The 57,671-nt window shown below is 64.5% G+C and carries 47 protein-coding genes (1 of these 47 only partly in view); 18 read left to right on the forward strand and 29 right to left on the reverse strand.

Annotated features, from left to right (window positions below; all coding sequences use genetic code 11):
• Positions 1–258: 258 nt before the first annotated feature.
• From mutM to RT131_RS10765, 3 genes are all read right to left on the reverse strand, one after another.
• Positions 259–1,071, reverse strand: coding sequence for a bifunctional DNA-formamidopyrimidine glycosylase/DNA-(apurinic or apyrimidinic site) lyase (gene mutM, locus RT131_RS10755; RefSeq protein ID WP_313172808.1), 813 nt, complete (start codon positions 1,069–1,071; stop codon positions 259–261).
• A gap of 177 nt (positions 1,072–1,248) precedes the next feature.
• Entirely contained in the window at positions 1,249–1,578 is a 330-nt protein-coding gene (locus tag RT131_RS10760; RefSeq protein WP_313172809.1) for a hypothetical protein, read from the reverse strand.
• The gene (locus tag RT131_RS10765; protein WP_313172810.1) at positions 1,575–2,777 is read right to left on the reverse strand and encodes a fatty acid desaturase; all 1,203 of its coding nucleotides are present in this window, start codon (positions 2,775–2,777) and stop codon (positions 1,575–1,577) included. Before RT131_RS10765 ends, RT131_RS10760 begins: the two co-directional genes overlap by 4 nt.
• A 123-nt stretch (positions 2,778–2,900) precedes the next feature.
• On the opposite strand from RT131_RS10765, the gene RT131_RS10770 reads away from it, so the two are divergent.
• The 3 genes from RT131_RS10770 to RT131_RS10780 all read left to right on the forward strand — a co-directional run bounded on the left by RT131_RS10770 (position 2,901) and on the right by RT131_RS10780 (position 6,513).
• Complete coding sequence (locus RT131_RS10770; RefSeq protein ID WP_313172811.1) at positions 2,901–3,725, forward strand: ATP-binding cassette domain-containing protein; 825 nt, start codon at positions 2,901–2,903, stop codon at positions 3,723–3,725.
• Between the two features lie 540 nt (positions 3,726–4,265).
• Positions 4,266–5,105 carry a phosphatase PAP2 family protein gene (locus RT131_RS10775; RefSeq protein WP_313172812.1) on the forward strand — a complete coding sequence of 280 codons (840 nt, stop codon included), beginning with the start codon at positions 4,266–4,268 and terminating at the stop codon, positions 5,103–5,105.
• 301 nt (positions 5,106–5,406) lie between these two features.
• Positions 5,407–6,513 carry a glycoside hydrolase family 18 protein gene (locus tag RT131_RS10780; protein ID WP_313172813.1) on the forward strand — a complete coding sequence of 369 codons (1,107 nt, stop codon included), beginning with the start codon at positions 5,407–5,409 and terminating at the stop codon, positions 6,511–6,513.
• Positions 6,514–6,933: 420 nt separating this feature from the next.
• On the opposite strand, the gene RT131_RS10785 is transcribed toward RT131_RS10780, so the two are convergent.
• Positions 6,934–9,261, reverse strand: coding sequence for a TonB-dependent receptor (locus tag RT131_RS10785; protein ID WP_313172814.1), 2,328 nt, complete (start codon positions 9,259–9,261; stop codon positions 6,934–6,936).
• A 173-nt stretch (positions 9,262–9,434) separates the two neighbouring features.
• Between RT131_RS10785 and RT131_RS10790 the strand changes: the two genes are divergently transcribed.
• Positions 9,435–10,448 carry a TIGR00266 family protein gene (locus tag RT131_RS10790; RefSeq protein ID WP_313172815.1) on the forward strand — a complete coding sequence of 338 codons (1,014 nt, stop codon included), beginning with the start codon at positions 9,435–9,437 and terminating at the stop codon, positions 10,446–10,448.
• Positions 10,449–10,723: 275 nt separating this feature from the next.
• The gene (locus RT131_RS10795; RefSeq protein WP_313172816.1) at positions 10,724–11,758 is read left to right on the forward strand and encodes a patatin-like phospholipase family protein; all 1,035 of its coding nucleotides are present in this window, start codon (positions 10,724–10,726) and stop codon (positions 11,756–11,758) included.
• A 157-nt stretch (positions 11,759–11,915) separates the two neighbouring features.
• Here RT131_RS10795 and RT131_RS10800 read toward each other — a convergent pair whose 3' ends face one another.
• On the reverse strand, positions 11,916–12,398 hold the full coding sequence (locus RT131_RS10800) for an Lrp/AsnC family transcriptional regulator (protein ID WP_282271903.1): 483 nt from the start codon (positions 12,396–12,398) through the stop codon (positions 11,916–11,918).
• Between the two features lie 132 nt (positions 12,399–12,530).
• On the opposite strand from RT131_RS10800, the gene phhA reads away from it, so the two are divergent.
• Positions 12,531–13,421, forward strand: coding sequence for a phenylalanine 4-monooxygenase (gene phhA, locus RT131_RS10805; protein ID WP_313172817.1), 891 nt, complete (start codon positions 12,531–12,533; stop codon positions 13,419–13,421).
• A gap of 114 nt (positions 13,422–13,535) precedes the next feature.
• Here the strand turns inward: phhA and RT131_RS10810 are convergent, their stop codons facing one another.
• Positions 13,536–14,255 carry a hypothetical protein gene (locus RT131_RS10810; protein ID WP_313172818.1) on the reverse strand — a complete coding sequence of 240 codons (720 nt, stop codon included), beginning with the start codon at positions 14,253–14,255 and terminating at the stop codon, positions 13,536–13,538.
• Between the two features lie 167 nt (positions 14,256–14,422).
• On the opposite strand from RT131_RS10810, the gene RT131_RS10815 reads away from it, so the two are divergent.
• The gene (locus RT131_RS10815; protein ID WP_313172819.1) at positions 14,423–15,529 is read left to right on the forward strand and encodes a histidine kinase; all 1,107 of its coding nucleotides are present in this window, start codon (positions 14,423–14,425) and stop codon (positions 15,527–15,529) included.
• Positions 15,526–16,161 (forward strand): response regulator transcription factor, encoded by a 636-nt coding sequence (locus RT131_RS10820; protein ID WP_313172820.1) that lies wholly within the window; start codon positions 15,526–15,528, stop codon positions 16,159–16,161. The genes RT131_RS10815 and RT131_RS10820 overlap by 4 nt, the downstream gene beginning before the upstream one ends.
• Positions 16,162–16,323: 162 nt before the next feature.
• Here the strand turns inward: RT131_RS10820 and dmeF are convergent, their stop codons facing one another.
• Entirely contained in the window at positions 16,324–17,304 is a 981-nt protein-coding gene (gene dmeF, locus RT131_RS10825) for a CDF family Co(II)/Ni(II) efflux transporter DmeF (RefSeq protein WP_313172821.1), read from the reverse strand.
• 62 nt (positions 17,305–17,366) lie between these two features.
• On the opposite strand from dmeF, the gene RT131_RS10830 reads away from it, so the two are divergent.
• Entirely contained in the window at positions 17,367–17,639 is a 273-nt protein-coding gene (locus tag RT131_RS10830; RefSeq protein WP_313172822.1) for a metal/formaldehyde-sensitive transcriptional repressor, read from the forward strand.
• A 150-nt stretch (positions 17,640–17,789) separates the two neighbouring features.
• Here RT131_RS10830 and RT131_RS10835 read toward each other — a convergent pair whose 3' ends face one another.
• From RT131_RS10835 to RT131_RS10850, 4 genes are all read right to left on the reverse strand, one after another.
• A complete protein-coding gene (locus RT131_RS10835) occupies positions 17,790–19,400 on the reverse strand; it encodes a PepSY-associated TM helix domain-containing protein (protein ID WP_313172823.1) in 1,611 nt (536 codons plus the stop codon).
• A 10-nt stretch (positions 19,401–19,410) separates the two neighbouring features.
• Positions 19,411–19,713, reverse strand: a complete 303-nt coding sequence (locus RT131_RS10840; protein ID WP_313172824.1) for a hypothetical protein — start codon at positions 19,711–19,713, stop codon at positions 19,411–19,413.
• Positions 19,710–19,997: a hypothetical protein gene (locus tag RT131_RS10845; RefSeq protein ID WP_313172825.1), complete on the reverse strand. Its 288-nt coding sequence runs from the start codon at positions 19,995–19,997 to the stop codon at positions 19,710–19,712. Before RT131_RS10845 ends, RT131_RS10840 begins: the two co-directional genes overlap by 4 nt.
• A 132-nt stretch (positions 19,998–20,129) precedes the next feature.
• A complete protein-coding gene (locus RT131_RS10850; RefSeq protein ID WP_313172826.1) occupies positions 20,130–22,307 on the reverse strand; it encodes a TonB-dependent siderophore receptor in 2,178 nt (725 codons plus the stop codon).
• Between the two features lie 248 nt (positions 22,308–22,555).
• Here RT131_RS10850 and RT131_RS10855 point away from each other — a divergent pair, with 248 nt between their 5' ends.
• From RT131_RS10855 to RT131_RS10870, 4 genes are read left to right on the forward strand one after another with little or no spacing between them, the layout of a single operon-like run.
• On the forward strand, positions 22,556–23,272 hold the full coding sequence (locus RT131_RS10855; RefSeq protein WP_313172827.1) for a DUF3348 domain-containing protein: 717 nt from the start codon (positions 22,556–22,558) through the stop codon (positions 23,270–23,272).
• A 10-nt stretch (positions 23,273–23,282) separates the two neighbouring features.
• On the forward strand, positions 23,283–25,370 hold the full coding sequence (locus tag RT131_RS10860; RefSeq protein ID WP_313172828.1) for a DUF802 domain-containing protein: 2,088 nt from the start codon (positions 23,283–23,285) through the stop codon (positions 25,368–25,370).
• A gap of 5 nt (positions 25,371–25,375) precedes the next feature.
• Positions 25,376–26,026, forward strand: a complete 651-nt coding sequence (locus tag RT131_RS10865) for an OmpA family protein (protein WP_313172829.1) — start codon at positions 25,376–25,378, stop codon at positions 26,024–26,026.
• Positions 26,023–26,682 (forward strand): DUF2894 domain-containing protein, encoded by a 660-nt coding sequence (locus tag RT131_RS10870; RefSeq protein ID WP_313172830.1) that lies wholly within the window; start codon positions 26,023–26,025, stop codon positions 26,680–26,682. Before RT131_RS10865 ends, RT131_RS10870 begins: the two co-directional genes overlap by 4 nt.
• Positions 26,683–26,700: 18 nt before the next feature.
• Here the strand turns inward: RT131_RS10870 and RT131_RS10875 are convergent, their stop codons facing one another.
• The 5 genes from RT131_RS10875 to RT131_RS10895 all read right to left on the reverse strand — a co-directional run bounded on the left by RT131_RS10875 (position 26,701) and on the right by RT131_RS10895 (position 31,172).
• The gene (locus tag RT131_RS10875; protein ID WP_313172831.1) at positions 26,701–28,068 is read right to left on the reverse strand and encodes a heavy metal sensor histidine kinase; all 1,368 of its coding nucleotides are present in this window, start codon (positions 28,066–28,068) and stop codon (positions 26,701–26,703) included.
• Positions 28,065–28,757, reverse strand: a complete 693-nt coding sequence (locus RT131_RS10880; protein WP_313172832.1) for a heavy metal response regulator transcription factor — start codon at positions 28,755–28,757, stop codon at positions 28,065–28,067. Before RT131_RS10880 ends, RT131_RS10875 begins: the two co-directional genes overlap by 4 nt.
• A gap of 25 nt (positions 28,758–28,782) precedes the next feature.
• Positions 28,783–29,679 (reverse strand): copper homeostasis membrane protein CopD, encoded by an 897-nt coding sequence (copD, locus tag RT131_RS10885; protein ID WP_313172833.1) that lies wholly within the window; start codon positions 29,677–29,679, stop codon positions 28,783–28,785.
• Between the two features lie 12 nt (positions 29,680–29,691).
• Positions 29,692–30,072, reverse strand: coding sequence for a copper resistance protein CopC (locus tag RT131_RS10890; protein ID WP_313172834.1), 381 nt, complete (start codon positions 30,070–30,072; stop codon positions 29,692–29,694).
• Positions 30,073–30,461: 389 nt separating this feature from the next.
• Entirely contained in the window at positions 30,462–31,172 is a 711-nt protein-coding gene (locus RT131_RS10895) for a pirin family protein (protein WP_313172835.1), read from the reverse strand.
• Positions 31,173–31,309: 137 nt separating this feature from the next.
• Here RT131_RS10895 and RT131_RS10900 point away from each other — a divergent pair, with 137 nt between their 5' ends.
• Together RT131_RS10900 and RT131_RS10905 are read left to right on the forward strand one after the other, a co-directional pair.
• Positions 31,310–32,239: a LysR family transcriptional regulator gene (locus RT131_RS10900; protein ID WP_313172836.1), complete on the forward strand. Its 930-nt coding sequence runs from the start codon at positions 31,310–31,312 to the stop codon at positions 32,237–32,239.
• Positions 32,240–32,320: 81 nt separating this feature from the next.
• Positions 32,321–32,848 carry a hypothetical protein gene (locus RT131_RS10905; protein ID WP_313172837.1) on the forward strand — a complete coding sequence of 176 codons (528 nt, stop codon included), beginning with the start codon at positions 32,321–32,323 and terminating at the stop codon, positions 32,846–32,848.
• A gap of 30 nt (positions 32,849–32,878) precedes the next feature.
• On the opposite strand, the gene RT131_RS10910 is transcribed toward RT131_RS10905, so the two are convergent.
• The 9 genes from RT131_RS10910 to RT131_RS10950 form a co-directional block, all read right to left on the reverse strand.
• The gene (locus RT131_RS10910) at positions 32,879–34,066 is read right to left on the reverse strand and encodes a GDSL-type esterase/lipase family protein (RefSeq protein ID WP_313172838.1); all 1,188 of its coding nucleotides are present in this window, start codon (positions 34,064–34,066) and stop codon (positions 32,879–32,881) included.
• A gap of 277 nt (positions 34,067–34,343) precedes the next feature.
• Entirely contained in the window at positions 34,344–34,982 is a 639-nt protein-coding gene (locus RT131_RS10915) for an RpiB/LacA/LacB family sugar-phosphate isomerase (RefSeq protein ID WP_312368917.1), read from the reverse strand.
• A 424-nt stretch (positions 34,983–35,406) separates the two neighbouring features.
• Positions 35,407–36,162, reverse strand: coding sequence for a 2-dehydro-3-deoxy-D-gluconate 5-dehydrogenase KduD (kduD, locus tag RT131_RS10920; protein ID WP_313172839.1), 756 nt, complete (start codon positions 36,160–36,162; stop codon positions 35,407–35,409).
• A 219-nt stretch (positions 36,163–36,381) separates the two neighbouring features.
• Entirely contained in the window at positions 36,382–37,440 is a 1,059-nt protein-coding gene (locus RT131_RS10925; RefSeq protein ID WP_313172863.1) for a LacI family DNA-binding transcriptional regulator, read from the reverse strand.
• 42 nt (positions 37,441–37,482) lie between these two features.
• On the reverse strand, positions 37,483–39,066 hold the full coding sequence (locus RT131_RS10930) for a family 43 glycosylhydrolase (RefSeq protein WP_313172840.1): 1,584 nt from the start codon (positions 39,064–39,066) through the stop codon (positions 37,483–37,485).
• 82 nt (positions 39,067–39,148) lie between these two features.
• Positions 39,149–40,432 (reverse strand): TRAP transporter large permease, encoded by a 1,284-nt coding sequence (locus tag RT131_RS10935; RefSeq protein ID WP_313172841.1) that lies wholly within the window; start codon positions 40,430–40,432, stop codon positions 39,149–39,151.
• A 3-nt stretch (positions 40,433–40,435) separates the two neighbouring features.
• Positions 40,436–40,972, reverse strand: a complete 537-nt coding sequence (locus RT131_RS10940; protein WP_313172842.1) for a TRAP transporter small permease — start codon at positions 40,970–40,972, stop codon at positions 40,436–40,438.
• Positions 40,973–40,985: 13 nt separating this feature from the next.
• Positions 40,986–41,990, reverse strand: a complete 1,005-nt coding sequence (locus RT131_RS10945) for a TRAP transporter substrate-binding protein (protein WP_313172843.1) — start codon at positions 41,988–41,990, stop codon at positions 40,986–40,988.
• Between the two features lie 37 nt (positions 41,991–42,027).
• Positions 42,028–42,855, reverse strand: a complete 828-nt coding sequence (locus tag RT131_RS10950; protein WP_313172844.1) for a 2-keto-4-pentenoate hydratase — start codon at positions 42,853–42,855, stop codon at positions 42,028–42,030.
• A gap of 140 nt (positions 42,856–42,995) precedes the next feature.
• Here RT131_RS10950 and RT131_RS10955 point away from each other — a divergent pair, with 140 nt between their 5' ends.
• The 3 genes from RT131_RS10955 to RT131_RS10965 all read left to right on the forward strand — a co-directional run bounded on the left by RT131_RS10955 (position 42,996) and on the right by RT131_RS10965 (position 46,304).
• Positions 42,996–43,979, forward strand: coding sequence for an alpha/beta hydrolase (locus RT131_RS10955; RefSeq protein ID WP_313172845.1), 984 nt, complete (start codon positions 42,996–42,998; stop codon positions 43,977–43,979).
• Between the two features lie 73 nt (positions 43,980–44,052).
• The gene (locus RT131_RS10960; protein WP_313172846.1) at positions 44,053–45,657 is read left to right on the forward strand and encodes a carboxylesterase/lipase family protein; all 1,605 of its coding nucleotides are present in this window, start codon (positions 44,053–44,055) and stop codon (positions 45,655–45,657) included.
• A gap of 56 nt (positions 45,658–45,713) precedes the next feature.
• The gene (locus tag RT131_RS10965) at positions 45,714–46,304 is read left to right on the forward strand and encodes a cysteine dioxygenase family protein (protein ID WP_313172847.1); all 591 of its coding nucleotides are present in this window, start codon (positions 45,714–45,716) and stop codon (positions 46,302–46,304) included.
• Between the two features lie 170 nt (positions 46,305–46,474).
• Here RT131_RS10965 and RT131_RS10970 read toward each other — a convergent pair whose 3' ends face one another.
• From RT131_RS10970 to RT131_RS10985, 4 genes are all read right to left on the reverse strand, one after another.
• The gene (locus RT131_RS10970; protein WP_313172848.1) at positions 46,475–50,263 is read right to left on the reverse strand and encodes a LamG-like jellyroll fold domain-containing protein; all 3,789 of its coding nucleotides are present in this window, start codon (positions 50,261–50,263) and stop codon (positions 46,475–46,477) included.
• 272 nt (positions 50,264–50,535) lie between these two features.
• Positions 50,536–51,597 carry a pectate lyase gene (gene pelA, locus RT131_RS10975; protein ID WP_313172849.1) on the reverse strand — a complete coding sequence of 354 codons (1,062 nt, stop codon included), beginning with the start codon at positions 51,595–51,597 and terminating at the stop codon, positions 50,536–50,538.
• Positions 51,598–51,675: 78 nt separating this feature from the next.
• Positions 51,676–54,846, reverse strand: a complete 3,171-nt coding sequence (locus RT131_RS10980; RefSeq protein WP_313172850.1) for a TonB-dependent receptor — start codon at positions 54,844–54,846, stop codon at positions 51,676–51,678.
• Between the two features lie 209 nt (positions 54,847–55,055).
• Positions 55,056–57,671, reverse strand: partial view of a TonB-dependent receptor gene (locus RT131_RS10985; protein WP_313172851.1) — the 3' portion only. Its footprint extends 147 nt past the window's final position; only the last 2,616 of its 2,763 coding nucleotides appear in the window; its start codon lies beyond the right edge, outside the window; its stop codon occupies positions 55,056–55,058.

Raw genomic sequence — 57,671 nt, forward strand, 5'->3', positions numbered from 1 at the left:
TGCCTGCGGCAAAGGGAGGGAGCAGATGCAGGTAGTGCCGAGCCATGCTCGGCAGGGGCCTTCCCGGTCAACCACCAGCAGCAGTGCAGGCCCCAGAAACCAACGCTGCATCACCGCGCGAACAGCACCCCTCCCCAACCCTCCCCTTGCCTGCGGCAAAGGGAGGGAGCAGATGCAGGTAGTGCCGAGCCATGCTCGGCAGAGACTTTACCGGGAAGGCTCCTGCCGAGCATGGCTCGGCACTACAGTTGCTCCGCCTCAGCGTTGGCAATTCCCGCACCACACCGTTGCCCGCTGACCAATGCTGGCATAGCGCAGTGCGCGCCCGCATTGTTTGCAGTTCTCGCCTTCCCGCCCGTACACAAGCAGCTCCTGCTCGAAGTAACCCGGCGCACCATCGGGACTGATGAAATCGCGCAAGGTGGTCCCGCCACGGGTGATCGCATGACCCAGGATTTCCTTCACCGCATCGGCAAGCCGCTGGTAGCGCGCCCGCGATATCTTGCCGGCTTCACGCAGGGGATTGATGCCGGCCATGAACAGGCTTTCCGCCGCGTAGATATTGCCGACGCCGACGACAATGCCCTGGTCCATCAGGAAGGTCTTGATCGGCGCCTTGCGGCCACGGCTGCGCTGGAACAGGTAGTCGCCATCGAAGTCCGCATCCAGCGGTTCGGGGCCAAGATCGCGCAGCAACTCATGCGTCTCGCCAGCGGGCTGCCACAACAGGCAACCGAACCGGCGCGGATCATTGAAGCGCAGCAGGCGGCCGTCTTCCAGACTGATATCCACGTGATCGTGCGCGCGCACCGGTGTATCGCCGGGCAACACACGCAGGCTGCCGGACATGCCCAGGTGCAACACCGCACTGCCCGCTTCGGTATCCAGCAACAGGTACTTGGCGCGGCGACGGATCGCTTCGATGCGCTGACCCGGCAGCTGCTGTTCGATCTCAGCGGGAATCGGCCAGCGCAGATCCGGTCGGCGCAGGATCACGCCGTGGATGCGGCGATCCACCAGATGGGGTTCCAGGCCGCGCCGGGTAGTTTCTACTTCGGGTAGTTCTGGCATGCGAATCTCAAGAAGATTGTGTTTTATGGGTTTTGTGGGAACGGCGTGAGCCGTGAAGCGGGTGGTAGCGAACAGCGGACCTGTATCGATTGCAATGCGCTATCGGCTTCGGTTGGATTGGTGGCTTCGCGGCTTACGCCGCTCCCACATCCACAGCCACATTTCATGGGCTGCAGGTCAGCGCGGTGGCGCCATCAGTTCGCGGGCGCTGAGGTAACCGTCGCCGTTGGCATCCTGGCGGGCGAAACGGGCCAGGATCACCTGCCGCTGTTCCTCGCGGCTGATCGGCTTGCCACGCCCGCCCGGCTGCTCATCAGCCTGCAGCACGCCATCGCCATTGCGGTCCATCTTGTCGAAGGCGTACAGCATCCACTGCAGGTATTCATCCGGGCTGACCCGGCCATCGCCATCGCTGTCCATGCGCTGCAGGTAGGCGTTGGTGTCCTCTACCTGGGCGGTGGCTGGCAACGAAGCGGCAAGCAGGAAAAGGAGGGCAATCGTCTTCATGCGGCGTTGAGCGAATAGCCTTTCAGGCGTGCTGCATAGGCTTGCAATGCAGCGCTGCCGCTGGCCTCGGCCTCCTGGCACCACTGTTGCAGCTGGCGCAGGCGTTCGGCGGCGTCATGGCTGCGTGCTTCCAGCAAGGCTGACAGGCGCGCACGATGTTCGACCAACAACTGGATGCGCGGGCGCTGCTGCACCCAGCTCTGCAACTGCGCACGACAGTCGGGTTTGAGCCAGCGACCGTCATTGACCAAGCCCTTGCGCATGCGCCGCGGCAATAGCTTGCGCAGCTTGGCACCTGCTGCTGCAGCCTCTTCCTTCAAGGCTGGCGCGAACACATTGCGCTGGTAATCGGTCATGGCCTGGAAGCGGTGCGACAACAGCGCCTTCAAGGTATCGGCATCGGGCACCGCGATATTCGGACGGATATCCATGCTCGGCGCTACCCGCAGCACCTTGGCCAGGCGCAGCAACTGCAGCAGGCGGATCACCTGCCAGCCGATGTCGAACTCCCAGCGCCGCATCGAGAACCGCGCCGAGCTCGGGAAGGCGTGATGGTTGTTATGCAATTCTTCGCCGCCGATCCAGAACGCCCACGGCGTGAGATTGGTCGAGGTGTCGGCCGATTCAAAATTGCGATACCCCCACCAATGGCCGAGGCCGTTGACCACGCCTGCCGCCCAGAACGGAATCCATGCCATCTGGATCGCCCACAAGGCGATGCCGGGCAGGCCGAACAACACGGTGTTGATCGCGAACAGCAGGATCGGGCCTAGATTGGCATGCGGGGTATAGAGCCTGCGCTCGATCCAGTCCTCCGGCGCACCGCGCCCGTACTGCTCGATGTCGCCACGCAGCGCGCGCGCCTCGCGGTACAGCTCCACGCCACGCCAGAACACCATGTTGATGCCCTTGGTGACCGGGCTGTGCGGGTCCTCCTCGGTCTCCACCTTGGCGTGGTGCTTGCGATGGATGGCCACCCATTCGCGGGTGATCATCGAGGTGGTCAGCCACACCCAGAAGCGGAAGAAGTGCGATACCAGCGGGTGGAAATCCACGCCGCGATGGGCCTGGCTGCGGTGCAGGTACAAGGTGACCGCGAAGATGGTGAGCTGGGTGAACACCAGCAGCACGGCCAGCATGCCCCACCAACCCAGACCGGCAATGCCACCGGTAAGGAAATCGAGCAGTGCGTCGGACATGGCGGGCTCCAGGCCATCGGTGGCAGATGAAACAACTGCTACACATGATGGGGGCTGTCGGCGCAAACTGCATCCACCGGCGGCAGGTCCGTTGGTCGAATCCTCAGCTGCCGCCTTCACTGAATGTCCATTGCCCCTGTCGCCGACGCGGCCCCCCTGATCGAACTGGACCATGCCTGCGTCATCCGCGGCCAGGTCCGCGTGCTGCATGAGCTGAACCTGCGTATCGAGCAGGGCCAGCACACCGCCATCCTTGGGCCAAACGGCTGCGGCAAATCCTCATTCATCAAGCTGATCACGCGCGAGCTATATCCCTTGGCGCGCGCCGACGGCCATGTGCCGGTCAAGGTGATGGGCCAGACCCGCTGGCAGGTGGATCGTCTGCGCGCGCAACTGGGCATCGTCACCGGCGACCTGTCCAGCAACCTCTCCAGCATGCCCGGGCTGACCGTGGAGGAAGCGGTGATCGCCGGCTTCTTCGCCAGCTTTGTGGTGCCTGCGCACCGCGATGTCACCGACGCCATGCGTCAGCGCGCGCGACATGCACTGGAACTGGCCCGCGCCCTGCCCTTGCTGGGCCGCAGCTATGCCGAGCTGTCGGCCGGCGAAACCCGCCGGGTGCTGATCGCCAGGGCGCTGGTCAACCAGCCCAAGGCCTTGCTGCTGGACGAGCCCTCCACCGGCCTGGACCTGATCTCGCGCCAGCACCTGATCGACAGCATGCGCCACCTCGCCCAGCAGGGCATCACCCTGGTGCTGGTCACCCACCACATCGAAGAAGTGATTCCCGAGATCAATCGCGTCGTGCTGATGAAGGGTGGGCGCATTTTTGCTGACGGCAGTCGTACCGAGCTGCTGTGCTCGGCGCCGCTGTCGGAGGTGTTCGGCGGGCCGATCGAGGTGCGCGAGGACGAGGGGCGGATGTCGGCCTGGGTGGGCGCTGCGTAGTTTTTGAGGCAAAAGCACCCCTCCCCACCCCTCCCCTGCGTGTTGCGCAAGGGAGGCAGCTTGGCCCCTCCCCTTTGGCGCAGCCAAGGGGGAGGCTGGGAGGGGGTGGCTTTGGCTGTTGCTTGTGCTGGTTACTGAAGCTCATGCGAAAAGCACCCCTCCCCAACCCGCCCGGCCCGAAGGCATAGCCTTCGGTCGTTCATCAGGCCGCGCGCCAATGGCGCGCAAGCAGGCCTTCTTCACCCCCTGCGCTTCGCGCAAGGGAGGGAGCTTGGCCCCTCCCCTTTGGCGCAGCCAAGGGGGAGGCTGGGAGGGGGTAGCTTTGGCCGTTGCTTGTGCTGGTTATCGAAGCTCATGCGAAGAGCATCCCTCCCCAACCCGCCCGGCCCGAAGGCATGGCCTTCGGTCGTTCATCAGGCCGCGCGCCAATGGCGCGCAAGCAGGCCTTCTTCACCCCCTGCGCGTTGCGCAAGGGAGGGGCACGACGAAGCCGTTGGTGAGATGATGCCGCTCCGCTCCTGTAATCCCGTTGTCGTCGCGATGTCATTTCCTGTTACTCCGCTGCGCCTTGGCGCCGCCCTTGCGCTGGTCGCCGCACTCAGCGCCTGCTCCAGCACTCCCACCCGTCCTTCCGCATCCGGCGAAGACGCCAGCACCAAGGTCACCGGCTATCTGGTTGGCAGCGCCATCCCCGACAGCCTTGCCCTGAGCCCGGCTCCACCGGCACCCGGCTCGGCATCGGCACAGTTGGACGAAGCCGTCGCCAGCCAGGCCCTGACCATGCGCGGCAGCGCTCGCTTCATCCAGGCCCATACCGACGCGGACCTGAGCTTCCCGGCCGGCGCTGACCAGTTCAGCTGCGCACTTGGCGTTGCAGTCACCGCCAGGACCACTCCAGTGTTGTACAGCCTGCTGGAACGCAGCCGCATCGACGCCAGTGCTGCTACCAAGGCCGCGAAGACCCACTACCAGCGTCCGCGCCCGTTCATGGTCAACAACGCACCCACCTGCACGCCGGACGACGAGGAAGCCCTGCGCAAGAGCGGCTCCTATCCGTCCGGGCACACCGCCATCGGCTGGGCCTGGGGCCTGATCCTGTCGGAAATCGACCCCGACCACGCTACCGCCTTGATCGAACGCGGCCGCAACTATGGCCACAGCCGCCTGGTCTGCAACGTGCATTGGTATAGCGACGTCCAGCAGGGCCAGTTCATGGGCGCGGCCACGGTGGCGCGACTGCATGACAACCCGGACTTTGTCGCCGACCTGGCCAAGGCGCGCCAGGAGCTGGCCCATGCACGCACGCTCAGGCAGCCACTGCCGCGCGATTGCGCCGCGGAAACCGCAGCGCTGACCTCGGACATCCCCGAAGCCCGCTGAGCAGTACTAGCTGTAGTGCCGAGCCATGCTCGGCATCGGGGTCCGGAGCATCCGATTCTGTGGGAGCGGCGTCAGCCGCGAAGCTGATGGTCAATCAGATCGCCGGAATACCCGCGATTGAAACAATGCCGGCTTCGCGGCTGACGCCGCTCCTACAAGGCCTTCGGCAGGCTTACCGGTAACGCCCCAGCCGAGCATGGCTCGGCTCTACCGTGGGCCCGATGGTTTCCGACGTCACTGCCTGCCACTGCACTGTGCGTCTACGGTTACAGTCCGGGGTCCTCTCATTACGGGACCTCTCATGCCTGTATTCCTTCGCAGTCCACGCCTGCAGGCGCTGTTGCTCGCCGCATTGCTGCCTTTCGCCGTACAAGCACAACCGCCGCGCCTGATCGGCTATGTGATGGACAGCCCCGAGCCGCTGCAGTTGTCTGCACAGAAGCTCGACGTGGTGAACTTCGCATTCGCCGTGGTTCGCCTGGACGGCACCGTCTACCTGCCAGAAAACGTCGATCCGGCACGCCTGCACGCCGTGGTCGCCAAGCGTGCGGACAATCCGTCACTGCAGATCGTGTTGTCGATCGGCGGCTGGGGTGCCGGCAACTTCTCCGAAGCCGCCGCCACCGCACCGGCACGCGCGCGCTTCATCGACAGCAGTGTTGCGCTGATGCACCAGTTCAAGCTCGACGGCCTGGATATCGACTGGGAATACCCCACGCTCGGCGATGCCGACATCAGCCACAGCCCGGATGATCGCCAGAACTTCACCGTGCTGCTGGAAGAACTGCGTGCGCGCCTGGATCGTGAAGGCAAGGGCAAGCGCCATTACCTGCTGACCATCGCCGCCGCCGAAGGCCGCGCCGCCGAAGGCCTGGAACTGCCGCGCATCGCCAACTCATTGGATTGGATCAATCTGATGACCTACGACTTCTACGGCAGCCTGACCAAGACCACCGGACATCACTCCGGGCTTGCGCGCTCACCGCTGGCTACGCCGCAGGGCCGCACCACCGTGGATGCGGTGAAGTACTTCCTCGATGCGGGGGTGCCTGCCTCCAAGATCAATGTCGGCGTACCCTTCTATGGCCGCACCTTTGGTGATGTCGGCACGGACAACAACGGTCGCTTCCAGAAGTTCACCAAGGAAGGTGGCTTCATTACCTGGCGTGACATCGTCCATACCCGCCTCAACGCAGCCGATTGGGAACGCCATTGGGACGAGGAAGCGCAGGTGCCGTGGCTGTGGAATGCCAAGGAGCGACGCATGGTCAGCTACGACGATCCGCAGTCGCTGCGGATCAAGGCCAACTACGTGAAGCAACAAGGCCTTGGCGGCATCATGTACTGGGAGCAGCGCGGTGATGACAACGAGCAATTGCTGGATGTGTTGCATGAGGCATTGCGCTGACCCGGTAGTGCCGAGCCATGCTCGGCAGGCGCTTCACCGGTAACTCCAACCGTAGTGCCGAGCCATGCTCGGCAAGGGTCCTTCCCCGCAAAAGCTGCCCTCACCCCAACCCCTCTCCCGCATGCGGGAGAAGGGCTAGATTGGCCGCGCACTGCACCGCCAAGTAGTGCCGAGCCATGCTCGGCAGAGACTTCAACGACCCTCATTTGTGGGAGCGGCGTCAGCCGCGAAGCCTGCATTGCTTGAACCGCAAGCCCGACCGCAATCTGATCGACTCTCGGCTTCGCGGCTGACGCCGCTCCCACAGGTGATCGGCTGGGCTATCTGCAAGGCCTCTTGCCGAGCATGGCTCGGCACTACAGGAATGCAGAAGGCGCGGATTGCTCCGCGCCTTCTGCGTTGCAGCACACAAGCCTGCGCTTAGAAGCGGGTCTTGAACTCCACGCCCCACAGACGCGGTTCGTTGATGAAGCCGGTGAGGTTGTTGAAGTCGATGCCGCCGGTCGCGCGGATCTGGTTGGTGATGTTGCGGCCGTACAGCGCCACGTCGTAGTCACCATCATTCCACTGGTAACCCACGCGCAGGCCGCCTTCCAGCAGCGACTTGCCGGTGAATTCCTTGGACTCGTACAGGAAGAAATTCACTTCGCTGCGGTAGGCCCAGTCGGTGAACACATACAACTGCGTGCCATCAGCCAGCGGCAGCGACCAGCGTGCGGTCATGTTGTGGGTCCACTCCGGTGCCTGCGGCAGCGAATTGCCGTTGATCAGCACCTTGCCGTTGACGACCGGATTGGTCACGGTGCAGGAGAAGCACGGCGCCACGCTCAGATCGGAGTCCTTGATCTCGGTGTGGTTGTAGCCGCTGCCCAGGGTGACCAGCAGGTTGTCGGTCAGGTAGGCCTGCAGATCCAGCTCGAAGCCCTGGCCCACGCTCTTGTCGGCATTCAGCAGGATGTTGGCATTGCCGCCTGCGCCGCCCACGGCGGTCAGCTGCTGATCCTTGACCCGGTAGTGGTAGACGCTGGCATTCAAGCGCGCACGGTTGTCCCAGAAATCGGCCTTCACGCCAGCCTCGAACGACAGCACGGTTTCCGGATCGGCCACGGTCTTGTTGTTGAAGGCACCCGCCGACTGGATCGAACTGCCGCGGAAGCCGGTGGCGACGCGGCCGTAGACATTGACGGTGTCGTTGACTGCGTAGGTGGCCGAGAAGTCCCAGTTGAACTTCTTGTCCTTGGTCGAGGCCGACAGGTAGGGATCAACAGCATCACCCTTGGCATAGGCGTCCTGCTGCGCGGCAAGCAGACCGGCGAGGTCGCACTTGGCAATACCCGGGGGCGTGGTCAGGGTCGGTGCAATGCACGGCGAGAAGCCGGTGTTCCAGTAATCCTTGACCTTCAGGTCCTTCTTGTCGACGGTGTAACGCACGCCGGCGCGCAGTTCCAGCTTGTCGGTCGCCTGGAAGTTCAGGCCGCCGAACACCGCCCACGCATCATTGGTCTGGTTGATGCGCTGGAAGCCATCCTGCTTGCTGCCGTTGGTGCTGTCGTAGCTGACGCTGTCGACGTCGTAGTCTTCCTTGAAATAGAACACGCCGGCCTGCCAGTTCAGCGGGCCTTCGTTCTGCGATTCAAGGCGCAGCTCCTGGGTCCACTGCGAGTGGCTGGGGATGCCATCGGCGGTTTCCGAAGCGAACGGTACCTCAGGCGTGAAGTAAGGACCCGACGTGCCGTCGATGTCGCCGACGCTGAAGGTATCGACGGTTTCATAGCCGGTGATCGAGGACAGCTTGTAGTTGCCCAGGTCCCAGCTCAGGCGCGCATTGGCACCGCTGCTGTCGAGCTCGGAGTGGTTCAGGCCGTCGATCGACACCTTGTTCTCGTCGAAGCCGGGCACGAAGTCGTTGCTGCCCTTCCTGAAGATGTTGCCGCGGAACAGGCGCGCGGTGCCGTTGAGGTGACGCTTGTGCGCACCCAGCAGCGCTTCGAAGTTGTCGCCCTCGTACAGGAACTGCGCACGTACGGCCGATTCGTCATAGCCTTCCAGGCCGTCATTCGGACCGGTGCCGGTGTTCTTCACCCAATCGTCGCGACGCTGGTACAAGGCCGACACACGTGCCGACCAGCGCGCGCTCAGAGCGCCACCGACGGCGGCTTCCACGTTCCACAGGTTGTCGCTGCCGTAGCCGACCTTGCCGTAGCCTTCGAACTCCTGCGACGGACGCACCGAGTCGAACTTGACCACGCCGGCCGGGGTATTGCGGCCGAACAGCGAACCCTGCGGGCCGCGCAGCACTTCCACCTGTTCCACGTCGAAGATCGGGAAACCCTTGAGGATCGGGTTTTCCTGCACGATGTCGTCATACACCAGCGAGACCGGCTGCGAGGTGTTGAGGCGGAAGTCGGTGTTGCCGTAACCGCGGATGTAGAAGCGCGGGAAGGCGCGGCCGAACGAGGATTCGATGTTCAGGCTGGGCACGCGGCCGGACAGGTAGCGCACGTCGGTACCACCGGAGGCCAGCGCGTCGAGCTTCTCGCCGCTGACGGTGCTGATCGACACCGGCACGTCCTGGATGTTTTCCACCTTGCGTGCGGCGGTGACCTTCACCGCATCCAGCGTGGCGGCTTCCTTCTGGGCCGGGGTCGCATCCTGCGCGGCAGCGGTAAGTGGCAGTACGGCGAGAACGGCGACAAACAGCGGATGCGCTGCCGGCAGGCGGCGGCGGACGGTACGGGTCGGGGACATGGCGGAGAAGGGCCTGTTGAGGAGGAATGGGGAACTGCGCCTAGCACGGAATTGTTGCAGTACAACATTCGTATCGCAATCGTTCAGGTATTCAGCAGCATGACGCCTGTCAGGGGTATCTGGCCCCTGCGCCGCATAGACTTGGGGCTTCCTTCCCGCCCAGGCACCTTGCCATGACCCAGTGGTATTTCCATATTCCCGGCCAGGCCGACCGCGTCGGCCCCTTGGACGACGAGGCCGCGCGCCGTTTTGCCCAGGGCAGCCGCCAGGCCTTGGCCTGGCGCGAGGGCATGCAGGGCTGGCAGGCGGTGACCGAAATCGCCGACTTCGGCGGCCAGGCCGGCCCGCCGCCGACGCCGCCGCCGGTGGGTGGCAGGGGCAACCGTGCCGACGATATCGACTTCCGCATCATCGGGCATGAGATGCAGTTCGTGGAAATCGAACTCGACCCGGGCGAAAGCGCGATCGCCGAGGCCGGCGCACTGATGTTCAAGGATTCCACGGTACAGATGGACACCGTGTTCGGTGACGGCCGCCACGAGGGCCAGGGCGGTGGCTTCATGGACAAGCTGATGTCGGCCGGCAAGCGCGTGATCACCGGTGAGAGCCTGTTCGCCACCGTGTTCACCCACACCGGCAACGGCAAGGCCAAGGTCGCCTTCGCCGCACCCTACCCCGGCACCGTGATCCCGATGAAACTGGACCAGCACGGTGGCAAGCTGATCTGCCAGAAGGACAGCTTCCTGGCCGGCGCGCGCGGCGTGCAGGTGGGTGTGCATTTCCAGCGCAAGGTGATGACCGGCCTGTTCGGCGGCGAAGGTTTCATCATGCAGAAGCTCGAGGGCGACGGCTGGGTGTTCGTGCACGCCGGCGGCTGCGTGGTGGAACGCGAGCTGGCCGCAGGCGAGCGCATCGACGTGGATACCGGCTGCGTGGTGGCTTACCACGCCGGTGTGGATATGGACGTGCGTCGCGTAGCCGGCCTGAAGAGCATGTTCTTCGGTGGCGAAGGCGTGTTCCTGGCGACCCTGACCGGGCCGGGCAAGGTCTGGCTGCAATCGCTGCCGTTCTCGCGCCTGGCCGGCCGCATGTATGCCGCCGCACCGCAGGGCGGTGGGCAGAGCCGCGGTGAGGGCTCGGTGCTGGGTGGGCTGGGCCGCTTGCTGGATGGCGACAACAAGTTCTGATTGCTTGCTGGAGCCAAGCCCAGCGTAACCGTGGGCTTGGCTTTGGGCTTTGGCTCGTCATTCCCGCGCAGGCGGGAATCGCTCCTGCCTTTGCTTTTGCTCAAGCGGTAGCCTCAAAAGCCGGAGCGATCCCCGCCTGCGCGGGGATGGCGATCTCATTCCCTCGACACACTGAACCCGAATCGCAGCCCTATTTAAACGACTTCGCCTGCTGCCACGTGCCCTCCCAGCACAAAGCGCTATGCTGGCGCCCTTTCCAACGCCCCCTGTTCATCATGAAAGCGCGCAACGTCCGTCTGCTGCTGTCCCTCTCCCTGTTTGGCCTGCTGGCAGCCTGCGGCGGCGAGAACACCAAGCCCACTCCGCCGGCAGCGGTGCAGCCGACCACGCCGGTAAGGCCGGTCAAGATCGGCGTGGCATTGGGCGGCGGCGCAGCCAAGGGTTTCGCCCATATCGGCGTGATCAAGATGCTGGAAGCCAATGGCTTCGAGCCGGTGGTGGTGTCCGGCACCAGCGCCGGCAGCGTGGTCGGTGCCTTGTATGCCAGCGGCATGAACGCCTTCCAGATGCAGCAGAAGGCCGTCGCGCTGGACGAAGCCAGCATCCGCGATATCCGCCTGTTCTCCGGCGGCCTGGTGCAGGGCCAGAAGCTGCAGGACTACGTCAACGCGCAGGTCGGCAACAAGCGCGCAGAACAACTTGAAAAGCCCTTCGCCGCAGTTGCCACGCAGCTGGAAACCGGTGAGCGCGCGGTGTTCGTGCGCGGCAATGTCGGCCAGGCGGTGCGCGCTTCCAGCTCCATCCCCGGCGTGTTCGAGCCGGTGATCATCGGTGGCAAGAGTTATGTGGACGGCGGTGTGGTCAGCCCGGTGCCGGTGGATGCGGCCAAGCAGCTGGGTGCCGAATTCGTTATCGCAGTGGATATCTCCAGCCGCGCCACCGGCCAGCGTCCGACCGGCCTGCTCGGTGCGGTGGGCCAGTCGATCACCATCATGGGCCAGCGCCTGGGTGAGCAGGAACTGGCACGCGCCGACGTGGTGATCCGCCCGGCGGTGCTGGACATCGGCGCAGCCGATTTCGAGCAGCGTGGCCGCGCGATTCTGGAAGGCGAGAAAGCGGCAATGGCGGCGATGCCGCAGATCCGCGCGGGTATTGCCCGCCTGCAACAGGCGCGTCTAGCCACCGCACGCAATGCCGAGGCACGTGCTGCGGCCGTACAGGCCGAAGCGCACCAGCGTTGCCAGGACAGCCGCAGCCGCATCGAGAAGCTGCGCGGCATCGAGAAGAACTGCAACGCGCCCGCGCGTTGAGGGTCAACGGCAGGGCAGCAGAGTCTTTTGTGGGAGCGGCGTAAGCCGCGAAGCTGATAGACCTTCAGATCAAGAGCTCAACAGCAGAAGCGCCCTCACCCCAACCCCTCTCCCGCGCGCGGGAGAGGGGCTTGAAAGCTGCAACACCGACCCTTCTTCACCGCCCCAGCTGCGACAGCGGCAGGGCGCGGAACTCCTTCACCGTGCGCAGCACGAAGCTGGAATTGACGTCGGCAACACCGGCCGCGTTGAGCAGCTTGTCGAGCAGGAATTCCGAGAAGTGGTCCAGGTCGCGTACGTAGACCTGCAGCAGATAGTCCATGTCGCCGGTCAGCGCATGGCAGGCCACCACCTCATCCCATAGCTGCACCGCCTGCACGAAGTGATCGATGGCCGCCTGGCCGTGCTTGGACAACTGCACGCGCACGAAGGCCTGCAGGCCCAGCCCGATCGCGCGCGGCTCCAGCCGTGCGCCGTAACCGGCGATCACGCCTTCCGCTTCCAGCCGCTGCACTCGCCGCAGGCAGGCCGACGGCGAGAGATTCACCCGCGCCGCGAGCTCGGCGTTGGTGGCGCGGCCATGCTGCTGGATTTCGACCAGAAGCCGCAGATCCGTGCGATCAAGATTCACCGACGCCATCTTTGTTGCTCCGCACCATTGAATGGACGCAACAATATTGCGTCATAACCGACTGGCAGCGCAATTACGCACACCTGTTGCGCGGCAGGCTTCCTACCATGCGGTTATCTATTCCCTTCAGGAGCTGCCGCCATGGAAGCCAACCCGCGCCGCGTCGAACACCAGCAGACCGACAAGGGTTACGTGCCGGTCTATACCACCGCCGTGGTGGAGCAGCCCTGGGACGGCTACAGCGCCGACGACCATGCGACCTGGAGCACCTTGTACCAGCGTCAGCGCGAACTGCTGGTCGGCCGTGCCTGCCAGGAATTCCTCGATGCCCAGGACGAGATGGGCATGAGCGAGCACATGATTCCGCGCTTCGACCAGCTCAATGAAGTGCTGGGCGCGGCCACCGGCTGGACCCTGGTCGGGGTCGAAGGCCTGCTGCCCGAACTCGATTTCTTCGATCACCTGGCCAACCGCCGCTTCCCGGTGACCTGGTGGATCCGCCGCCCGGACCAGATCGACTACATCGCCGAACCGGACCTGTTCCACGACCTGTTCGGGCATGTGCCGCTGCTGATGAACCCGGTGTTCGCCGACTACATGGCCGCCTATGGCCGCGGTGGCGTCAAAGCCCACGCGATCGGCCCGGATGCGTTGCAGAACCTGACCCGCCTGTACTGGTACACGGTGGAGTTCGGCCTGATCAACACCGCCGATGGCCTGCGCATCTATGGCGCCGGCATCGTGTCGTCCAAGGGTGAGTCGCTGTATTCGCTGGAGTCGGCCGCACCGAACCGGATTGGTTTTGACCTGGAGCGGATCATGCGCACCCGCTACCGCATTGATACCTTCCAGAAGAGCTATTTCGTCATCGACGGCTTCGAGCAGCTGATGGCCGCGACCGAACCGGACTTCACCCCGATCTACGCCCGCCTGGCCGACGCCGAACATCTGCCTGCCGGCGACGTGCAGGACGGTGACACGGTGTTCCAGCGCGGCAGCGGCGAAGGCTGGGCCGACGGCGGCGACGTCTGAGCCAGCCCACCTCGCTGCAACGGAAGAAGCCGCCCAAGGGCGGCTTCTGTGCTCTGTAGCCCGGGTAAGCGAAGCGCACCCGGGGACTTCCAAACGTCTCGGGACGGCGGCAGCTCACTGCGCCTTCGCCGCTGCCACCTTGGCCACCCGCCGCCCACCATACTTGCGGTCCAGATAGAGCCCAACGGCTACCGCCACCAGCAACGGTGCCGCCCACGGGAACAGCTCGATCAGCAATGCCGGCACCGTGGTGTGGCTGCGCAGCCACTGCCATAGCGGACGCATGCCAATGCCGAGGAACGCCACATGGGTAGCAATGCCGGCACCCAGGATCGACTGGTAGTGCTGGCGAAACGCCCAATCCGGACGCGACGGCCCGCGGCGGGCGAACTTCAGCATGCGCCAGCCCACCCACAGGCCAATCGACGAGAACCCCAGGAACAAGGGCTGGCGATGCTGGATGCCGGTGCCCACAACCACCAGCGCCAGGATCACCATCGGCCACACCGCCAGATGCCAACCCGGCCGTGACACCAGCTTCTTCCAATCGCGCTTGTCGGTGACCGCGCGCCAGGCCAGCCACGTCGCGTTGCCGGTGATCGCCATCAGGTAGGCCAGGAACAAGGCCGACAGCGGCTGCTGGCGGAAGAAAGCGAACTGGACGGTGATCGGCAGCGCGGTAACCACGATCACTGCCATCGCTACCAGATACACCTTGCCCAGCGCACGATGCCGCGGCGAACCCTTCTTCATGAACGCCGCCGACCAGAAGCCGGCCAGGGCGACCACGCCGGCCAGCACATGCAGCGCGACGATCAGGGAATATCCAGGCATGGGGAAGCTCTCTCCAGTGACGGCCGGCGGAGTGCGATGGCCTGTGCACAGCGTGCGTGAGCCGCTGCGGCCACAGCAGTCGCGGCAGTCATTGATCGACCCTGCCGGAAGTCACTTTCTGCTGCATACCCCTTGCCGCTGAGGCCTGCGCCCACCAGCATGCGTGCATGGAAATCACTCCCCGTTCGCGCTGGCACAGGCTGCTGCACCCGCTCAACCTCGCCGGCCTGTTGACCTGGCTGGCGGTAGCGGCCACCCTGCCCTATGGCTCCGGCGAGCAGATGGCCCTGCGCTGGGGCAGTGCCCTGCTGTTCCTGCTCGCCTTTCTGTTTGCCGCCAGCTACGAGCGCCCGTCGCCGCAGCGCAGCGTGGCGCTGCTGGTCGAGGCAGTGGCAGCGCTGGCGGTGATCCGCCTGGCCGCCAGCAGCGGCGTGGCGCCCGCCCTGCTGGTGATGCTGGCCGCGCAGGTGGCAATGAGTTGGCCACTGCGCATCACGCTGGTGGTGATGCTGCTGGTCAACCTGGGCATGTACCTGGTGCTGCGCGACGTGCACAGTCACCCGGCTGCGGTGGTGTTGATCTTCGCCGGCTTCCAGGCCTTCGCCCTGCTCACCACGCACTACGCGCGCAGCGCCGAGCAGGCGCGCGACCGGCTGGCGCTGGTCAACGCCGACCTGCTGGCCACCCGCGCCCTGCTCGCTGAAAGATCCCGCGACGTGGAACGGCTGCGCTTGTCGCGTGAGCTGCATGATGTCGCCGGGCACAAACTCACTGCCCTGCGCCTGCACCTGCGCGCGCTTGCCGGCCGCACGGATGCAGCGCCCGAGCTGGCCCTGTGCGAACAACTGTCCGCCGAGTTGCTGGGCGATATCCGCGCCGTGGTGCATTGCCTGCGCGACAGCGGCCAACTCGACATGGATACCGCCCTGCACGCGCTGGCCGCACCCTTGCCGCGCCCACGCCTGCAACTGCAGCTGGATGCCGACGTGCAGCTCAGCGATACCGCCAAGGCCGAAACCCTGCTGCGCTGTGTGCAGGAGGCGCTGACCAACAGTGCCCGCCACAGCGACGCCACGGTGCTGCAGGTTGCCCTGCAACGCCGCGACGGACGCTTGCTGCTGGCCATGGAAGACGATGGCCAGTTGCGCGGCGAACCACGCCCTGGCAATGGCCTGACCGGCATGCGCGAACGCGTCGACGAACAAGGCGGCAGCCTGCAGCTGCAACGTGCTGCTTCCGGTGCCCTGCAGATTCGTGTGGAATTGCCGGCATGAACGAATCCCCCCGCATTGCCCTGGTCGACGACCAGGCCCTGATCCGCGCCGGCCTGCGCGCCCTGCTGCAGCAACTTGGCATCACCATCGTGTTCGAAGCCGACAGCGGCGACGCCCTGCTCGAACAGATTGCACAGCAGCCGGTGCAGCTGATCCTGTCGGACATCCGCATGCCGGGCCTGGACGGCATCCAGGCCTTGAAAGCCCTGCGCGGGCGCGGCGATCAAACACCATGCGTGTTCCTGACCACCTTCGACGAGAGCGACCTGCTGCTGCGTGCCACCGAAGCCGGCGCACAGGGTTTCCTGCTGAAGGATGCGGCACCGGAGGACCTGCATGACGCCATCGTGCGTGCCATCGCCGGACAGACCTTGTTGCAGCCGGTCAGCACCGATGCGGTGCGGCAGCGTTATCGCTACCACGCCGATGACGCGCCGAAGGAGTTGTTCAGCCAGAAGGAAGTCGCGGTGCTGCGGCTGATGGCCGGTGGCTACAGCAACCGCGAGATCGCCGGCAGCCTGTTCCTGGCCGAAGGCACGGTGAAGAACTACGTGTCGACCATCCTCGACAAGCTCGACACCCGCGACCGCACCCGCGCGGTACTGAAAGCCATCACCCTGCGGGTGATCTAGCGCCACCGAACGAAGCCGTAGTGCCGAGCCATGCTCGGCAAGGGCTTTACTGTTAGCGTGTCCGCCGTTGTGGGAGCGGCGTAAGCCGCGAAGCCACCAGACCATCAGATCGCGAATATATCGGTTGTTCCAGCGTTGTTGGCTTCGCGGCTTACGCCGCTCCTACAACCGGTGCACAGGTAAAGCCCCTGCCGAGCATGGCTCGGCACTACGCACCTCGACCGTCACGTGCACGATCTCCTCGTGGATCGCCAAGGCGCGATGGAACACTTCCGGCGCCACCATGGTCTCGGTCACCACTTCCATCGCGCACGCGTAGCGGCCACCGCCAACCTGCCAGACATGCAGGTCACTGATCCGGGCAGGCACCTCCCCCTGCTCCACCGCCTCGCGGATTTCGGCCACGACCGGCGCGTCCATCTCCGCATCCAGCAGCACGCCGCCGGTCTGCCTGATCAGACCCCAGGCCCAGACCGACACCAGTACCGCGCCAACGATGCCCATCAGCGGGTCCAGCCAGGAGGCGCCGAAGTACAGGCCACCGAGCAGGGCGATGATCGCCAGCACCGAGGTCGCCGCATCGGCCAGCACATGCAGGTAGGCCGAGCGCTGGTTCAAATCATGGTGATGATGGTGGCCGCCATGCGCGTGGTGGTCATGCCCATGATCGTGACCATGATGATGGTGTTGATCGCGCAGCCACCACGCGCACAGCAGGTTCACCGCCAAGCCGACTACCGCGATCGCAATGGCCTGCTGGTAATGGATGGGACTGGGTTTGAACACGCGCAGGATGGACTCGAACGCCATGATCGCGGCAACCCCCAGCAACAGGATCGCGCTGGTGAACCCCGCCAGGATCTCGATCTTCCAGGTCCCGAAGGCAAAGCGTGGATCATCGCGGTAGCGCCGTGCGCAGGCATAGGCAAACGCCGCCAGACCGAGCGCCAGCGCATGCGAGCTCATATGCCAGCCATCGGCCAGCACCGCCATCGAGTTGAACCACCAGCCGCCGACGATCTCGATCACCATCATCACGATGGTCAGCACCATCGCGCGCCGGGTGTTCTTCTCCGCCATCGGATTGCCTTCGCTGAAGGCATGGCTGTGGCGGCGGGATTGAGCGAGCGCGTCGAGTTGCATGGCGATGAGCCGGGAGAAGGACGGCGTGATTCTATACCCCCAAGGGGTATATGATGCCAGCCATGGCTCATATCCAACGCGACAAGAAAAAGCTGCTGACCCGGGTGCGGCGCATCGCCGGTCAGGTAGCGGCCCTGGAACAGGCACTGGAAAGCGGCGACGACTGCGACGGCGTGCTGGTGCAGATCGCCGCCGCCAAAGGCGCCATGCACGGGCTGATGCTGGAAGTGATGGCCGGGCACCTCAGCGACCATGTCGTCGCGGAAAAGGACCCGGCCAAGCGCGCGCAGGAAGCCGAGGTATTGCTCGAGCTGATGAAGCGCCACGCGAAGTGACCGGTAGTGCCGAGCCATGCTCGGCAAGGGGCGTTACCCGCAACCCAACCAGCGGTTGTGGGAGCGGCGTCAGCCGCGAAGCTCACAAACCATCAGATTGCCAACACACCGGTGATTGCAACATTGCCAGCTTCGCGGCTGACGCCGCTCCTACAGCGGGTTTGCCGGTAAGGCCTCTGCCGAGCATGGCTCGGCACTACCTTGCGACCAGACGCTGTCGGTATGGCCCTGCTGCATGCGCAGTCGGGTGCGGTGCGCGATGTACAGCATCACCGGCACTGACAGCAGCGCAGTCAGGTCCACCGACCAACTGCCTGGGTGGTACCAGCTTCCGCCGATTCCCAAGGTGCCAGCAACACTGGACAATGGAATCGCCAACGTACACAGCGCACTCAACCACAGCAGCTCCACCGCAGCACGCGGCGCACCGCGCGCGAATGCCCAGGCGATGGCGGCGACGAATACCGCGTAGTAGATGCCCGTGTGCCAGACCTTCAGATCGGTGACCAGCGACGGCAGCCATTTGGTGGCGGCGATGCTGGCCGATATGCCGGCCACGCAGCCAAGTGATACGCCCACCGTCAGGCAGGCCAACACCCCGGCCGAACGCTTCTGCACTGGCGTTTCCGCGCCCTTGCGCTTGCGCCGCCGCGATTCCACCCACAGCAGGTTGCCGGTGTAGAAAAGCGCCGCGCCAGCCAGGCCCATCAGCAGGTACAACCAACGCACCGGGTTGCCACCAAAGCTGCCGAAATGCAACGCGAAGAACGCATTGACCACGCCGTTCCAGCCATCCATATGACCCGGCAGGTCATGCGCATCCACCTCACCGCTATACGGATCCAGATGGGTGCTGGCATACACCCGCGCACGCGTGCCATGGCGGATATCCAGTCCGGTCACCGTTGCTTCGACATGGCCGTCCTTGTTCTGGAAGCCGAAGCTCTGCACCTCGAAGCCCGGCAACTGCTGCTCCACCCGGCGCAGCAACTCAGCGGCCGGCAGCACTGCGGCCCCTCCGGGCGCTTCGGCGTGCTCCTCGTTCCACTCAATGCCTTGCGGATACACCACCGCCCCCTGCGCATCGTAGAACTGATCATGGAAGGCGAACACCACGCTGGTCAGCGCGATGACGATGTGGGACGGCAGGCTGAACAGACCCAAGGCGTTGTGTGCATCCAGCCACATGCGCTTGATGTTCTTGCCAATGCGCAGCGCGAACACATCCTTGCTCAAGGTGATCAGCAACACGATCAGGCCCGATACCAGGGCGACCGCATACGCCATCGCCACCGCGCCCATGATCGGCCGCGCGATGTTGTCCGGGAATGGCAGGCCAACCAACTGGTGCAGTGTATCCACCAGCTGCGCCACCGGTGCCTTGCGCGTCTGTGCAACCTGCAGGCTGCCATCGGCAGCGAAGCTGGCGCCGTACTCGGTGAACTGGCGGCGGCCCTGGCCGGGTGCGCGCTCCTGCCAATACACCCGCGCCGGTTGATCGGCATGCGGGCGTACCGACACGAAGTAACGCGATGCCGCCTTGGGGTGTTCGGCAAGCACCGCGGCCACCAACGCGTCGGCCTGTTGCAATGACGGTGCCGGCAACAACGTGGAAGGCGGCGTCGCCCAGCGCTCCAGCGGCTTCTCGAACATGGTGACCGAACCGGCATAGAAGGCGATGAACAGCATCAGCCCGCTGACGATGCCGATCCAGATATGCACGTCCTTGTAGACCTTGATGATGTCGCTGCGGATCTTCATGCAAGCACCTTCATGACATCACTCCACGCACCAGCCACAGCGCAGCGAAGCCCAGCACGTTGGCCGCGCCCAACCACAGCCAGGCACGCAGACTGTCGCGGAACAGATAGACGAAGGACAGCACCGTCGCCCAGATCGGTGCCATCAACCACATGTTGAACTGGTTCTTGCCACCGCCGGCATTGATGCCGTCAGGGCCTAGCCACGCGAACAGGCCCGACAGTGCCAGGGCCAGGCCAAAACCCAGCACCACGCCCGCACAGGTCTTGCCGAACCAATGGCAGCTTTCCAGCCGCGGTTTCGCCGCGTTCATACCGACCGTCCCGCGCGCACGCGTGCACGCCACGCACCAAGGAACGGGGCGAGCGACCACACCAGCATCAACAGCATCAACCAAGTGGTGATCGCTTCCAGTGGCGCCAGCAGCGGCCACAGCGCCACCAGTGACAGCAGCACCAGCAGCGTGCCCGGCCACCATGCATGGCGCGTCGGCCAGGGCCCGGCGGTGCGCAGCTGTTGCTGTGGCGAAGCGACATACAACAACAGTCCGCCAATGATGCCGGCCAAGATGCCGGCGAGTCCCAGCCACAGGTTCATGCGGCCTGCCTGCTGTGCGTGGTCGCGCGTCCTTGCCGGACGCGCATGCGATAGGGTTTTTTCATCGGGTCTGGCTCTTCGCTGGACATGCGCTGGCGGCACCTGCACGAACACGCAGGTGCCGCGCGTCGATCACCAGCTGAAACGTGCGGTGGCGGTGACGGTACGGCCGGTGCCGTAGTAACAGGACGACACGCCGCCGCAGGTGGAGACGAAGCGCTTGTCGGTGAGGTTGCTCAGGTTGAGCGCGAACTGCGTGCCGACCGCGCCATGCTGGCCGGCGTCGTAGCGGATCGCCGCATCCCACAAGGTGTAGGACGGGATCAGGTAGAGGTTGGCGCTGTCGCCGTAGCTGCTGCCGTTGTAACGCACGCCGGCGGCAACGCTCAGACCTTCCAGGCCACCGGCGACGAAGGTGTAGTCGGCCCACAAGGCGGCCGTCCAGTCCGGCACCATTGCCAACTGCTTGCCGGTATAGCCGTTGTTGCTGCGGGTGACCTCCGAATCCATCCAGCTGGCTGCGCCGATCAGGCTGAAGCCCTCCAGCGGGGTGATGCGCCCTTCCAGCTCGGCGCCACGCACGCGGCCTTCGCCGTCCTGCACCTGGCAATCCGCATTGCCGGCGGCACCGCAGGTATTGTGCGATTTGATCGGGTCGTTGGTGACGATGTTCTGCTGCCGCAGGTCGTAGGCCGACAAGGTCAGCAGACCATCGAACGAGGCCGGCTGGTACTTCAGGCCAGCCTCCCACTGCTTGCCGGTCACCGGGTCGAACGGCGTCTGCGTGTAACTCATGTTGGCATTGGTGCCAGCCGGCTGGAACGACTCGGCGTAGCTCAGGTAAGGCGTCAGACCGTTGTCGGCCACGTACAGCACGCCGGCATTGCCGGTGAACGCCCTGTCCTTGACCTTGGTCGGCACTACCGGGCGGTAGGTATTGGTGGCCACCGTATAGGCCTGGGTCCAGGTGTCGTCCTTGGTCCAGTCATGGCGGCCGCCGAAAGTCAGGCGCCACTTGTCGATGGCGATCTGGTCCTGCAGGTAAACGCCGGTCTGGCGGTTGATGCCGCCGCTGTAGTTGATGCTGGTGGTGACCGGCACGTAGTTGGTGTACACCGGATTGAAGATGTCGATATCGGCCGGGTTGACCATCGCACCACGCGCGCCGGTCCAGTCGGCTTTCTGCCAGTCCACGCCAAACAGCACGGTGTGCTCGACAACGCCGGTGCTGAATTTTCCGGTCAAGCGCGTATCGACAGTCTCGCCCTTGGAGTCGCCTTCGCCCCAGGTCGCGCGCCGCTTCTGGGTGCGGCCATCAGCGTTGAGCCCGCCATTGGTGACCACCGTGCGGAACACCGATTCAACATCGGTATGGCGCGCGCTCTGGCTCAGGGTCCAGTTGTTGTTGAAGCTGTGCTCGAACAGGTAACCCGCGGTCCAGATGGTGCGGTCGAAGGTATTCCAGTTGGGCTCACCGATGAAGGTGGTGTTCTTCATGTAGCCGTAGGCGGTGGGCCGCAGCGTGCCGGCCATCGGCAGGAACTGGTAGGTCGAGCCACCGTCGTCCTTCTGGTACAGGCCGAGCAGGGTCAGGCGCGTGCGTTCGGCGATCTGGAAGGTATAGCTGGGCGCCAGGAACCAGTGCTGCTGCTCGGTGCGGTCGATCTGGGTCTGGCCGTCGCGGTACAGGCCGACCAGGCGCAGCAGGTGGCGGTTGTCGTCGCTGCCGGTGCCAACGTCGAAGGCAGTGCTGTACTGGCCGTTGCCGTCGATGCCCAGGCGCAGCACCTGCTGCTGATCAGGCACCGGCGTCTTGCTGACCTGGTTGACCATGCCGCCCGGGGCCACCTGCCCGTACATCACTGCAGACGGGCCCTTGAGCACCTCCACCCGATCCAGGTTCCAGCTGTCGACCATGCTGCGGTTCCACTGGCTGCCCTGCGGCGCGCGCATGCCATCGATGGTGACATTGTTGGCCCAGCTGCCGGCGTCGAAGCCGCGGATGCGGAAGTCATCGACACGGTTGTCGATGCCGCTGCTTTCCAGCGACACGCCAGCCACGTAACGCATGGCCTCGTTGAGGTTCTGCACGCCGCGTGCGTCCAGTTCCTCGCGCGCGATCACCGAGACCGACTGTGCGGTTTCGGCGATTGCGGTATCGGTCTTGGTCGCGCCGGAAGTGTGGCCGGTGGTGCGGTAGGCATTGACCCGCACCGCATCCAGGGTCTGCGCGTCGGCAGCCGGTGCCGCGTCAGCTTCGGCGGCGACTACAGCAATCGGGAACAGGGCCGAGACGACGGCAAGGGACAACAAGGCCGGACGGAGACCGGCAGAAATACGGGGGAGGGACACGGATCAACCTGCACAGACAGAAGTATTGGCTGACTGCCCGGGCAGCGGCTGATGCGCTGATTATAGTAAATAATAACCATTCGCAACAACATTGCTGACACTGGCTGTTCTGCCACCTGCGTCGGTGCCGCCCGCCGAGGCCTGAATACCCGGCCCAAGGCGCGCTTTGCGCCAGCATGTAAAATGGCCAATTTTTAGTCAGGACCATGGCGAAAGCATCCGAACGGGCGCCCGTTCTGGGCCCGGCGTTCATTCGCCTGCTGGCCCGCTTCAATGACGAGGGTGCATCCCCTGCGGCACCTGCGGTGCCGGAGCGGCTGGCGCAGTGGTTCGACTGGAACCGTGCCATCACCTTGTCCAAGGCGCTGGACAACCCGCCGCCCGAGCCTGAACCCGGTGCCGCCTACGATCCGGCGCAGGATGCCGAATACACAGCTGCGCGAACCAAGCTGGTGGACGCCATCCAGGCCGAGATCGACCTGAGCCCGCCACGCAACCCGGCATCTGCCGACGCCGAGCTGCCGCCCGGCTTCGCCCCCTACCGCCAGCATTACCTGAACCAGCAACGGGCCATGCAGACCGTCAGCGGCCGCCTGCGCGGCCGCCTGCGTGACATGCTGGCGCGGCAATCCCCTGCCAAGGCACGCCTGGCCGAAGTCGACGCGGTGATGGAAGCCACCCTCAGCCCGCGCGAACACAGCCTGCTTTCCCATGTGCCGGTGCTGCTCGGCCTGCACTACCAACGGCTGCTCACTGCAGCCGCGCACGACCCCGCCGATGCCGCCGCATCGGATTCCACCGTGGCACCCACCGGCCCTTGGCTGGTCACGTTCCGGCAAGACCTGCGCATCGCGCTGCTGGCCGAACTGGATGTCCGTTTCCACCCCATCGATGGCCTGCTTGCAGCGCTACGCACCCGGTAATCCGTACCTCATGTCCAGAAACCTCGTCGCAGTCGTTGTCTTCCTTGTTGGCCTGTTGGCCGTGTGCTGGATCGGCATCGGCTATGCCGGCACCCATCCGCTGGCGGCGGTGGTCGCCGCGATCATCGCCGCCTGCTATCTGGCCGGCGCGCTTGAACTGTTCCGTTATCGCCAGGCCACCAGCACCTTGCAACAGGCCTTGCCATCCATCGGTGAAGCGGCAGACAACCTCGACGGCTGGCTCGGCCGCCTGCAGCCAGGCCTGCGTGGTCCGGTGCGCCTGCGCGTACAGGGCGAGCGCGTCGGCCTGCCCGCACCTGCGCTGACCCCGTATCTGGTCGGCCTGCTGGTGCTGCTGGGCATGCTCGGCACCCTGCTCGGCATGATGGCCACCCTGCGCGGCACCGGCCTGGCGCTGGAAAGTGCCACCGACCTCGATGCGATCCGCAGCTCGCTGGCCGCACCGGTCAAGGGGCTTGGTTTTGCCTTCGGCACCTCCATCGCCGGTGTCGCCAGCTCGGCCGCACTCGGCCTGCTGTCAGCCCTGCTGCGCCGCGAACGTGCGCAGGCCGTGCAGGAACTGGATTCCGGCATCGCCAGCCAGCTGCGCATGCATTCGCAGAGCTTCCAGCGCAGCGAGACCTTCCGCCTGCTGCAGGAACAGAACGCGCTGATGCCGACCCTGGTCGAGCGCCTGCAGGCCATGATGGGCAACCTGGAGCAGCAGCACCAGGCCAACAACGAACGCCTGCAGGCCAGCCAGCAGGAGTTCCACCAGCGCACCGAAGCGGCCTATACGCAGCTGGCGGCATCGCTGCAGCAATCGATGCAGGCCGGCATCAGCCAGCAGGCCAATGCGGTTGGCGCCGCACTGCAGCCCGTCGTTGATGCAACCATGGCGGGTCTGGCTGACAAGTCCAATGCCCTGCACGCCAGCATCGACAGCGCCGTGCACAAACAGCTCGAAGGCATCAATGCCGCCGTGCAGAGTGCGGCCGCAACTGCGGGCAGCAGCTGGAACAGCGCACTGGAGCAACAGCAGCGCAGCAACAGTGCGCTGACCGAACAGCTGCAGCAGGCACTTGCACAGTTCAGCAGCACCTTCGAGCAGCGCTCCAACAGCTTGATCGACGGCGTTGCCGTGCGCATGGAAGACAACGTCAGCCGCACTGCCGATGCCTGGCGTGATGCACTGGCACAGCAGCACAACGCGCATGACGAACTGGCGCAGCGCAATGAGCAGGCCTTGCTCGCGGCTTCTTCTGCGTTTGAACAGCACGCGCAGTCGCTGCTGTCTTCGCTGCAGCAATCGCACGAACAACTGCAGAACGCTTTCGTCGAACGCGACGAACAGCGTCTCGGCCAATGGTCACAGTCGCTGTCGGCAATGGTCGGCACGTTGGACAGCAGCTGGCAGCGCAATAGCGAAGCCGTCGCGCAGCGCCAGCAGCAGATCTGCGACAGCCTGGCGCAGACCACGCAGGCCATGAGCGAACAGCAGCAGGCACAGGCACGCGACACCATCGCCGAGATCTCGCGCCTGGTGCAGACCGCCTCCGAGGCGCCGCGCGCCGCCGCCGAAGTGGTGGCCGAGCTGCGCCAGAAGCTGTCCGACAGCATGGTCCGCGACACTGCCATGCTGGAAGAACGCGGCCACCTGTTGTCGACCCTGGAAACCCTGCTCGGCGCGGTGACCCACGCATCGACCGAGCAACGCAGCGCAGTCGACGCACTGGTCAGCACCTCGGCCGATCTGCTTGAACGCGTCGGCAGCCGATTCAGCACCCAGCTTGAAAGCGAGGCCAGCAAGCTCGACCACGCCGCCGCCAACGTCACCGCCAGCGCGGTGGAGATGGCCAGCCTGGGCGATGCCTTCGGCAGCGCCGTGCAGCTGTTCGGCCAGTCCACCGCGGCCTTGAACGAGCGCCTGCAACTGATCGAAAGCGCGCTGGACAAGTCATTGGCCCGCAGCGACGAGCAGCTGGCCTATTACGTCGCGCAGGCACGCGAAGTGGTGGACCTGAGCATGCTCTCGCAGAAGCAGATCATCGGTGAGCTGCAGCAGCTGGCCGAAGCCCGCGACAACGCCGGAGCCTGAGCGCGATGAGCGACGAAATCGAATTCGACGCCGAATCCAGCGCCACCACCTGGGCCGCGTTCGGCGACCTGATGTCGGTGCTGCTCGGCGCCTTCGTGCTTATCCTGGCCAGCGTGATCGGCATCCAGCTGCTATTGCACAACCGCCTGGATGAAGAGGTCAAACAGCGCCAGGAACAGACCGCCAAACTGAAGACGCTGGAGCAGGCGCTGGCCGCGCCATTGGCGGCTGGCCGCGTCACCGTCATCAATGGTCGCATCGGCATCAGCGGCAGCGTGTTGTTCGCGCTCAACTCCGACCAGCTGCAGCCGGAAGGCCGTGAGCTGCTGCAGAGCATCGCCGCGCCGTTGCGCGACTATCTGGGCGCACGCGAGGAAATCCTGATGGTCAGCGGCTTCACCGACAACCAGCCGGTGCGTGTGGTCAATGGCCGCTTCGCCGACAACCTGGAGCTATCGGCCGCGCGTGCGCTCACCGTCACCCGCACCCTGATCGCCGACGGCGTGCCATCGCAATCGGTATTTGCCGCTGCATTCGGCGCCGAGCAGCCAGTCAGCAGCAACGATGACGAAGCTGGCCGCGCCAAGAACCGCCGCGTCGAGATCGCGCCTATCCCGCGTCCCAAACAGGACGGCAAGGCCGATGCCGCGCAATGATGTCCGCTGACTCGGCAGCACTGACACAGCTGCAGGCATGGCGCGAGAGCGGCGCTGATCGCTGCGATCCGACACGTTTCGAATTGATCGCGGCGCTGGCGCAGCGTGCACAGCGCTATGCGGGCAGCGCGCGCGCGCAGCTGGATGCGCGCCTGTCACAGCTGACCGACGCGTATGCATTGCTTGTTGCCGCGGAAGTTGCGAAGCCTGCAGCAAAGTCTGGCACCGAAAGTCCTCTGCAATCACTGCTGCTGCAGCTGGAGGCAGATCCGCTGCAATACCAGTTGCCGTTGAGCACCTCCGACGCGCCTGCTGGCGAAAACGACAGCGGCGAAGGCACCGAAGCAGTGTTGATGCCGGCACTGGATGAGTTCCAGCAGCTATGGAGCCGCATCCGCATCGACAGCCTGCTGCGTCAGTGTCTGGACTCGTTGCCAGAAGATGCCGGACCACTGAATTCCAGCGTTCTGACCTATCGCGCGATGGCGCTGATGCAGGAGCTGTCGCCGGAGTATTTGCAGCACTTTATCGCCTACGTGGATGTGCTGACGTGGATGGAAGCGTTGGGCGCCAGCAGTCCGCAAGGCAACACTGGCCGCGCGGCCAGCGCCCGCAAGCCTCCGCGCGCGAGCACAGGCAAACGCAAAAAGGCCTAGCGCTTCAACACGCGCCGTTCATGCCAGCGGCAGCTGCAGACTGAACACCGTGGCTTGCGTTGTGGAGATCACCTGCACCTGCCCACCATGCGCCTGGGCGATGGCGCGGGTGATCGCCAGACCCAGGCCTGCGCCCTCACCATGGCCGCGCCCGCGCGAACGATCCGCGCGGTAGAAGCGATCGAACAAGCGCGGCAATACATCGGCAGGAATCGGCGTACCAGGATTGCTGACCTCGATGCTGCAACTTCCGTCACCGCTGCGGATGCGGATCTGTACCACGCCGCCCGGCGGGCAATGCTGGATGGCATTGGAAAGCAGGTTGGCAACGGCACGATGGATCATCAAACGATTGCTCTGCAGATCGGCATCGCCGTCGCGCTGCAGCTGCACCTGTTTGTCTTCGGCCAGCAGGCCATAGAATTCCAGCAGCGCATCCACCAGGCTGCCCAGCGCTACCCGTTCCCGGGTTGGCAACGCATCCACCGTTTCCGCCTGCGCCAGATACAACATGTCCGTCACAATCCGCGATAGCCGCTGCATCTCCTCGGCGCAGGAGCCAAGTGCATCGCGATAGGCGGCGTTGTCGCGTGGCTGCGCCAGCACCACATGCACCTGGGTGAGCAGGTTGGTGATCGGCGTGCGCAACTCATGGCTGAGGTCGGCAGAAAACTCGGACAACCGAACGAAATCGTTCTGCAGCCGCGCCAGCATGCTGTTCAAGGTCTGCGCGAGGTGATCTAGTTCGGCTGGTGCCGCGCCCACCGACAGGCGCCGGTCCAGATGCTCGGTGGTGATCTGCCTGGCTTCATCGGCCAGGCTTTGCAGCGGCCGCAACGTGCGCCGCACCACGTAGCCACCGAGCAGGCTGCTGGCGACCGCCGCCAAGATGATGCAGGCCGCAAGCAGCTGGTGGAAACCACGCAGGAATGGCGCATGGCGCGCACCGTCGATCGCCAACAACAAGGTCAATGGACGACCTTGCTGCATCTGGCGCAGATGCAGGACGATGAAGCGGGTGCCATCTGGCAGGCGCCACAGCTGCTGTCGCTGCTGCGCCGTCGGCGGATGCTGCTGCGCATAGGCCAGCAGGCTTGGTGGCGCGGTGGAGAACAGCGCGTTGCCGTCGGCATCACCGATCCAGAAGGCGATATCCGGATGATGGCCCAACGCTTCACCGAGCCGTTGACCTAGCTCCTGCGGCGGTACGGTCGCCGCCATATCGCTGATCAGTGCCGCCTTGTTCTCCAGCTCGGCCCGGTCCAGGGCATTGAAGTTGTGCCGCACCGCCTGGTCGATGGCGATGCCGAGCACCGCCATCACCAACACACTGATCGTGGCCAGCAGTGCGGTCAGTCGCCAGACGGTGGAGCGTCGCCGCGTCATGCATCGCCACCGGCGGCTGGCGCTTCCAGCACATAACCCATGCCGCGCACGGTGACGATGAGCTTGTCAGCGAAATCGTCGTCGATCTTGGCCCGCAGCCGGCGTACCGCGACATCGATGACATTGGTGTCGCTGTCGAAGTTCATGTCCCACACCTGCGATGCGATCAGCGAGCGCGGCAACACTTCACCACGGCGCCGCGCCAGCAGTTCCAGCAAGGCGTACTCCTTCTGGCTGAGCTGGATGCGGCGCTCGCCGCGCTGCACGCGGCGACGCAGGGTGTCCACCACCAGATCGGCGATGACGATGCGCTCTGCCTGCGGCTGCACCTGGCCGCGACGCAGCAGGGTGCGCACGCGTGCCAGCAGTTCGACGAAGGCGAAGGGCTTGACCAGGTAGTCATCTGCACCGAGTTCCAGGCCCTGCACGCGATCAGGAATGCTGCTGCGCGCGGTCAGGAACAGCACCGGCAACGGATTGCCGGCATCACGCAGCCGCGCCAGCACGCTCCAGCCATCCATGCCCGGCAACATCACGTCCAGGATCAGCAGTTGATAGTCGCCGCTGCTGGCCAGATGCAATCCGTCCACGCCGTCGGCGACCAGATCCACCACATAGCCGGCCTCCTCCAGTCCCTGGCGCAGATAGCTACCGGTCTTGGGCTCGTCTTCGACGATCAACAACTTCATTGCAGGTCCTAGAAGCAGCGCTGGCTCAGGCGGTGGGGTCAAGCGTACCCAGTACGGCGACACATGCCAGCACCAGCAGCGCCAGCAATGCTTCCAGCGCTAGGCTGCGGCGTAGTGCCCGCAACGGATGCACTGCTCGGGTCTGCAAGGCGGCAGCCAGGGCTGGCACCAGTCGCCAGCGGTGCAAGGCTGCCAACAGCAGCATGCCGGCAACCAGCAACAGCTTGAACGATAACCAGCGCCCATGGGTGGTGCCGGTCAGACTGGCCAAGCTACCGCCCAGGTCGATGTAGCTGATGCTGCCGGTAATGGCCAGCGCCGCGACGATGATCGTACCGGGCAGCGCGAAACCACGCAGGCCGGCCAGCAGCGCCGCTGCGCGTTCGCCTGACGGTTGTTGCTGGCTGCGCCTTAGCAGGCCCAGCAAGGCCATAATGGCGCCCAGCCACGCGCCGGCGGCAAGCAGGTGGATGATGCCTGCCGACAAGCGCGGCCAGCCCTGCAGATAGTCGCCGGCACCGGCATGACCGTTCCAGGCAAGACTGGCCAGCGCGATGGCGGCCAATGCGGTCTGTGGCAGCAGCTGACGCGCGTGCTGCCGCCGTGGCAGCAACAGGAGCAGCAGCAAGGCCAGCACCGCGCCGCGTACCAGCGCGGCGCGTCCGGCGGTGGTGGCACCGATGAACCAGGCCAGATCATCTACCCCCAGTGCATCCGGTGCGATGTCGAGCAAGGTGGATACGCGCAAAGTCGCGTCCAGCAACACCACGACAAGACCAACGATGGCCAGCAGCAGGCCCCAGCTGCACCAGCCCAGCAGCGGTGCCAAGCGCTGACTACGCGCGAACAGCGGCACGCCGAACAGCAGCATCAGATCCACATACAGCAGCAAGCGCAGCGCATAAACAAAGGACTCGGACATCTTCCAGCCTGCTTACTTGACGCTGAAATCGATCTCGCCACTCATCGGGTGGCTGTCCGATCCCACCGTGCGCCACTGCAGGCGGTAGTTGCCCGGTACCAAGGGTGCAGTGGGCACGGTGCGCAGGGTGCGGCCGTCGGCAAGTACCTGCGCGGGCGCCACTGCCACCTTCATCCACAAGCGACCATGGCCCATGAACAACTCGGCGCGCGTTCCGCGTGCCAGCAGAGCTTCGCTGAAGGTCACATCGATCTGCGTTGGCGCGGCAACCGCAGCGTTGGCAGCAGGGCTGGAGCCCAGCACACGCGGATGCGCCATCGCCGTGGCCGACAAGAGGAAGCCAGCCAGCAGCACGGTGGCAGTGGAGAGAGAAAAACGACGAAGTGATGACATGACCGGCACCTGCAGGAGAGGTGCTCAGGCTAGGCGCGCGCAGCTGTCATCGGCCTGACCTGGAGATTACGAAACTGTCAGGAACGCCGTGCAGAACCCACAGGCGGAGCAGGAGAGGCCACCAGCCTGGCATTTGCTGCAGGAACTGCAGGAGCGGCGTAAGCCGCGAAGCTGACGATGCTCAAACCTTTGGCAGCTGTGTCATCTGATGATCTTCTTGCTTCGCGGCTTACGCCGCTCCTACAAAAAATCCGACACCAGAGGTCTGGCGTCGGATCCTGGGTTGCTCAAATGCTCAAGGGAACAGCATTGGCGGATATCCCGCCTTTGTCGTCTACGAGAGCTTGATCGGGTAGAGATACATAACCCGACTCTGACCCCGGTTTTGCTTACTTCAGCGCGGGGGTATCCACCAACACCAGCTCGGAGTCTTCCAACGCGGTGATGCGGATGCTGGTCTCGCCGCTGATGGCAGCGCCATCGCGCGCTTCCAGCAGCACGCCACTGACGTCGACCTTGCCGGTGTTCGGCACCAGGTAGCCGTAACGGTTGGCATCGGTGAAGTGATACTCGGTGCTCTCGCCGGCCTTCAGCGTGGCGCCCAGCACGCGGGCGTTGGCGCGGATCGGTAATGCATCGTCGTCACCTTCCATGCCACTGGCCAGGGTGATGAAGCGGCCCGAACGCTCGCCCTTGGGGAAGGGCTTGCTGCCCCAGGACGGCTTGCCACCGCGCTGGTCCGGGAAGATCCAGATCTGGAAGATCCTGGTGACGCCGGCCTCCAGGTTGTATTCGGCGTGGCGGATGCCGGTGCCGGCACTCATCACCTGCACGTCACCTGCTTCGGTACGGCCCTGGTTGCCCTGGTCGTCCTTGTGGCTGATGGCACCTTCGCGGACGTAGGTGATGATTTCCATCTCGGCATGCGGATGCGGCGGGAAGCCGGTGCCAGGCTGGATGGTGTCGTCATTCCAGACCCGCATCGTGCCCCAGTTCATGCGCTTGTTGTCTTGGTACTCGGCAAACGAAAAGTGGTGCTTGGCATCGAGCCAGCCGTGATTGGCTCCACCAAGGCTGGCAAATGGGCGACGTTCAATCATGGCGTTCTCCTGAAAGCGGTGGGGTTTCGATGGGAGAAAGTCTAGGCCTGCACCTCAACATCGAGAATAGAAAGTATGGAAAAGCATTCTTTCCATTTATGACATGATCTCCCTACCCCGCCCCGCGAGCCGCCGCCATGAACCGTCTGCCTGACCTGGAAGCCTGGGCGATCTTCGCCAAGGTAGCCGAAGCCGGCTCCTTCGCCCGCGCCGCCGAAGAGCTGCAGTTGTCGCAGGCCACTGTTTCCAAGGCCATCACCCGGCTGGAGACGCGCATCGGCACCAGCCTGTTCCACCGCACCTCGCGACGCATGTCGCTGACCGCGGCCGGTGAAGCGGCGCTGGAGCGGGCAGCGCGCATCCTCGACGAGGGCGAGGCGGTGGAGGCCGAAGTAGCCGATCGTTCGGCGGCGCTGCGCGGCCTGATCCGGCTGGCGGCACCGATGTCGTTCGGGGTATCGCGGCTGGCACCGCTGCTGCCGGCCTTCATGCAGGCACATCCGGACGTGGAGCTGGACATCCAGCTCAGCGACCAGATGGTGGATCTGGTGGCCGAGCGCTTCGACATGGCGCTGCGCATTTCCACCTTGGCCGACTCCAGCCTGCGCGCACGCCAGCTATGCCAGGTACGCATCCTGCTGGTCGGGTCGCCAGCCTACTTCGAGGCCCACGGGCGTCCCAACCATCCGCGTGATCTGGTCCAGCACCGCGGTTTCCAATACAGCTATACCCGCAGCGGCAATACCTGGCGCTTCCGCCACCCGCGCCATGGCGAGTTCGCGCAGACCGTGCCGCGCCAGCTGCAGGCCAATAACGCCGAAGTATTCGATGCCGCCCTGCAGGCCGGCTTGGGGCTGGCCCTGCAGCCGGAGTTCCTGGTCTGGGAGCAACTGCGCGACGGCACGCTGCAGACCGCGATGGACGATTGGAAAGTGGAGCCGCTGGCGCTGAGTATCATCACCCCACCCGGCCTGCATCGGCCGGCACGGGTGCAGGCCCTGATCGACTACCTGGCGCAGCAGCTGGAACAGGAACCATGGGCAGCCCGCCTTCCTGTATCACACTGACCCTGCGCAGTCCGCACACAACATGCGGCACCTCTACAATCCGTGCGTGCATTCCCGCGCGCCAGACTTTCTTTCCTGTCCATGAAACATCTGTTCAACGTCCTGCTGCTGTCCCTGCTCCTTGCCAGTCCTGCCGTACAAGCCAGCGATACTCCCGAATCCGTTGCCCGCGCCTATATCGCGGCCATCAATGCCAACGGGATGGAGGCCGGCGCGGATTTCTTCCATCCGGATGAGCAGAAGCGCCTCAAGGACATGTTGCAGCCGGTATACGACGCGATACCCGAAGATGACCCCGCGCATGGCATGGGTAATGTGCTGCGCAAGATGCAGGCAGACGAGTTCGCGCGCCGGATGATGCGCTTGAGCGAAGCGCAGTTGGACGGTGCACGCGTCGTGGTGGATCGGTTGGATATCCTGGGGTCGGTCGCAGAGGGCGAAACCGTGCATCTGGTCGCGCGCACCAATTTCACCATCGGCGCCGTCAGCTTCTCCAAACTGCAGGTGATCAGCCTCAAACCTTATCAGGATGGCTGGAAGCTGCTGCTATCCGGCGATATCGAAGGCATGGTCCAAGGAATGCAGCTGCGTGGCATGGTGCCGCGCTGATCGCGCGGCCATCATCAATACAGGGCAGGCTCAACGAGCCGACGTGGTTGGATAGGCCAGCATCACCACCAGGTCTTCTTCGCCAGTCTGCTGCAAGGCATGGCTGCTGCCACTGCGGGTAAGCAGGGCGTGGCCGGGGCCGACTTCGTATTGCTTGCCATCAAGCACATACAGGCCGCGGCCGCTGACGATGTAGTAGATCTCGTCCTTGTGCTGCGGATGCAGGCCGATGCCGGCGCCCTTGTGCAGCACGCGCTTGCGCATCACGAAGGGCAGATCGCTTACGTCGGCAAAAAACGAATAGGCAGTGGTCGGTCCAGCGCCGCCGTGTGGGCCCGGTTGCTGGCGACCGATGTCCTGCTCGCGGATGACCTGTGAGCCGTGCGGATTGCCTGCATCCTGCACCGGTGCCGCAACCGCCGGTGCCGCGACACTTGGCGTGGAGACAGCAGTGCCCTGCCCTGCGCTGATCGCGCCGCAATCGATATCACGCTTCAGCGTCGCTTTCATCTGCGGTGCGATCTCGACCCAGCCACGCATCACCTGGCAGGCAACCGCAGTTGCACCGGCTACGCTGAAATGGGTGCCATCGGCCTTGTTCTGTTCGGGCACGAACATGAAGTAGGGCTTGGCGCCCTGCTCGCCCAGCGCGCGTATCCACGCCATCGAGCTTGCGTTGAGATCGATCAGCTGCACATTGTGCTGTTTCGCCACCTGCTTCATCGCCTGCGTGTAGCGGCCGTGTGTATCCAGCAGCGCACCGAAGTCGTAGAGCAGCCGCGCAACCGGGGTGATCAGGATCGGTGTTGCACCCTTGTCGCGCGCGGCAGCAATGTAGCGCGAGAGGAATTGCGGATAGTCGCTGTCCGGATCGGTGTAACGCGTTGGATCCTCGCGCTTGGCATCGTTGTGACCGAACTGGATCAGCAGTACATCGCCTGCTTGCAGTTCCTTTTCGATTGCCTCCAGCCGCCCTTCGTTGATGAAGCTGCGGGTGCTGCGACCGCCGACGGCATGGTTGCGTACCTGCCATTGGCTCACATCCAGCCAGCTTTGCAGCGCCTGGCCCCAGCCGGCCTGCGGCGCGCGTTCAGGGCCGTAGCTGGCTGCGGTGGAGTCTGCGGCTATGAAGATGCGGTGGGTTGGCGCTTGGCATTTGGCTTGGAAAGCAAATGCAAACGCGAAAATGCCGACTAGAAAGGATGCATGAAATTGCATGGGCTGCTTCTGCTCAATAGCCCCTCTCCCCTTGCGGGAGAGGGGTTGGGGAGAGGGGTAGCGATCGAAGAACGCTGCTTTCATCAGTTCCACCGCCAAGAAGCAAGCGTGCTGCGCACGCCTCCCCTCTTCCGCCCTGCGGGCACCTTCTCCCTCAAGGGGAGAAGGGCTGGATCCAGGTTTCATCGTGATCTGATGGCACACGATCAATCGCAAACAACAAAGGCGCCCGCAGGCGCCCTTGTCTGCCCGCAAGGGCGCTACCGCATGCGTGGGCTTACTTGCCCAGCACGCTCTTCACGTAGGCGACGATGGCGTCGTCCTTGGCATTGTCGAAGAACGCCTTCTGGAAGCGCTCGCCGCCAACGGCCTGCTTCACCAGTTCCTGGTCGATGGACTTCAGGCCCTCGACGAAGTCCTTGGAGGCGCCCTGCTTCACCTGCGCCAGGATGCCGGCATTGGCCATCTGCGATTCCTTGCGCTCGGCCGGGTAACCCTGGCCGCGCTCACCGGCAAATGCCTTCTCGAAGATGTAGCGGATGTTGATTTCCGCACCCCAGCCAAAGCCCTTGGCGAACGGCAGGGCCAGCGCGTTGCCGCTGTTGACCTGGGCGAACAGGAAGGCGTCGGTTGGCTCGATGCAGTAGCCGCAGAACACGCCCGGCCATGCATTGAGCGACATCATCGCGCCCTGCCCGGTGCCGCAGCCGGCCACCACGAAATCGACGGCCTTGGCGTTGAGCAGCAGCGCTGCGCAGATGCCCAGGTGGATGTAGGTCAGGCGGTGATCGTTGTCACCGTCCATGCCGACGTTGAAAACGTCGTGGCCCTGCTGGGCGGCGACGGTGTTGAGCTGTTCCAGCACCACCGGGTTCTTGGCGGCCTGGCTGAACTCCTGCATCAATGCGATTTTCATTGCGTGACTCTCGATTAGGGGGAAACGTTGTTGGTGATGAGGTGGAAGCAAAAGCAAAAGCTCCCCTCATCCGCCCCTTCGGGGCACCTTCTCCCGCATGCGGGAGAAGGGAAATCTGTGCTGCGCGCGACTGCAGCTTGGCTGCCTGCGCTCGCTATCGCTGTGACTGTCGCTGTCGCGCCCGCCTTTGCTTCTGCTTCGGCTGTTGCTTCTGCTTTGGCTTCGGCTTTGGCTTCGGCTTTGGCTTCGGCTTTGGCTTCGGCTTCGGCTTTGGCTTCGGCTTTGGCTGTTGCTTCTGCTCCTGCCTTGGCTCTTGCTTTCCCCTCTCCCGCCTGCGGGAGAGGGGTAGGGGTGAGGGCGCTTCTGGCTCTTCAGCTTTACGCTTCTTAACAGCCTTTCAACTGCGCCTCACCACCTTCAATCCTCAGCGCGCCAACCAACCACCATCAACCGGAATGATCGCGCCGTTGACATAATCCGACGCGCTCGAGGCCAGGAACACCGCGGTGCCGCCCAGGTCTTCCGGCTTGCCCCAGCGGCCGGCCGGGATGCGGTCCAGGATCGCCTTGTTGCGGTCTTCGTCAGCACGCAGCTGGGCGGTGTTGTCGGTGGCCATATAGCCCGGGGCGATGGCGTTGATGGTCACACCCTTGCCTGCCCACTCATTGGCCAGCAGGCGGGTGATGCCGGCGATGCCGCTCTTGGAAGCGGTATACGACGGCACCCGCACGCCGCCCTGGAAGGACAGCATCGAGGCGATGTTGATGATCTTGCCGCTGCCCTGGGCAATGAAATGCTTGCCGGCGGCCTGGCTCATGAAGAACGCGGACTTGATGTTGACGTTCATCACGTCATCCCAATCCTTCTCGCTGAAATCCACGGCATCAGCACGACGGATCAGGCCGGCGTTGTTGACCAGGATGTCCAGGCGACCCAGACCGGCAATGGTTTCGGCAACCACGCGCTCGACCGGCTCGATGCTGATCAGGTTGGCTTCGATGTTGAGAAAGCGGCGGCCCAGCGCGCGCACCTTCTCGGCGGTCTCGTCGGCCGGGACGATGCCGGCGCCGGCAATGTCGGCACCGGCGGCGGCCAGCGCCAGCGCGATGCCCTGGCCCAGACCGGTATTGGCACCGGTTACCAGGGCGACCTTGCCTTCGAGACTGAATGGATTCGTCATGCTGTTCCTCTCCCAGAGCGGTAGTTCGATGGTGCTGTCAGCGGTTGGCGCCGCAGCGGTGCGATGGCGCCGGGTCGGGCCCGGTCAACACATCTGTCCAGTGGCCCGCCAGGTTTGCAGTGCGGGCCTGCCGGGCGATGATAGCCAATTATGGAAACCGGTGTCATTTTGCACTGCAAGATATCCGGTTTTCTTTTCAAAACAAAAACTTGGGTTTCTTCAGTCCTGCGGCGGCTGGCAGGAATCGCGCACGATCAGATGCGGGCGCACGCTGGCCAGGGGCAGGGCGTTCTTGCCCTCCGGCTGGATCAGCATGGCGGCCGCTGTTCTCCCGGTGTCACGGGTATTGCGGCGCACCGAAGTCAGCGATGGCCACAGCCGCGATGCCAGCGGGCTGTCGTCGTAACCGACCACCGACAACTCGCGCGGGATGTTGATGCCGGCGCGCATGGCCACCTTGTAGACGCCGGCCGCCATTTCATCGTTACCGGTGAAGATGGCGGTGGGGCGCTGCTTGCCCAGCAGCAGCTTCTCGGCCGCGGCCACACCGGATTCGAAGGTGTAACCGGCCTCGATGATGCGCGCCGGCGGCAGTTCGATGCCACGCCGCTCCAGGGCTTCAAGGAAGCCGGCGGTGCGCTCATGGGCCGAGCGGTAGGCGGTGGGGCCGGTGATCAGGGCGATGTCGCGGTGGCCCAGCGACAGCAGGTAATCGGCCGCTTCGGCGGCGCCGTCACGGTCGTGGGTGATCACCATCTGCGAGGTTTCATCCAGCGGCAGCGAGGCGATGCGGGTGAAGCGGCAGCCGATCTCGTCCAGCATGTCGGCCAGCGCCTGGTCTTCCGATGCACGCGGCACCAGGATCACGCCGTGCAGCTTCTGCTGCTGCACGAAGCGCTTCACGCCCTCGATGTAGCCGGGGCTGCGGGTGTCGCAGGGGTGCACCACCAGCTCGAAGCTGGAGCCGCGCAGCGCATCCAATGCACCGTTCTGCATATCCACCACGTATTGCGCGGTGGGGTTGTCGTAGACCATGCCGATCAGGAACGAGCGCCGGAACGCCAGCCCGCGGGCCAGCGGGTCGGGCGTGTAGCCGACCTCGCGCATCAATGCTTCCACCTTGTCGCGGGTGTCTTTGCGCACCAGCGGCGAGTTGTTGATGATCCGCGAGACCGTCTTCTTGGAAACACCCGACAGCCGCGCGATGTCGTTGATGGTGGCGGGCCGCCCCAGTGACTGGGACGTGGCGGCGGCGTCGGCTTTCTTGCGCAAGGCGATGTCCTTGAAACCGTTCAATACATTCATTCTATCGGGCCGCGCTCAATCCAGTGCGCGGTAGCGGAACTGGCGGAAGTGGACCTTGCCATTGCCGGCGGCGTAGATGGCCGGCTTCAGCGCAAGGAATTTCCCCGCCACATTGTGATGGTAGCCGGAGACTTCCATCTGAACAGGGTATTTCTGCCAGGTCCGGCCGTCCTTGGAGCTGTGGATGGTGAGGATGTGGCGGTTGTTGCTCACCCGCAGCCACAGCTTGCCGCCGGTGGCACTGGGCTGGGGCCGGGTGGGGCGCTCCTCGCCATAGCGGTGCAGGATGAACTGCTCGCCATTGCTGCCCACGCCAGCGTACAGGCGGTCGCTGTAGAACAGCAGGGCGCCAGCGAAGGCACCGGGCTCGATGTCCATCTCCACTTCAAACTGATAGGCGACGTCGCCAGCAATCGCGGTCAGCGGTGAGCTGTCACGCGGGGTCGTGCCCTTGCCCTGCAGGCTCATGCCGTCCTTGTCGAAGGACAGGCGCTGGTACTCCTCGCGGGTCGGGTTGAAGAACGACCACTGCGGGCCGAGCTTGCCGCCCTTGAAGTCATCGGACAGCGCCATGCCATGCGGCACCGCTTCACCGGACGGCTTGGCCAGCGGCGCGCCCAGATCGCCGCCCTTGGCCACGAACCAACCGTCGTCGGTCCACTCGATCGGCTCCAGCAGCATCTGCCGGCCCAGCGTCCAGTAACCGTTCTCGTAGCCGTGGTACATCATCCAGCCGCGGCCATCGGTGCCTTCGATCAGGGTGGCATGGCCACGCGACCACCACGGCTCGGCGCGATCGACGGTGCGGGTGATGGGGTTGTTGGGTGCGTTTTCCCACGGCCCGTGGATCGAGCGCGAGCGTGCGGTGATGACCATGTGCCCCGTCGGCGGACCGGCGGTGCCGCCGACCGCGGTGGTCATGTAGTACCAGCCATTGCGCTGGCTGATCTTGGGACCTTCCTGGGCATAGGACTCCACGTCCCAGCTTTCCGGGTAACGCCAGCCGTCATAGACATGCCTGGGCTTGCCCACCACGCTCAGGCCGTCATCGCTGATCTGCACGTAATCGCCACCGGACAGGAACAGGTAGCGCTTGCCGTCCTCGCCCACGGCGTGGCCGGGGTCGATGTAGCCGGACAGGCCGATGTCGATCGGCTCGCTCCACGGGCCCTTGATATCGTCGGCCCAGACCACGAAGTTGCTGCGCGAGTCGCCGGTGCGCGCCGGGAAGTAGATGAAGTAGCGGCCGTCGTGCCTGATGATGTCCGGCGCCCAGATCGCGCCGACGTTGGTGGTGATGGCATGGCCCAGCGGCTGCCAGTTGACCAGGTCGCGCGAGTGCCAGATCGGCAGGCCGGGATAGGCATCGAACGAGGACAGGGTGAGGTAGTAATCATCACCGTCCTTGAGTACCGATGGATCCGGGTGATCGCCGGCCAGCACCGGGTTGAGGAAGCTGCCATTGCCCAGGTCGGCCATGCGCTGGTGCTCGATGCCACGCTTGGGACTGATCGGTGCATCGGCAGCCCAGGCTGGCGCGGCGGCCAGCAGGCATGCGGTGGCCAGCGCGGCCAGGCTACGGGTCACGTTCATCGACATCTCCAGGTTGAAGGCGCGGCGGATACGCCAGCGTCAAACCACGGCTGCGGACAGGCGCGAACCTGTCCGCAGCGTGCATGCATCAGCTACGCAGCAGGGCCGGCAGCCACAGCGACAGTTCGGGGAAGAAGGTCACGATCAACAGCACCAGCAGGCCGGCCATCCAGAACGGCCAGATGGTCTTCATGCTTTCGCCGACGCTGATCTTGCCGATGGCGGTACCGATGAACAGCACCGAGCCCACCGGCGGCGTGACCAGGCCGAGGCCACCGGTCAGCACCAGCACCAGGCCGAAGTGGATCGGGTCGATGCCATAGGCCTTGGCCACCGGCAGGAAGATCGGCGTGCAGATCAGGATCATCGGCGCCAGGTCCATGAAGGTGCCCAGCAACAGCAGCATCACCACGATCATCAACAGCACCATGTACTTGCTGTGGGCGAACGACTGCAGGAACTCCACCGCCGCCGCAGGCACCTGCAGGTAGGCCAGCAGCCAACCGAACACCGCAGCGGTGGCGATCACGAACAGGATCACGCCGGTGCTGCGCGCCGCATGGATGACGGTCTCGAAGAACTCCTTGATGCGCAGCTGGCGGTACAGCACGGTGGTCACCAGCAAGGCGTAGACCACGGCGATGGCAGCCGATTCCACCGCGGTGAAGATGCCGGCGCGGATACCGAAGAAGATCAGGCCGACCAGGCCGAGGCCGGGCAGGGCGGCAACCAGTCGCAGCAGCACCGCGCGCCAGCCCGGGAAGGCTTCCACGCCGTAACCACGACGACGCGCGACCACATAGCCGGTGACCATCAGCACCACCGTCATCAACAAGGCCGGCACGATGCCTGCGGCGAACAGGTCGGCAATGGACAGGCCACCGCCGGCCGCAGCCGAGAACAGGATCAGGTTATGCGAGGGCGGCACCAGCAGCGCCACCAGTGCGGCGGTGATGCTGACGTTGACCGCGAAGTCACGGTCATAACCACGTTTGACCATCTGCGGAATCATCGTGCCGCCCACCGCCGATACGTCGGCAATTGCCGAACCCGACACACCGCCGAAGAACAGCGAGGACAGGATCGAGACCTGCCCCAGGCCACCACGCAGGCGCCCGACCAGCGATGAGGCCAGCGAAATCAGGCGCTCGGAAATGCCGCCGCGCATCATGATTTCACCGGCAAAGATGAAAAGCGGAATGGCGATCAGCGAAGCCGAGCCGGTGCCGGCGGAGATCTGCTGCACCAATACGATGCTGGGAATATCCAGATACAGCAGTGTGGCCAACGCGGCAGCGGCAAGCGCATAGGCCACTGGCACGCCGATCAACAACAGCACGCCGAATACGGCGAAAAGAATTGCGATACCCATGACTCAGCGGTCCCCTTCGGCAGCGTTGGCAGCGGTGCCGGCGCCAATGCGCAGCGACAACAGCAGGCGATTGAGTGCGAACACCGCCATCAGCGCACCACCGATGCTCAGCGGCAGGTAGTTCACGCTCTGCGGCAGGTTGGCACCGGCGGTCTTGATGTGCAGGCCATCCAGCCACAACACCCAACCCCACCACGCCAGGAAACCACCGATGGTGCCGACGATCAGCGGCACCAGCGCATCGATGACCCGCTTTACCAGCGGGTGCATCTGCTCGGCCAACAGGAAGAAACCGAAATGGCGGTTGGTATACACACCGGCTGCCGCGCCCATGCTCATCGTCGTGCTCAGCAGCAACAGCGTGACCGGCTCGGTCCAGCTCGGCGAATCATTGATCACATAGCGGGCGAAGACCTGCCAGCCCTGCACCACCACCAGCCCGAGCAGGGCGGCGACAGCGATATAGATGACCACGTCGGCAACTTTTTCCAGCACGCGCTGGAGTCCTGCCGGCGCCGCTTGTACGTTGGAATCAGACATCGGTACGGCCCCCTCAGGCGAAGTCGCGGATGCGACGGTGCAACGCGGCGATATCGGCCTGCTGCAGGTAGTCACGCAGCAGCGGTTCGGCAGCGGCGCGGAACGCCGGCATGTCGACCGCGTTCGACTTCACACCGGCAGCCAGTACCGCCTCGCGGGCCTTGTCTTCGGATGCGTCCCAGGCGGTGCGCATCACCTGCACCGATTGCCGCGCCAGATCGATCAGCAGGCGACGATCGGACGGGGTCAGCGCGTCCAGGCTGCGGCGCGACATCAGCAGGATGTCCGGCGCGTACGAGTGCTGGCTTTCCGACCAGTAATGCGCAGCCTCGAAATGACGGCTGGAATGGAAGCTGCGCATGTTGTTCTCGGCGCCGTCGATCATGTGCGTCTCCATGCCGGAGAACGTGTCGCCCAGCGACATCGGCGTGGGGTTGGCACCGAATAGACGCATCAGCTGCAGGAAGATGTCCGAGCTGGCCACGCGCAGCTTCAAGCCATGCAGGTCCTTGGGGGTGATGATCGGGTGCTTGGTGTTGTAGAAGCTGCGCGCACCGGAGTCGTAGACCGCCAGGCCGACCAGTTCGCGGCTCTCAAAGCCCTGCAGCACCGCATCGGCGATACCGCCATCGAGCGCGCGGCGCATATGTTCGACGGAGTCGAAGACATACGGCAGGCACAGCGCGCGGGTCAGCGGGAACGCGTTGTTGAGCGCGCCGGAATAGACGCGGGTGATGTCGATGGCGCCGAAGCGGGCCATGTCGATCGCCTCGGACTCGCGGCCGAGCTGGCCGGAGTGGAACTGGTTCAAACCCAGGCGGCCACCGGTTTCGCGCAGCAGCTGTTCGCCGATCCACTTCACTGCGGTGACCGTCGGATAGTCGGCCACGTGCACATCGGTGGCGGTCAGCAGCTGACTGCCGCCGGCCGCACCCTTGCCACCGCCAGAGCAGGCGGCGAGCACCGGCATGGCCAATGCCCCCATGCCGGTCTTGAGAAAGCCTCTTCGAGTAACCATAGCGCCCTCCAACGCGTTGCTACCGTGGCGGCCGGGATTACCCGGCCGGCACGGCCTTGCAGGAAATGTCGCCGTATCCGGCGAAGCGAATCAATGCTTGTTGGCCCACGGCTATGTCGTGGATGCCGGTGGCATTGCCGGTAGCGATCAGCTCGCCCTTCTTCAGCGGCCGACCACGCTTGGCCGAACGCGACAGCGCGAAGGCGTAGGCCGCGCGCAGGCCGCCGGGCAGGGTGGTGGCGCCACCGGTGCCGACCACCACGCCATCTATCTCGGTCTGCGCACGCAGCTCCGGTTCGTCGCAGCGGGTCCAGTTCGGCACTTCGCCGCCCAGTACCAGGCCGTTGTTGTTGCCGAAATCGCAAACCACCACGCGCGGGCCGAGCACATTGATGGTCTTCAGCGGGCTGCTGGCCACTTCCACGCCGATATGGAGCCTGGCCGGCAGCGCTTCGGCTTCTTCCGGGGTCCAGTCGAGCTTGTCGGCCGGGGCATCGGCGAGCAGTTCCAGCACGTATTCGGCCTCCACCGCGGCAAAGCCACCTGCGGCTGCAAATACGGGGATCTCCACGATGCTACCGGTAGCATTCCAGAGATTGCGTTTGAAGATCGGCCCGAGCAGGCGGTCGTCGCCGGAGCTGTCGCGGCGCTCGGCGGCGATGTAGCCGACCTTCCAGCCGACCACGCTGTCATCCCAGCGGCCGATCGCCAGGTCCTGCACCTGGTAGGCAGTGACCAGATCGTCCGGGATGGTCCCGGGGAAATCCGGAAGCGAACGGCCATCGCGGCGTGCTTCCACAAAGGTGCGGGCAATCTCGTCCAGCGCGGCTGGCGCCTGCGGCTGGCTGCCTTGGTCGTTGCTCAAGTGCGTCTCCTGGTGACTTTGCTGCACTGCCCATCGACAGTGCTGTGACTGGCTGTATAAGGTAAACCGGTGTCATCTGACAATGTGCACCGCACCAGAAGCTGTACCACGCCCTCGGCCCAGACCTGACCGCACCGCCCATGATTCGACTGAAACCTTTGCTGCAGCTGGCTTTCGCCACTTTTTTTGGGCTGCTTCCCGCTACCGTGTTGGCCAACACCGATGGTGAACCCGCAGCGGGGTCGGCCGACCGTATCGCGCTATGGCCGCAGGGTATGGCACCGGGGGACAAACCGCTGGCGCAAGCGCAGCGCATCGTCGAGCGCAGCAGCGATCCGGCGTTGCCAGACCGCTATATCGACCATGTCAGCGCGCCCTATCTGGTGGCGTATCGCCCGACCAAGCCCAATGGCAGCGCCTTGCTGGTGGTCCCCGGCGGCGGCTACCAACGCGTTGTGCTGGACAAGGAGGGCACGGCACTGGTGCCCGCCCTGGTGGAGCAGGGCGGCGTGACCCTGTTCGTGTTGCGCTACCGGCTGCCGGGCGAAGGCCGTGCCGACCGCGAAGCGGCGCTGGCCGATGCGCAGCGTGCACTGCGGCTGATCCGTCACCGCGCCACGGACTGGGGCCTGGACCCGCAGCGTATCGGCACGATGGGTTTCTCGGCCGGCGGCCACCTGGCCGCGCGGTTGGGAAACGGCTTTGACCGCAATGTCTATCCACACAGCGACGCAATCGACGCGGAAAGCGCACGCCCCGACTTCCAGCTGCTGATCTACCCGGTCATCACGATGCGCGGCGACGACGTGCATGCAGGCTCACGCGACCGCCTGCTCGGCAGCGCGCCCATCGACGAACTGCTGCAGCAATACTCGATGCAGCTGCAGGTCCGCACGGATACACCACCAAGCTTCCTGCTGCACGCTGCCGATGACGACGTCGTACCGGTAGGCAACAGCCTGCTGTTCTACGACAGCCTGCGCAGCGCAAAGATCAGCAGCGAAATGCATCTGTTCCCGCACGGCGGCCACGGTTTCGGCACACGCGGCACAGCGGGCCTCACAACAGCGGCATGGCCACAACTGGCCCTGAGCTGGATGGCATCGCAACAGCCCCGCCGCTAAAGCCCCTCTCCCTCCGGGAGAGGGGTTGCGGAGAGGGCGAAGCGCGCCCAATCCCGCTACCCAGGAAAGCACCATGCCCCAACACCCAAACAATCCCGCCCGCCGCAGCTTCCTCCAGCAAACCACCCTGCTGGCCACGGCAACCAGCCTTGCAACCCTCAGCAACTCCAGCTGGGCCAACACCCTAGCAAGCCCCATCGCCCGCACCCGCAGCGGCCGCCTGGCCGGCCAGACCGAGAACGGTACGCACGTATTCCGCGGCATCCCCTACGGCGCCGACACCGCGCCACGCCGCTTCCAGTCCGCCCTGCAGGAACACCCCTGGCGCGGCATACGTGATGCGCTCGACTACGGAGCAGCTGCCCCGCAAACCGGCAGCGAAGGCCCGGGCAGCGAAGACTGCCTCTACCTCAACGTGTGGACGCCAGCACTGCGTGACGGCGGCAAGCGGCCAATCCTGTTCTATATCCACGGCGGCGCCTACAACAACGGCTCCGGCAGCGACCCGCTGTACGATGGCGGCAACCTGAGCCGACGCGGCGACGTGGTGGTGGTGACGGTCAACCACCGCCTCAATCTGTTCGGCTATCTGTACTTGGCCCAGCTCGGCGACGAGACCTTCGCCGACTCCGGCAATGTCGGCCAGCTCGACCTGATCCAGGCGCTGCAATGGGTGCGCCAGCACGCCGCCGAATTTGGCGGTGATGCCGACAACGTCACCGTGTTCGGCCAGTCAGGCGGTGGCGCCAAGATCGCCACGCTGATGGCGATGCCGGCAGCCAAGGGCCTGTTCCACCGCGCCTGGACGATGAGCGGCCAGCAGGCCACCGCCGCCGGCCCGCGCGCGGCCACACAACGCGCGCAGCTGGTGCTCGATCACCTCAAGGACGATCCCGAGGCATTGCGGCGCATGCCGATGCAGCAACTGCTGGAGGCAGTGAAAGTGCGCGATCCCTCGCGCGTGGAGAACAGCAGCCTCTACGTCGGCCCGGTGCTGGACGCACGCAACCTGCCGGTGCATCCGTTCTGGCCGCAGGCGCCGCAGCAATCGGCGACGATCCCGATGGTGATCGGCAACACCCACGACGAAACCCGTGCCTTCCTCGGCAACGACCCGAAGAATTTCGAGCTGAGCTGGGAGGAATTGCCGGCCAAGCTCGAAGCCCAGCAATACGTGGACCTGCTGCCGTCGGTGGTGATCGCCGAGTACCGGCGCCTGTATCCGCAGTACACACCGTCGGACGTGTTCTTCGCCGCCACCACCGCCGGCCGCTCCTGGCGCGGTGCGGTGGAAGAACTGGAAGCGCGCGCGCGCCAGGGCGCACCGACCTGGGCATATCAGCTGGACGGTTACAACCGCGATGGCGACGCCGCCAGGCTGCGCGCCTTCCATACGCTGGACATCCCGCTGGTGTTCCACAACAACCGCCAGCCCGGCTCCCGCACCGGCAGCGGTGCGGCGATGCAGCAGCTCGCCGATACGATGAGTGATGCCTTGCTGGCCTTCGCACGGCACGGCGATCCGAACCACGCCGGCCTGCCGCACTGGCAGCAATACGGTCTGGAACGCCGACAAACCATGCTGTTCGACACACAAAGCCGGCAAATGGACGACCCGCGCGGTGGCGAACGCCGGCTTTATCAGCAGGCGCCCTTCATCCAGCGCGGCACCTTCTGAGCTGGTCGGTAGATAGTTTCAACGGAATCTTTACCTGCCTTGCCTAGACTGCGGTGATGACATTGCAATCGCCGCATCCCGAATTCGCTGGTCGCCAGCGCCTGCTGGACGGTATCGACGCCGCCTTGCAGGCCAGCGATACCCACAGCACGGTCGCCCAGGTGCAGGCTGTGCTGGAACGCGCCATCCGCGATCCGCAGATCGTGCTGCCGGCCTGCGTGCACGCACCGGTGCATGACCACTACGCGCGCCGCGAGATCTACCGCAGCCCGGAACATGGCTACAGCATCATCGCCATGACCTGGGGGCCGGGACAGGGCACGCCACTGCATGACCACGATGGCCTGTGGTGCGTGGAGGGCGTATGGCAGGGCACGCTGGAGATCACCCCATACCGGATGCTGGGGCGCGATGGTGAGCGTTACCAGTTCGCGCCACGCGAGTGCCTGCACGGCTGCAAGGGCAGCGCTGGCAACCTGATTCCGCCGGATGAATTCCATACGCTGCGCAATAGCGACACCGAGCGGATTGCGATCTCGGTGCATGTCTACCAGCAGGTGATGGAACGCAGCCACGTGTTCCAGCCTATCGATGACGCACCACGCTGGTATGCGCGTGAATGCAGGGAGTTGGGCCTGGACGCGTGAGCCGGCGGCTTTTGTAGGAGCGGCGTAAGCCGCGAAGCCGGCAATCCAACCAACGCCGGTAGTGCCGAGCCATGCTCGGCAAGAGGCATTACCGGTAAAGCCTCTGCCGAGCATGGCTCGGCACTACAGTCAGCAAAGCCCCTCTCCCTTCGGGAGAGGGGCTTGAACAATCACTGCAGCGGCAAGCGATTATTTAGCTTGGTCACCTCAGCCACATCCCCTTCCAGGCCAACCCGTACGCTCGCGCCCTCGCGCTTGAACCCGGCTGGCATCTGCAGCTCCACCGTCACCGTCCGCGGCGACAGATCCAACGGCGCTTCCAATGCAGGCACCGCAACCCGAGCGACCTCACGACCGCGCGCATCTTCAAGCACCGCATAACCAGCGCCAGTCCCGACATGCCCCAGGCTGTGCACGGTCAACTGCACGCGCTCACCCTCGATCTTCAGATCGCCACGGCCAATGCCCAGGTCCGCGCGTGTCTCCACCGGTGTGCCGGGCGTCACCAGCTCGAACTCGAATACCTGGTTCTGCTTTGGCACAAACCGCAGCTGCGTGCTGGCGCTCTTCTCCAGCAGCACCTCGCGAACCTCCGCCTTGCCGTCGATCACATCATCACCATCGCGATCCACGCCACTGCGGATCCGCCAGGTACCGGCAGCGATATTCCAGCCGGTCATGGTCGCTTCCAGCGGCGTGTTGCCAAGGTTGTAGGCAATCACCTTGAAGCGCTCACGTGACGGCGCATGCACCAGCAAAGCGACCTGCTCGGCACCCTCAGGCTGGGCGAACTGCCAGCTGACGGTATGCCCCGGCCAGCTCTGGTTGCGCTTCAGGCCGATGCCGCCCAGGCGCAGACGCTGCAGGAATTCGCTCGGTGCTTCGACGCGGTCGCTCCACCAGTGGCCTTCGGTGTTCATGTACTCACGTTGCGCCTTGGCCTGGATGCCGTCGGCGTGCAGTGCTTCCAGGTACTTCTTGTCACCGGTCTGCTGCCAGGCGCTGATCGCGGCAAAGCCGCTGCCGCCCTTGTCGGCGTCGGCCAGCAACTGCTTGCCCCAGTCCTGCTGCCTGCCCAGTACATCGACATAGTTCTCGCCGAGGTTGGACAGCACGCCCGGCCCACCACGCACCACGCGGTAGTCCAGCGCCTGCAGGTACTTGGCATCGCCGGTCCAGCGCCACGCGGCCCAGAAGGTGTGCATCAGATCGCCGCTGCCCGAGCCCTGGTTCAACTCGCCGCCGCGGGTCTTGCCGGTGGCCCAGTTGATCTCGTTGGGCAGAGTGAAGCGGCCCTTGTCGTCTTTGTAGGCGTGGGCCAGATAGCCATCCGCCAAGCCGGTTACCAACTTGCGGCCGGTGGGATCGGCGTTGTACTCACCCATCAGGAAAGCCGGATGCAGCGCCGGGAACGAATACGGCTTCTGCCACTGCCAGTTCGGCTCGCGGTAAACCTTGTTGCCGCCAAACCAGTTGCTGGAGAACAGCAGATTGCCCTGCGGGTTGCGCAGGATGATGCGCTCGTCGAAGGCCTTCACCGTCTCCATCAGGCGCTCGACGGTGAGCGGATCGCCCCAGTTGAGGTAGAGCATCGCGCTGTTGGTATTGATGCCCTCCTCGTAGGCGTGCAGCTCGTCGGTCTCGATGGTGCTCAGGCCGTTGGAGAACATGCCGTTGCGGTAAATCGCATCGGAGAGTGCGGTCAGCGAGCGGTTCAAGCGCTCGGGCTCCACGCCCATCAATGCCAGTCCCGGCCACTGCTGGGTCAAGTCGCTGTCGTCGGAAATGCCGCCGCCGAAATCGCCATAGGCGACCTGCCGGTTCTCGATCCACCAGTCGACAAAGCGGCGCACGTACTTCAGGTCTTCAATCTGGCGGAATGCCCACAACGGCACGCCCTTCGGCGCCTGCGGCTGCTCGAACGGCGGCTTGCCCTGGCTGTTGTAGCTGATGTAATTCCAATACAGGCGGCCCAGCTCATGGTCCGGATCGACCCGCAGCAGATCACTCAGATCAGCATAGACGCGCGAGTACAGCCGCTGGCGCTTGGAGGTGGTGTGCTCCTCGACCAGGAAGCCCCAGTTGTCGCGCACCTGGTTGAAGCGATCGGCGACATGCTGCTTGATCGCCTCCTTGCGTTGCTTGAACACCAGCCGCACTTCGGCGCCGTCCAGTGATGCGGCATTGAAGCCGGGCGCAGCCGAGGCTACCGAGATCCACAGGCTGTCGGCGGTGAGGATACGGTCGCGCAGATCCAGCCACAGCGTGCGTGCTTCACCCGGCTTCACCGACACCGAAACGTCGATCATGTCGCGCGCCGGCCAGATAGGGTCCTTGATGCGGATGTTCAGCGGGATCAGACCGTCATGCGTCGCCGGCAGGTCCAATGCGGGGATATCGATCGCCACACCATCGAGGCCGTCGTACATGTTCTCCCAGCTATGCGCCCAGCTGCGGATCAGTGGCTGTGCGGCCGGTGCATCGCCGACGCCGGACGGAATGAGCACGTGCACGATCGGCATCGGCTTGGCCGGCAGGCTGTCGGCAGCGCGCTTGCGCGAGCCTGCGCCCTTGGGCAGCGCCATCACCGTGCTGCGCTCGTCCGGCGCGAAGCGGCCGTCGATGTAGTCGCGCAGGCTGGCGATATTGGTGTAATCCGGCAATACGCTGCTATCGATCTGGTAGCGCTGCTTGACCGTGCCTTCCGGCTCGGCCGCGTCGCTGACCTGGTAGCCCCAGATCTCCTGGATCGGCGTTTCCTGCGCGGTGTTGTGGAAATGCAGCGTGCCTCCGACCTGGTCGGCGAAGCTGTCCACGCTGCGCACCACGCCCTGCGGACGCTTGAACAGGGTACCGGCCGTGCCCTTCAGCTCACCGTAGGCGGCACCGCGGATCTCGATGCGATTGATGTGCTCGCCTTCGGGAACCGTCAGGTCCAGCTGCTGGCCACCTTCCACATAGGTGTTCCAGTCCGGCAACTGGAAGTAATCATTGCGGCCGGGCAGGCGCGAGCGGTTGTAGACGCCGGGCCAGGTGGTTTCGGCGATGCCATCGGTGCCTTTCCACATCCACTGCAGCTTGTCCTTTACATCGGCGAACTCGACCTTGCGGATGCTTGTCGTCGGCGCGCTCAGTGCCGGCGGTGCGGCACCCTCCCAGCCATAGCGGTGCCACCAGGCGCGCTGCGAGGCGCTGCCGCTCTCGGCGCTGCGCGGCTCGGCATTGCGCGCAAGCGCGGCCACACCGGCGCCATCGAGCATGCGGTCGTAAACGCGGATCTCGTCGAAGTCGCTGCCACGCAGGAAGTTGTAGCGGCTCTGCACCTGGTAGGGCGCCATCACCCGGCCGGCGAGGCCGAGCTGGTCCAGCGCTGCGTCGTAATCACCGGTGGTGGCCGCCTGCGCGACTTCACGGCCATCAATGAACAGCTTGACGCCCTTGTCCTCGTCCCAGGCAAAGGCGATGTGCTGCCATTGCTCGGGCGAAGGATTCCTGTCGAGCTTGAACGAGACGCGCGTGCGGGCCAGGTTGGCATCGGTGACGAAGGCATCGAAGCCGTGCCCGTTCCAGTCGATGCGCAGCCAGGCCATGTCCCAGCTGCTGTGGTCGGCGTAGCCGACCCGGAAGATCACGAACGGGGCTTCGCCCACCGCATAACGCGAGCGCCAGAAGAACGACAAGGTGCCGCGCTCGGCCTGGATGTTACCGGGCGCGTTCCACGACAGCACGCCGTCGTCCTGCCATTGGATCGCACGGCCATGCGCGCCATCGTCGGCAAGGCTGACCTTGTCCTGGAAGTTTGGCGTGGCATCGCCACCTGCGCTGTCGGCGACGAAGCCCTTGTCTGCCGAGACGCGGAACAACAGCTCAGGCGACTGCGCGACTGCGCTCAGCGGTGCCAACAACAAGCTCAGCACGCAGGCGAGGTGGGTGGGACGCAACACGGTTTTCTGGTTCATTGTCTAACTCGTTCCAAATCGGTTGACTGCCTTGCTCAAGCCCCTCTCCCTCCGGGGTGAGAAGGGGCGCTCGCGAACCAAAGGTTCGCGCCGCTACGAACGCCCTTGCGCTGGCGCGAGGGCCGGGGCGCGGAGCGGGGGGTGGGGAGAGGGTCGGAGTTGCTCGGTATCGATAATTGCCAGCAGCTTCGCCCTTACCCTCATCCGGCCCTTCGGGCCATCCCCGCCTTCGCGGGGACAGGCTCTTCTCCCGGAGGGAGAAGGGCCTGGCTTCACGTTCGCTCCGGCATCTTCCGCCCATGCCGCTGCGCCCACTTCGGCCACTCCCGTACCAGCAACTGCTCCGGCCATACCCCATACCAGGCATAACCTACCCGGCGTTCGTTCGGAATATCCGCGAAACGCGCCACACGCTCGCCCTCGCGATTGACGAACATCGGCCGTCCCTGTTGCAGATCGTAGAAGCGTGCCCACAACCGTGCGCCTGCCAAAGGTTCTACAAGCACGTCCTTGCCGCTGGGCTGCTCCGGTGCTTCGACTTTGCGCGTCGCCAGGTCCGGCAAGGCATTGGCCTGCAGCCACTGCAGGCCGGCTTCAATGGCCTCGATGGTCCGCGGGCTCGGCTCGGGCTGGCGCATCAACAGGCGCAGCACGCCTACCGACTCGGATACGGCAAGCGATGGCAGTTCGTAGGAACGCGCCTTGGCCGGTTGCAGGCTGACCTCGTCGTATTGCGCGGCCCAGATGGAAAGCCGGCCATCCATGCGTACCTGCGTGGCCAATACGTTCTGCAGACCGCGCTGCAGGGCGGCATTGGCCTTGCCTGCGTATTCCGGCGGCAGACCCGCAACCGCGGGCGCACCTTCGGCGATGTCCTGCAGCAGGTCCAGCACGCGGGTCATCGCGTCGTCGTTGAAGGTGATCTGATGCCGGTACAGCGAACGCTCGGGGTAGTACTGCGGCCAGCCGCCATTGGCGTACTGCGCGGCCAGCAGATAGTCCACGCCACGCTGCGCGGCGCTCAGGTAAACGGTGTTGCCGGTATCTTTCCATACCTGCAGCAGATGGCGGATCTCACGCGTGGTCGCCTTGTTGTCGATATTGGCGTCATCCAGCCGATCCGGGGCCTGCAACGCCTTGCGCTCGTCGGCGCTGAACACGTGCTGGTAATCCACCGCCTTGCCTTGGTACTGCTTGGACCAACCGCCGGAGGCGGTCTGCAGTAGCAACATGTTCTCGGCTTCGGGCTCGGTGCGCGGTGCGGCTGCCTGCACCGCTGCAGAGCTCCAGCCCGCGCTGATCAACAGCGCGGTCGATAACCACAAACGCCTCATCGCATCCTCCTGCATGCACCGGGACGCCAGCGTGCTGGCATCCCGGTATTACTGCATTGGCCGTGCGTATGTTTCATCTCAGAACTTGTAGCGCGCGCCGAGGTAATACTGGCGACCGGTAACGGTGTAGCGGTCGGACATCTGCAGCGCCGAGTCCACGTAGCGCTGGTCCGGCGTATCGAGCAGGTTGATCGCCTCGAAGGTCAGCGACAGCTTCTTGTTGACCTTGTATGACATGTTGAAGTCGACGTTGCGCACGCTGTTCTTGCCGGTCACATCCGGCGTTGCGAACTGGTTGCCGTCCAGGTCCCAGACGCTTTCCTGGCTGAGGATCTCGCCGATGTAGCCGTCGCGGTAACTGGTGGAAACACGGGCGCTGAACTTGCCGTCGTCATAGTACAAAGTGGCGTTGTACGAATTCGGCGACAGGTTGACCAGGTCGTTGTCGGTGAAGGTGGTGGTGATGCTGGTATTGCTGTTGCCGGCCGAGCTGAACATGTATTTGATGCTCGACTCCACATGCGTGTAGTTGAGCTGGATGCCGAACTTGCTCCAGATGCCGGGCAGGAAGGTAAACGGCTGCTGGTAGCTCAACTCGTAGCCCTTCAGCGGGCCGCCCGGGGTGTTGTAGTAGCTCTGCACGTTGAACAGGGTGTCGGCGGTGAAGCCAGCCGGCAGCAGATCCAGCGAGTAGCCCATGGCACCCCAGGTGGTCAGCAGGCGGGTGCGCTGCACATAGCTGTCGATGTCCTTGTAGAACAAAGCAGCAGACAGCAGGCCGCCATCACCGAAGTACCACTCCGCACTCAGGTCGTAGTTGGTCGAGCGGAACGGATCGAGCTTGGGATTGCCAAGGTTGATTGCGAACACGCGGCCGTCATCGAAGTAACCGGTGGGGCCGCCACTGACGCTGGGTGACAGGTAGGCAAGCGTCGGTCGTGCCATGGTCTTGGCTGCGCCGAAACGCAACACCACGTTCTCGGCCACGTCCCAGGCCAGGTTCAGCGATGGCAACACGTCCTGGTAGCTGTGGTTGACCACCGAGCGCACCAGCGAGCGTTCACCGGCCGCAGCCGTCGCGCTGGCCACACCGAAGAACGATTCACAGTTGGCCGAGTTGTTGCCCGATGTGGCTGCGTTGCACGGTGCCCAGCCCGAGGCGCTGATCTGGGTATTGATCACGCGCACGCCGAGGTTGCCGCGGAAGGCGCGGTCCCACAGTTCGGTGTTGAAGTCCAACTGCAGGTAGCCGCCGAGGCTGCGCTCGTTGACCTCGAAGTTGTTGTTGGAAGCGCCGAAGTGGCCGATGCCGGCCAGACGGTAATCGCCGCCCTGCACGCCGGTATCGCAATTGCAGTTGATGTTGAGCAGCTCGGCGATCTTGCCGAAGTCCGGGATCAGCCAACCGTTCGGCACATTGCCGGACAGGTTCTTGCCGAAGCCGGTCAGCGTTGTACTCAGGTCACCGACGGTGACGCCTGCCGGCAAGGCCTGGGCCAGGCGGCCATAGCTGATGTGGCGGTACTCCTCCGACTCCATGTCGTAGTCCTTGTAGGCAAGGCCGGTACGCAGGGTGAAGGTCGGATTGATATTGAACTGCAGGTCGACCTTGGCGGTGTCGAAGGCGTTGTTGACGTAACTCGGGTTCAAGCGCACTTCGCTGATGTTGCTGCCGCGCGCGGTGCCGTTGCTGTTGACCGGCACTGCACCGTAGCCGAGCCACGACCATGCCGCCGCGTCGTTCAGGGCGAACGGCAGGGTCATGTTCGGCATGTCGCCGCCGTTGCGCATGTCCATCACGAAGCCATCGACATTGCTGTTGTCGAAGCTCACCAACGAGAACACCGGGCGCTCGTAGTCCGAGCTGGAGTGGCCGAGCACGGCCTCCAGCTTCACTGCGTCGTTGAAGTGGTGTTCCAGGTTCAGGCTGTACTGCTGGAAGGTGGTCGATTCCTCGATCAGGCTGGATTCGGTGCGGAAATCGACGTTGTCGAATACGCCGTAGACCAGGCGATTCTGCGCATCCACTTCAGCCTCGCGCACCACGATCTGGGTCTTGCCACCGAGGTTGGCGGCACGGTGCAGGTTGGCGCCGATGGAATCTTCGCGCTGGTCCTTGTCCAGCTTCGAGTACATCGCATCGAAGCTGAGCAAGGTGTCATCGGAAACGCGGAACTGGAACGCGCCGGTTACACCCAGCCGCTCGATCTCATGCGCGGTGCGGATATAGCGCGGGTAGCGCGGAATCCACGCATTGGTCGCGGTCTCGTAAGCGGCGATGTTCTCCGGCGTGTTGGCCGGGCGCGGCAAACCGTTGCCACAATGGGTCTTGCTGATGCCGTAGCTGCCCCAGCCGTTGTTGCGGTCCTGGTTGGCCTGGCTGCCGCTGCCGGCCGGGGTTTCATTCGACGCCGGGTTGCGTGGCGTCTGCGGGTTGTAGCCCACCGGCGAACAGAAGCCGTAGGTGCCGTTGTTGGCAGCGGTGGACTGGTTCGAGTTGCGATGGTTGCCATGCTCCCAACGCACCGGGTTATAGCCTTCCTCGTAGACGTTGCGCTTGCTGTACGAGCCCGACAGCAAGGCGCCGAAGCGGCCATCGGCCCAGGTATTGCTGATCAGGCCGGAGAAGCGCGGATCGAATTTTTCCGCCAGCTCGCCGTAACCGGCCTGCGCCGAGGCCGAGGCCTGGAAGCCAGCGAAGTCGAACGGACGCGAACCACGCAGGTCGACGGTCGAACCCAGCGAGCCCTCATCCATCTGCGCCGACTGGGTCTTGTTGACCTTGACCTGGCTGAAGAGTTCGGAGGCGAAGGTATTGAAATCGAAACCGCGGCTGCGGTTGACGCCGCTGCTGCCGTTGCCGGCGGTGGCCAATGCTTCCAGGCCGTTGAGGCGTACGCGGGTGAAGTCCGCGCCCAGGCCACGGATCGAGATGCGCTGGCCTTCGCCGCCTTCGCGATCAATCGATACGCCGGCGATGCGTTGCAGCGACTCGGCAAGATTCTGGTCGGGGAATTTGCCGATGTCCTCGGCGAAGATCGCGTCCACCTGTTCGGTGGTGTAACGCTTTTCGTCCAGCGATTTCTGCAGGCTCTGGCGGTAGCCAGTGACGTTCACTGCATCCAGCTGGGTGGCCTCGGCGGCCGCAGGTGCGGACTGGGCGAAGGCGAGGGGAGCAGTCAAAACCGAAGCAATGGCGGTTGCCAACAAGGTAACCGGTGTCTTTCCAAAACGGCGCTTACGATCCATGCGGTGGGCTCCTTCCCCGGACGGGGAATCAAGCGGACTGGAAGGGGTGTGGGGATATCCCTGGCGAGTGATTCAGACGTGCTGTCGGGCCGTTGCGGCCGCACGTGGACAGCCGTCAGGCCATGGCATGACCATGGCCTGCGGAGAATGAAAAAGCAGGGGCGGATCTGCGGAGAGAATGCGATCCGCCCCCTGCCAAAGTGCGTCTATCAGAACTTGTAACGCAGGCCCAGGGTGAACTGGCGACCGGTCTCGCTGTATTCCAGCGGCAGCGATACCGACGGATTGGACACCCACGATTCCTGAGCTTCGTTGGTCAGGTTGGCGCCTTCCAGGCTGATTTCCAGCTGGTCACTGATGCGGTAGTGGATGGACGCATCAATGAAGGTGGTGCCGCTCTGCCCGTGCACACCCAGGCCCTTGCTGTCGAAGCCCGCTTCGGTGCCCGGCACCTGGATCAGGTAGTCATCGCGGTTGGTCGCCGACACGCGGCCCGACCAGCTGCTGCCTTCGTAGAACAAGGTCGCGTTCCACGAATTGCGCGACAGACCGGTCAGGTCGTCCTTCTGCGCCATCACGCCACCGGAGGTCACGTACTGGATCTTCGATTCGACGTAGGTGTAGTTCAACTGCGTGCCGAAGTTGGCCCACTTGCCCGGCAGGAAGGAGAAGGGCTGGGTGTAGTTGAACTCCACGCCGGTCAGATCACCGCCCGGGGTATTGACCGGGGCGCTGAACACGAACTCGTCGTTGACGCTGGCATTGAGGTTGTCGAGCAGGCTCGCCGGCAGGCCGCTGGTCGCATACACGCGGCTTTCGCGGGTCGGCTGGATGAAGCTCTCGATGTCCTTGTAGAACAGGCCAACACCCAGCATCGCGCCTTCTTCGAAGTACCACTCAAAGCCGAGATCGGCGGTCTTGGCACGCACCGGGTCCAGCATCGGGTTGCCACCGCTGACGGTGCGCGCACTGCCGCTGACACTGACGGTGACACCCGGGGTCAGGCTGCCCAGGCCCGGACGCGACATCACCTTGGCAGCGCCGAAGCGGATCAGGAAGTCCGGGGTGATCTCCGCCACCAGGTTCAGCGACGGCAGGAAGTCGTTGTACTCACGGCTGACCGTGGTGCGCACCGGCGTACCACTGGCCGAGGCAATGCCGGTCGAGGTCTGCTTGGTCTTGACGTAGCGCGCACCGATGTTGCCGGTTACCGGCACCGAACCGATGTCGAAGCCGAACTTGCCCATCAACCAACCGCCGCGGTCCTGCTCCTGCACGCTGCGGATGCTGGCCGCATAGTCGACGAGCGCATAGATGCCTTCGCCACTGAGGATGTCGAACTCATTGGCGATGCCGTTGAAGTTCGGCACCACCCACTTGCCCGGCGAACCGGACATGCCCTGCAGGCTGGCCAGTTCGGTCATGTTGACCGGTACGATCTTGCTGCCGTCGAAGGTCGGCACCGCGGTTTCCAGGCCGACACGACGGCGTTCCATCGAGTCGAAGCTGAAGTTCTTGGCCTGCACGCCGCCTTCCAGGGTGAAGGACGGGCCAATCGCCCACGAGAACTCCAACTGGCCGTTGTCGAAATCGTTGGTGACGTAGTTCTGGCGCAGGCGGATGGTGGACAGCGTCCAGCCGCTGGGGTCGGTCGGATTGATGCCGTAGTTGAAGACCGGCTTGTTCGGGTTGCCGCGGTAGTCGTAGCTGTAGCCGTCAACGTTGAGCTTGTCCATCATGATGGTGGCCTGGACCGGGTTGTCGTGCTTGGAGCGCGAGGTACCCACCTTGCCGGTGATGGTGAAGTTGTCGGTCAGGCGATGCTCGCCATCCAGGCTGAGCTGGTAGAACTCGGTGCTCCACTCGTCATGGCGGTTCTCGGCGCGGATGTCCACGTTGTCCATTTCCGCGTAGACCAGCGCGCCATTGCGTACTTCGCCGTTGTTGACGACGATTTCCTTCTTGCCATCATTGGTGGACTTGCTCAGGCCATTGGCCTCTATGTACTTCTCATCGCGCTTGGCGTCGATCTTGGAGTACAGCGCGTCCAGGCTGAAAGTGGTGAGGTCGCTGGGCTTGAACTGCAGCGCGCCGGTCACGCCCAGGCGCTTCTGGTCATGCTCCATCAGCGTGTAGCGCGGGAAGCGTGGCGAATACACGTCCGTCTTCAGCGCGTCCTTGAACGGCGAGGCCGCATTGAAACCACCATTGGTGCCGCCGCCGGCCCAACGTACGGTGCCAGTACCTTCCTCCACCGTCTCACGCTCGGAATAGGCCACCGACAACAGGGCGCCGAACTTGCCATCCGCCCAGCTGTTGGCAATCAGCCCGGCGAAGCGCGGCATTGCCGACTGCGAGGCATCGTTGTACGAGGCCTGCACATTGCTGACGATGGTCAGGCCGTCATAGTCGAACGGGCGCGCGGTACGCAGGTCTACAGTGGCACCCAGCGAGCCTTCCTCGACATCGGCCGAGGCGGTCTTGCGCGCGATCAGCTGGGTGAACAGGTCGGCGGCGAACACGTTGAAATCGAAACCACGGCCACGGTTGGTGCCGCCCTGACCATCGCTGCTGCCAACGGTGCTCAGTGCTTCCATGCCATTGATGCGCACGCGGGTGAAGTCCGGGCCCAGGCCACGCACCGAGATGTTGCGGCCTTCGCCGCCGTCACGGGTGATCACCACGCCGGGAATCCGCTGCAGCGATTCGGCCAGGTTGCTGTCCGGGAACTTGCCGATGTCCTCGGCGACGATGGCATCGACCACGCCGGCTTCGCCGCGCTTGATGTCCAGCGCCTTCTCCACGCTGGCGCGGTAACCGGTGAC

Source organism: Stenotrophomonas sp. (genome assembly GCF_032066555.1).
In the GTDB taxonomy this organism is placed as follows: domain Bacteria; phylum Pseudomonadota; class Gammaproteobacteria; order Xanthomonadales; family Xanthomonadaceae; genus Stenotrophomonas.

What these genes read in the sequence shown, in the direction of transcription:
- RT131_RS10910 (WP_313172838.1), bottom strand. Translation starts at nt 34,066, where the DNA reads ATGCAATTTCATGCATCCTTTCTAGTCGGCATTTTCGCGTTTGCATTT.
- RT131_RS10930 (WP_313172840.1), bottom strand. Translation starts at nt 39,066, where the DNA reads ATGTCGATGAACGTGACCCGTAGCCTGGCCGCGCTGGCCACCGCATGC.
- RT131_RS10820 (WP_313172820.1), top strand. Translation starts at nt 15,526, where the DNA reads ATGAACGAATCCCCCCGCATTGCCCTGGTCGACGACCAGGCCCTGATC.
- RT131_RS10915 (WP_312368917.1), bottom strand. Translation starts at nt 34,982, where the DNA reads ATGAAAATCGCATTGATGCAGGAGTTCAGCCAGGCCGCCAAGAACCCG.
- RT131_RS10775 (WP_313172812.1), top strand. Translation starts at nt 4,266, where the DNA reads ATGTCATTTCCTGTTACTCCGCTGCGCCTTGGCGCCGCCCTTGCGCTG.
- RT131_RS10785 (WP_313172814.1), bottom strand. Translation starts at nt 9,261, where the DNA reads ATGTCCCCGACCCGTACCGTCCGCCGCCGCCTGCCGGCAGCGCATCCG.
- phhA (WP_313172817.1), top strand. Translation starts at nt 12,531, where the DNA reads ATGGAAGCCAACCCGCGCCGCGTCGAACACCAGCAGACCGACAAGGGT.
- RT131_RS10835 (WP_313172823.1), bottom strand. Translation starts at nt 19,400, where the DNA reads ATGAAGATCCGCAGCGACATCATCAAGGTCTACAAGGACGTGCATATC.
- RT131_RS10890 (WP_313172834.1), bottom strand. Translation starts at nt 30,072, where the DNA reads ATGTCATCACTTCGTCGTTTTTCTCTCTCCACTGCCACCGTGCTGCTG.
- RT131_RS10800 (WP_282271903.1), bottom strand. Translation starts at nt 12,398, where the DNA reads ATGGCGTCGGTGAATCTTGATCGCACGGATCTGCGGCTTCTGGTCGAA.
- RT131_RS10895 (WP_313172835.1), bottom strand. Translation starts at nt 31,172, where the DNA reads ATGATTGAACGTCGCCCATTTGCCAGCCTTGGTGGAGCCAATCACGGC.
- RT131_RS10865 (WP_313172829.1), top strand. Translation starts at nt 25,376, where the DNA reads ATGAGCGACGAAATCGAATTCGACGCCGAATCCAGCGCCACCACCTGG.
- RT131_RS10765 (WP_313172810.1), bottom strand. Translation starts at nt 2,777, where the DNA reads ATGTCCGACGCACTGCTCGATTTCCTTACCGGTGGCATTGCCGGTCTG.
- RT131_RS10790 (WP_313172815.1), top strand. Translation starts at nt 9,435, where the DNA reads ATGACCCAGTGGTATTTCCATATTCCCGGCCAGGCCGACCGCGTCGGC.
- RT131_RS10960 (WP_313172846.1), top strand. Translation starts at nt 44,053, where the DNA reads ATGCCCCAACACCCAAACAATCCCGCCCGCCGCAGCTTCCTCCAGCAA.
- RT131_RS10860 (WP_313172828.1), top strand. Translation starts at nt 23,283, where the DNA reads ATGTCCAGAAACCTCGTCGCAGTCGTTGTCTTCCTTGTTGGCCTGTTG.
- copD (WP_313172833.1), bottom strand. Translation starts at nt 29,679, where the DNA reads ATGTCCGAGTCCTTTGTTTATGCGCTGCGCTTGCTGCTGTATGTGGAT.
- RT131_RS10870 (WP_313172830.1), top strand. Translation starts at nt 26,023, where the DNA reads ATGATGTCCGCTGACTCGGCAGCACTGACACAGCTGCAGGCATGGCGC.
- RT131_RS10760 (WP_313172809.1), bottom strand. Translation starts at nt 1,578, where the DNA reads ATGAAGACGATTGCCCTCCTTTTCCTGCTTGCCGCTTCGTTGCCAGCC.
- RT131_RS10875 (WP_313172831.1), bottom strand. Translation starts at nt 28,068, where the DNA reads ATGACGCGGCGACGCTCCACCGTCTGGCGACTGACCGCACTGCTGGCC.
- RT131_RS10880 (WP_313172832.1), bottom strand. Translation starts at nt 28,757, where the DNA reads ATGAAGTTGTTGATCGTCGAAGACGAGCCCAAGACCGGTAGCTATCTG.
- RT131_RS10955 (WP_313172845.1), top strand. Translation starts at nt 42,996, where the DNA reads ATGATTCGACTGAAACCTTTGCTGCAGCTGGCTTTCGCCACTTTTTTT.
- RT131_RS10970 (WP_313172848.1), bottom strand. Translation starts at nt 50,263, where the DNA reads ATGAACCAGAAAACCGTGTTGCGTCCCACCCACCTCGCCTGCGTGCTG.
- pelA (WP_313172849.1), bottom strand. Translation starts at nt 51,597, where the DNA reads ATGAGGCGTTTGTGGTTATCGACCGCGCTGTTGATCAGCGCGGGCTGG.
- RT131_RS10935 (WP_313172841.1), bottom strand. Translation starts at nt 40,432, where the DNA reads ATGGGTATCGCAATTCTTTTCGCCGTATTCGGCGTGCTGTTGTTGATC.
- RT131_RS10840 (WP_313172824.1), bottom strand. Translation starts at nt 19,713, where the DNA reads ATGAACGCGGCGAAACCGCGGCTGGAAAGCTGCCATTGGTTCGGCAAG.
- dmeF (WP_313172821.1), bottom strand. Translation starts at nt 17,304, where the DNA reads ATGCAACTCGACGCGCTCGCTCAATCCCGCCGCCACAGCCATGCCTTC.
- RT131_RS10965 (WP_313172847.1), top strand. Translation starts at nt 45,714, where the DNA reads ATGACATTGCAATCGCCGCATCCCGAATTCGCTGGTCGCCAGCGCCTG.
- RT131_RS10830 (WP_313172822.1), top strand. Translation starts at nt 17,367, where the DNA reads ATGGCTCATATCCAACGCGACAAGAAAAAGCTGCTGACCCGGGTGCGG.
- RT131_RS10980 (WP_313172850.1), bottom strand. Translation starts at nt 54,846, where the DNA reads ATGGATCGTAAGCGCCGTTTTGGAAAGACACCGGTTACCTTGTTGGCA.
- RT131_RS10780 (WP_313172813.1), top strand. Translation starts at nt 5,407, where the DNA reads ATGCCTGTATTCCTTCGCAGTCCACGCCTGCAGGCGCTGTTGCTCGCC.
- RT131_RS10905 (WP_313172837.1), top strand. Translation starts at nt 32,321, where the DNA reads ATGAAACATCTGTTCAACGTCCTGCTGCTGTCCCTGCTCCTTGCCAGT.
- RT131_RS10940 (WP_313172842.1), bottom strand. Translation starts at nt 40,972, where the DNA reads ATGTCTGATTCCAACGTACAAGCGGCGCCGGCAGGACTCCAGCGCGTG.
- RT131_RS10795 (WP_313172816.1), top strand. Translation starts at nt 10,724, where the DNA reads ATGAAAGCGCGCAACGTCCGTCTGCTGCTGTCCCTCTCCCTGTTTGGC.
- RT131_RS10845 (WP_313172825.1), bottom strand. Translation starts at nt 19,997, where the DNA reads ATGAACCTGTGGCTGGGACTCGCCGGCATCTTGGCCGGCATCATTGGC.
- kduD (WP_313172839.1), bottom strand. Translation starts at nt 36,162, where the DNA reads ATGACGAATCCATTCAGTCTCGAAGGCAAGGTCGCCCTGGTAACCGGT.
- RT131_RS10810 (WP_313172818.1), bottom strand. Translation starts at nt 14,255, where the DNA reads ATGCCTGGATATTCCCTGATCGTCGCGCTGCATGTGCTGGCCGGCGTG.
- RT131_RS10815 (WP_313172819.1), top strand. Translation starts at nt 14,423, where the DNA reads ATGGAAATCACTCCCCGTTCGCGCTGGCACAGGCTGCTGCACCCGCTC.
- mutM (WP_313172808.1), bottom strand. Translation starts at nt 1,071, where the DNA reads ATGCCAGAACTACCCGAAGTAGAAACTACCCGGCGCGGCCTGGAACCC.
- RT131_RS10855 (WP_313172827.1), top strand. Translation starts at nt 22,556, where the DNA reads ATGGCGAAAGCATCCGAACGGGCGCCCGTTCTGGGCCCGGCGTTCATT.
- RT131_RS10770 (WP_313172811.1), top strand. Translation starts at nt 2,901, where the DNA reads ATGTCCATTGCCCCTGTCGCCGACGCGGCCCCCCTGATCGAACTGGAC.
- RT131_RS10945 (WP_313172843.1), bottom strand. Translation starts at nt 41,990, where the DNA reads ATGGTTACTCGAAGAGGCTTTCTCAAGACCGGCATGGGGGCATTGGCC.
- RT131_RS10900 (WP_313172836.1), top strand. Translation starts at nt 31,310, where the DNA reads ATGAACCGTCTGCCTGACCTGGAAGCCTGGGCGATCTTCGCCAAGGTA.